This window comes from Sphingomonas cynarae, from assembly GCF_039537815.1.
GTDB lineage: Bacteria > Pseudomonadota > Alphaproteobacteria > Sphingomonadales > Sphingomonadaceae > Sphingomonas > Sphingomonas cynarae.
In genome coordinates, this window is sequence record NZ_BAABBF010000001.1 from 569,960 (window position 1) to 624,664 (window position 54,705).

General features: G+C 69.3%; 57 protein-coding genes and 1 tRNA gene (2 of these 58 only partly in view). 27 read left to right on the plus strand and 31 right to left on the minus strand.

From position 1 onward, the window contains the following. Positions 1-681, plus strand: the 3' portion of a protein-coding gene (locus ABD719_RS02625) for a UbiH/UbiF/VisC/COQ6 family ubiquinone biosynthesis hydroxylase (RefSeq protein WP_344691803.1). 534 nt of this gene lie to the left of the window's left edge; the window shows 681 of its 1,215 coding nt (coding positions 535-1,215); its start codon lies off the left edge, out of view; the stop codon is at positions 679-681. A 46-nt stretch (positions 682-727) separates the two neighbouring features. Continuing rightward, positions 728-1,090, plus strand: a complete 363-nt coding sequence (locus ABD719_RS02630; protein ID WP_344691804.1) for a PilZ domain-containing protein — start codon at positions 728-730, stop codon at positions 1,088-1,090. Here the strand turns inward: ABD719_RS02630 and ABD719_RS02635 are convergent. From ABD719_RS02635 to ABD719_RS02650, 4 genes are read right to left on the minus strand one after another with little or no spacing between them, the layout of a single operon-like run. Next, positions 1,087-1,788, minus strand: a complete 702-nt coding sequence (locus tag ABD719_RS02635) for a lysophospholipid acyltransferase family protein (protein WP_425567091.1) — start codon at positions 1,786-1,788, stop codon at positions 1,087-1,089. The two genes, ABD719_RS02630 and ABD719_RS02635, sit on opposite strands and share 4 nt — an antisense overlap. Then, a complete protein-coding gene (locus ABD719_RS02640; RefSeq protein ID WP_344691805.1) occupies positions 1,785-2,321 on the minus strand; it encodes a YdcF family protein in 537 nt (178 codons plus the stop codon). The genes ABD719_RS02635 and ABD719_RS02640 overlap by 4 nt, the downstream gene beginning before the upstream one ends. Further along, entirely contained in the window at positions 2,318-3,172 is an 855-nt protein-coding gene (locus ABD719_RS02645; RefSeq protein ID WP_344691807.1) for a cell division protein FtsX, read from the minus strand. The genes ABD719_RS02640 and ABD719_RS02645 overlap by 4 nt, the downstream gene beginning before the upstream one ends. Then, positions 3,169-3,966, minus strand: coding sequence for a cell division ATP-binding protein FtsE (locus ABD719_RS02650; protein WP_344691808.1), 798 nt, complete (start codon positions 3,964-3,966; stop codon positions 3,169-3,171). Before ABD719_RS02650 ends, ABD719_RS02645 begins: the two co-directional genes overlap by 4 nt. A 109-nt stretch (positions 3,967-4,075) precedes the next feature. Here ABD719_RS02650 and ABD719_RS02655 point away from each other — a divergent pair, with 109 nt between their 5' ends. The 3 genes from ABD719_RS02655 to ABD719_RS02665 all read left to right on the plus strand — a co-directional run bounded on the left by ABD719_RS02655 (position 4,076) and on the right by ABD719_RS02665 (position 6,688). After that, positions 4,076-4,882, plus strand: a complete 807-nt coding sequence (locus ABD719_RS02655; protein WP_344691809.1) for an MJ0042-type zinc finger domain-containing protein — start codon at positions 4,076-4,078, stop codon at positions 4,880-4,882. Positions 4,883-4,992: 110 nt separating this feature from the next. Then, positions 4,993-5,079 (plus strand) — tRNA-Leu (locus ABD719_RS02660). A 199-nt stretch (positions 5,080-5,278) separates the two neighbouring features. Further along, a complete protein-coding gene (locus tag ABD719_RS02665; protein ID WP_344691810.1) occupies positions 5,279-6,688 on the plus strand; it encodes a methyl-accepting chemotaxis protein in 1,410 nt (469 codons plus the stop codon). 21 nt (positions 6,689-6,709) lie between these two features. Here ABD719_RS02665 and nhaA read toward each other — a convergent pair whose 3' ends face one another. Next, the gene (nhaA, locus tag ABD719_RS02670) at positions 6,710-7,921 is read right to left on the minus strand and encodes a Na+/H+ antiporter NhaA (RefSeq protein ID WP_344691811.1); all 1,212 of its coding nucleotides are present in this window, start codon (positions 7,919-7,921) and stop codon (positions 6,710-6,712) included. Continuing rightward, positions 7,918-9,528, minus strand: coding sequence for a lysine--tRNA ligase (locus ABD719_RS02675; protein WP_344691812.1), 1,611 nt, complete (start codon positions 9,526-9,528; stop codon positions 7,918-7,920). Before ABD719_RS02675 ends, nhaA begins: the two co-directional genes overlap by 4 nt. Before the next feature lie 136 nt (positions 9,529-9,664). On the opposite strand from ABD719_RS02675, the gene ABD719_RS02680 reads away from it, so the two are divergent. From ABD719_RS02680 to ABD719_RS02690, 3 genes are all read left to right on the plus strand, one after another. After that, positions 9,665-9,934: a hypothetical protein gene (locus ABD719_RS02680; protein ID WP_344691813.1), complete on the plus strand. Its 270-nt coding sequence runs from the start codon at positions 9,665-9,667 to the stop codon at positions 9,932-9,934. A gap of 172 nt (positions 9,935-10,106) precedes the next feature. Beyond that, positions 10,107-12,821, plus strand: a complete 2,715-nt coding sequence (locus ABD719_RS02685; protein ID WP_344691958.1) for an ATP-dependent DNA helicase — start codon at positions 10,107-10,109, stop codon at positions 12,819-12,821. A gap of 10 nt (positions 12,822-12,831) precedes the next feature. Next, positions 12,832-13,368 (plus strand): SixA phosphatase family protein, encoded by a 537-nt coding sequence (locus ABD719_RS02690; RefSeq protein WP_344691814.1) that lies wholly within the window; start codon positions 12,832-12,834, stop codon positions 13,366-13,368. A 4-nt stretch (positions 13,369-13,372) separates the two neighbouring features. Here ABD719_RS02690 and ABD719_RS02695 read toward each other — a convergent pair whose 3' ends face one another. From ABD719_RS02695 to ABD719_RS02720, 6 genes are all read right to left on the minus strand, one after another. Then, positions 13,373-14,923, minus strand: coding sequence for a DHA2 family efflux MFS transporter permease subunit (locus ABD719_RS02695; RefSeq protein WP_344691815.1), 1,551 nt, complete (start codon positions 14,921-14,923; stop codon positions 13,373-13,375). Then, a complete protein-coding gene (locus tag ABD719_RS02700; protein ID WP_344691816.1) occupies positions 14,923-16,116 on the minus strand; it encodes an efflux RND transporter periplasmic adaptor subunit in 1,194 nt (397 codons plus the stop codon). Before ABD719_RS02700 ends, ABD719_RS02695 begins: the two co-directional genes overlap by 1 nt. Beyond that, positions 16,113-17,525 carry an efflux transporter outer membrane subunit gene (locus ABD719_RS02705; RefSeq protein ID WP_344691817.1) on the minus strand — a complete coding sequence of 471 codons (1,413 nt, stop codon included), beginning with the start codon at positions 17,523-17,525 and terminating at the stop codon, positions 16,113-16,115. Before ABD719_RS02705 ends, ABD719_RS02700 begins: the two co-directional genes overlap by 4 nt. Then, complete coding sequence (locus ABD719_RS02710; RefSeq protein ID WP_344691818.1) at positions 17,522-17,989, minus strand: MarR family winged helix-turn-helix transcriptional regulator; 468 nt, start codon at positions 17,987-17,989, stop codon at positions 17,522-17,524. The genes ABD719_RS02705 and ABD719_RS02710 overlap by 4 nt, the downstream gene beginning before the upstream one ends. A 58-nt stretch (positions 17,990-18,047) precedes the next feature. Beyond that, a complete protein-coding gene (locus tag ABD719_RS02715; RefSeq protein WP_344691819.1) occupies positions 18,048-18,614 on the minus strand; it encodes a GDSL-type esterase/lipase family protein in 567 nt (188 codons plus the stop codon). Positions 18,615-18,686: 72 nt separating this feature from the next. Next, positions 18,687-20,141 (minus strand): PAS domain S-box protein, encoded by a 1,455-nt coding sequence (locus tag ABD719_RS02720; protein ID WP_344691820.1) that lies wholly within the window; start codon positions 20,139-20,141, stop codon positions 18,687-18,689. A gap of 163 nt (positions 20,142-20,304) precedes the next feature. Between ABD719_RS02720 and ABD719_RS02725 the strand changes: the two genes are divergently transcribed. Beyond that, positions 20,305-20,574 carry a GlsB/YeaQ/YmgE family stress response membrane protein gene (locus ABD719_RS02725; protein ID WP_344691822.1) on the plus strand — a complete coding sequence of 90 codons (270 nt, stop codon included), beginning with the start codon at positions 20,305-20,307 and terminating at the stop codon, positions 20,572-20,574. A gap of 198 nt (positions 20,575-20,772) precedes the next feature. Here the strand turns inward: ABD719_RS02725 and ABD719_RS02730 are convergent, their stop codons facing one another. Further along, positions 20,773-21,093, minus strand: a complete 321-nt coding sequence (locus tag ABD719_RS02730) for a hypothetical protein (RefSeq protein WP_344691823.1) — start codon at positions 21,091-21,093, stop codon at positions 20,773-20,775. A 178-nt stretch (positions 21,094-21,271) separates the two neighbouring features. On the opposite strand from ABD719_RS02730, the gene ABD719_RS02735 reads away from it, so the two are divergent. Genes ABD719_RS02735 through ABD719_RS02745 form a run of 3 tightly spaced genes read left to right on the plus strand, consistent with a single transcriptional unit; the run spans position 21,272 to position 22,640 of the window. Next, positions 21,272-21,793 (plus strand): TspO/MBR family protein, encoded by a 522-nt coding sequence (locus tag ABD719_RS02735; RefSeq protein ID WP_344691824.1) that lies wholly within the window; start codon positions 21,272-21,274, stop codon positions 21,791-21,793. Then, positions 21,790-22,149, plus strand: coding sequence for a thiol-disulfide oxidoreductase DCC family protein (locus ABD719_RS02740; protein WP_344691825.1), 360 nt, complete (start codon positions 21,790-21,792; stop codon positions 22,147-22,149). The genes ABD719_RS02735 and ABD719_RS02740 overlap by 4 nt, the downstream gene beginning before the upstream one ends. Continuing rightward, a complete protein-coding gene (locus ABD719_RS02745; protein WP_344691826.1) occupies positions 22,146-22,640 on the plus strand; it encodes a DUF427 domain-containing protein in 495 nt (164 codons plus the stop codon). Before ABD719_RS02740 ends, ABD719_RS02745 begins: the two co-directional genes overlap by 4 nt. 4 nt (positions 22,641-22,644) lie before the next feature. Here the strand turns inward: ABD719_RS02745 and ABD719_RS02750 are convergent, their stop codons facing one another. The 3 genes from ABD719_RS02750 to ABD719_RS02760 all read right to left on the minus strand — a co-directional run bounded on the left by ABD719_RS02750 (position 22,645) and on the right by ABD719_RS02760 (position 24,428). Beyond that, complete coding sequence (locus ABD719_RS02750) at positions 22,645-23,136, minus strand: nucleoside deaminase (RefSeq protein ID WP_344691827.1); 492 nt, start codon at positions 23,134-23,136, stop codon at positions 22,645-22,647. Positions 23,137-23,227: 91 nt separating this feature from the next. Next, on the minus strand, positions 23,228-24,217 hold the full coding sequence (locus tag ABD719_RS02755) for an MBL fold metallo-hydrolase (RefSeq protein WP_344691828.1): 990 nt from the start codon (positions 24,215-24,217) through the stop codon (positions 23,228-23,230). 28 nt (positions 24,218-24,245) lie between these two features. Next, positions 24,246-24,428 carry a PaaI family thioesterase gene (locus tag ABD719_RS02760; protein WP_344691829.1) on the minus strand — a complete coding sequence of 61 codons (183 nt, stop codon included), beginning with the start codon at positions 24,426-24,428 and terminating at the stop codon, positions 24,246-24,248. Between the two features lie 140 nt (positions 24,429-24,568). On the opposite strand from ABD719_RS02760, the gene ABD719_RS02765 reads away from it, so the two are divergent. Continuing rightward, complete coding sequence (locus ABD719_RS02765; protein WP_344691830.1) at positions 24,569-24,898, plus strand: hypothetical protein; 330 nt, start codon at positions 24,569-24,571, stop codon at positions 24,896-24,898. 25 nt (positions 24,899-24,923) lie between these two features. Here ABD719_RS02765 and ABD719_RS02770 read toward each other — a convergent pair whose 3' ends face one another. Next, positions 24,924-26,906 carry a PAS domain-containing hybrid sensor histidine kinase/response regulator gene (locus ABD719_RS02770; protein ID WP_344691831.1) on the minus strand — a complete coding sequence of 661 codons (1,983 nt, stop codon included), beginning with the start codon at positions 26,904-26,906 and terminating at the stop codon, positions 24,924-24,926. Continuing rightward, positions 26,907-28,433 carry an ATPase domain-containing protein gene (locus ABD719_RS02775; RefSeq protein ID WP_344691832.1) on the minus strand — a complete coding sequence of 509 codons (1,527 nt, stop codon included), beginning with the start codon at positions 28,431-28,433 and terminating at the stop codon, positions 26,907-26,909. It abuts the gene before it with no gap. A gap of 165 nt (positions 28,434-28,598) precedes the next feature. Between ABD719_RS02775 and ABD719_RS02780 the strand changes: the two genes are divergently transcribed. From ABD719_RS02780 to ABD719_RS02790, 3 genes are all read left to right on the plus strand, one after another. Next, a complete protein-coding gene (locus ABD719_RS02780; protein ID WP_344691833.1) occupies positions 28,599-29,612 on the plus strand; it encodes a ligase-associated DNA damage response exonuclease in 1,014 nt (337 codons plus the stop codon). Positions 29,613-29,698: 86 nt separating this feature from the next. Continuing rightward, the gene (locus ABD719_RS02785) at positions 29,699-29,968 is read left to right on the plus strand and encodes a hypothetical protein (protein ID WP_344691834.1); all 270 of its coding nucleotides are present in this window, start codon (positions 29,699-29,701) and stop codon (positions 29,966-29,968) included. Beyond that, positions 29,965-30,234 carry a hypothetical protein gene (locus ABD719_RS02790; RefSeq protein ID WP_344691835.1) on the plus strand — a complete coding sequence of 90 codons (270 nt, stop codon included), beginning with the start codon at positions 29,965-29,967 and terminating at the stop codon, positions 30,232-30,234. Before ABD719_RS02785 ends, ABD719_RS02790 begins: the two co-directional genes overlap by 4 nt. On the opposite strand, the gene ABD719_RS02795 is transcribed toward ABD719_RS02790, so the two are convergent. Beyond that, complete coding sequence (locus ABD719_RS02795) at positions 30,231-31,115, minus strand: SPOR domain-containing protein (RefSeq protein ID WP_344691836.1); 885 nt, start codon at positions 31,113-31,115, stop codon at positions 30,231-30,233. The two genes, ABD719_RS02790 and ABD719_RS02795, sit on opposite strands and share 4 nt — an antisense overlap. A gap of 261 nt (positions 31,116-31,376) precedes the next feature. On the opposite strand from ABD719_RS02795, the gene ABD719_RS02800 reads away from it, so the two are divergent. Together ABD719_RS02800 and ABD719_RS02805 are read left to right on the plus strand one after the other, a co-directional pair. Next, positions 31,377-32,057 (plus strand): PEPxxWA-CTERM sorting domain-containing protein, encoded by a 681-nt coding sequence (locus ABD719_RS02800; RefSeq protein ID WP_344691837.1) that lies wholly within the window; start codon positions 31,377-31,379, stop codon positions 32,055-32,057. A gap of 154 nt (positions 32,058-32,211) precedes the next feature. Further along, the gene (locus tag ABD719_RS02805) at positions 32,212-33,852 is read left to right on the plus strand and encodes a S10 family peptidase (protein ID WP_344691838.1); all 1,641 of its coding nucleotides are present in this window, start codon (positions 32,212-32,214) and stop codon (positions 33,850-33,852) included. Positions 33,853-33,975: 123 nt separating this feature from the next. Here the strand turns inward: ABD719_RS02805 and rpoN are convergent, their stop codons facing one another. From rpoN to ABD719_RS02830, 5 genes are read right to left on the minus strand one after another with little or no spacing between them, the layout of a single operon-like run. Next, positions 33,976-35,442: an RNA polymerase factor sigma-54 gene (gene rpoN / locus ABD719_RS02810; protein ID WP_344691840.1), complete on the minus strand. Its 1,467-nt coding sequence runs from the start codon at positions 35,440-35,442 to the stop codon at positions 33,976-33,978. 42 nt (positions 35,443-35,484) lie between these two features. Further along, a complete protein-coding gene (gene lptB, locus ABD719_RS02815; RefSeq protein ID WP_344691841.1) occupies positions 35,485-36,285 on the minus strand; it encodes an LPS export ABC transporter ATP-binding protein in 801 nt (266 codons plus the stop codon). A gap of 11 nt (positions 36,286-36,296) precedes the next feature. After that, positions 36,297-36,842, minus strand: a complete 546-nt coding sequence (locus ABD719_RS02820; RefSeq protein WP_344691842.1) for an LptA/OstA family protein — start codon at positions 36,840-36,842, stop codon at positions 36,297-36,299. Positions 36,843-36,848: 6 nt separating this feature from the next. After that, positions 36,849-37,484 (minus strand): LPS export ABC transporter periplasmic protein LptC, encoded by a 636-nt coding sequence (gene lptC, locus ABD719_RS02825; protein WP_344691843.1) that lies wholly within the window; start codon positions 37,482-37,484, stop codon positions 36,849-36,851. Further along, positions 37,477-38,097: a ribonuclease D gene (locus ABD719_RS02830; RefSeq protein ID WP_344691844.1), complete on the minus strand. Its 621-nt coding sequence runs from the start codon at positions 38,095-38,097 to the stop codon at positions 37,477-37,479. Before ABD719_RS02830 ends, lptC begins: the two co-directional genes overlap by 8 nt. 322 nt (positions 38,098-38,419) lie before the next feature. Here ABD719_RS02830 and ABD719_RS02835 point away from each other — a divergent pair, with 322 nt between their 5' ends. Both ABD719_RS02835 and ABD719_RS02840 read left to right on the plus strand, forming a co-directional pair. Continuing rightward, a complete protein-coding gene (locus tag ABD719_RS02835) occupies positions 38,420-39,322 on the plus strand; it encodes a cold-shock protein (protein ID WP_344691845.1) in 903 nt (300 codons plus the stop codon). A gap of 664 nt (positions 39,323-39,986) precedes the next feature. After that, positions 39,987-41,027, plus strand: a complete 1,041-nt coding sequence (locus ABD719_RS02840; RefSeq protein ID WP_344691846.1) for a patatin-like phospholipase family protein — start codon at positions 39,987-39,989, stop codon at positions 41,025-41,027. Between the two features lie 4 nt (positions 41,028-41,031). Here the strand turns inward: ABD719_RS02840 and ABD719_RS02845 are convergent, their stop codons facing one another. The 3 genes from ABD719_RS02845 to ABD719_RS02855 form a co-directional block, all read right to left on the minus strand. Further along, on the minus strand, positions 41,032-41,994 hold the full coding sequence (locus tag ABD719_RS02845) for a 2-hydroxyacid dehydrogenase (protein ID WP_344691847.1): 963 nt from the start codon (positions 41,992-41,994) through the stop codon (positions 41,032-41,034). 70 nt (positions 41,995-42,064) lie between these two features. After that, positions 42,065-42,730 (minus strand): dTMP kinase, encoded by a 666-nt coding sequence (tmk, locus tag ABD719_RS02850; RefSeq protein ID WP_344691848.1) that lies wholly within the window; start codon positions 42,728-42,730, stop codon positions 42,065-42,067. After that, positions 42,727-43,041 (minus strand): chorismate mutase, encoded by a 315-nt coding sequence (locus tag ABD719_RS02855; RefSeq protein WP_344691849.1) that lies wholly within the window; start codon positions 43,039-43,041, stop codon positions 42,727-42,729. The genes tmk and ABD719_RS02855 overlap by 4 nt, the downstream gene beginning before the upstream one ends. A gap of 99 nt (positions 43,042-43,140) precedes the next feature. Here ABD719_RS02855 and ABD719_RS02860 point away from each other — a divergent pair, with 99 nt between their 5' ends. Further along, positions 43,141-44,151 (plus strand): polyprenyl synthetase family protein, encoded by a 1,011-nt coding sequence (locus ABD719_RS02860; RefSeq protein ID WP_344691850.1) that lies wholly within the window; start codon positions 43,141-43,143, stop codon positions 44,149-44,151. A gap of 35 nt (positions 44,152-44,186) precedes the next feature. Here ABD719_RS02860 and ABD719_RS02865 read toward each other — a convergent pair whose 3' ends face one another. Further along, entirely contained in the window at positions 44,187-44,684 is a 498-nt protein-coding gene (locus tag ABD719_RS02865; RefSeq protein WP_344691851.1) for a hypothetical protein, read from the minus strand. 59 nt (positions 44,685-44,743) lie between these two features. Between ABD719_RS02865 and ABD719_RS02870 the strand changes: the two genes are divergently transcribed. Next, positions 44,744-46,081, plus strand: a complete 1,338-nt coding sequence (locus ABD719_RS02870) for a hypothetical protein (RefSeq protein ID WP_344691852.1) — start codon at positions 44,744-44,746, stop codon at positions 46,079-46,081. 1 nt (position 46,082) lies between these two features. On the opposite strand, the gene ABD719_RS02875 is transcribed toward ABD719_RS02870, so the two are convergent. Beyond that, positions 46,083-47,039 (minus strand): cation diffusion facilitator family transporter, encoded by a 957-nt coding sequence (locus tag ABD719_RS02875; RefSeq protein ID WP_344691853.1) that lies wholly within the window; start codon positions 47,037-47,039, stop codon positions 46,083-46,085. Positions 47,040-47,290: 251 nt separating this feature from the next. Between ABD719_RS02875 and hrpB the strand changes: the two genes are divergently transcribed. Together hrpB and ABD719_RS02885 are read left to right on the plus strand one after the other, a co-directional pair. Next, positions 47,291-49,735, plus strand: a complete 2,445-nt coding sequence (gene hrpB / locus ABD719_RS02880; RefSeq protein ID WP_344691854.1) for an ATP-dependent helicase HrpB — start codon at positions 47,291-47,293, stop codon at positions 49,733-49,735. Positions 49,736-49,744: 9 nt separating this feature from the next. Next, complete coding sequence (locus ABD719_RS02885) at positions 49,745-50,026, plus strand: ETC complex I subunit (protein ID WP_344691959.1); 282 nt, start codon at positions 49,745-49,747, stop codon at positions 50,024-50,026. 112 nt (positions 50,027-50,138) lie between these two features. On the opposite strand, the gene msrA is transcribed toward ABD719_RS02885, so the two are convergent. Beyond that, positions 50,139-50,687 (minus strand): peptide-methionine (S)-S-oxide reductase MsrA, encoded by a 549-nt coding sequence (gene msrA, locus ABD719_RS02890; RefSeq protein ID WP_344691855.1) that lies wholly within the window; start codon positions 50,685-50,687, stop codon positions 50,139-50,141. A 61-nt stretch (positions 50,688-50,748) separates the two neighbouring features. On the opposite strand from msrA, the gene galE reads away from it, so the two are divergent. Then, positions 50,749-51,738, plus strand: coding sequence for a UDP-glucose 4-epimerase GalE (gene galE / locus ABD719_RS02895; RefSeq protein ID WP_344691856.1), 990 nt, complete (start codon positions 50,749-50,751; stop codon positions 51,736-51,738). A gap of 123 nt (positions 51,739-51,861) precedes the next feature. On the opposite strand, the gene ABD719_RS02900 is transcribed toward galE, so the two are convergent. Beyond that, positions 51,862-52,587 (minus strand): phosphatase PAP2 family protein, encoded by a 726-nt coding sequence (locus tag ABD719_RS02900; protein WP_344691857.1) that lies wholly within the window; start codon positions 52,585-52,587, stop codon positions 51,862-51,864. 80 nt (positions 52,588-52,667) lie between these two features. Here ABD719_RS02900 and ABD719_RS02905 point away from each other — a divergent pair, with 80 nt between their 5' ends. Both ABD719_RS02905 and ABD719_RS02910 read left to right on the plus strand, forming a co-directional pair. Next, on the plus strand, positions 52,668-54,200 hold the full coding sequence (locus ABD719_RS02905; RefSeq protein ID WP_344691858.1) for a CoA-acylating methylmalonate-semialdehyde dehydrogenase: 1,533 nt from the start codon (positions 52,668-52,670) through the stop codon (positions 54,198-54,200). Between the two features lie 7 nt (positions 54,201-54,207). Next, positions 54,208-54,705 carry the start of an acyl-CoA dehydrogenase family protein gene (locus ABD719_RS02910; protein ID WP_344691859.1) on the plus strand. The gene runs 645 nt beyond the window's last position, so the window shows 498 of its 1,143 coding nt (coding positions 1-498); it begins with the start codon at positions 54,208-54,210; the stop codon falls past the right edge of the window.

Below are 54,705 nucleotides of genomic sequence, written 5' to 3' on the forward strand. Positions count from 1 at the left end.
TACGATCATGCCGCGATCGTCGGCGCGTTCCACCACGAACGCCCGCACGAGGATATCGCCTTCGAGATATTCTATCCCGCCGGGCCGTTCGCGCTGCTGCCGCTGGTCGACGACGCGGTCGGCCACCGGTCGGCGATCGTGTGGTCGGTGAAGGCGGAACACGGGCCGGGGCTGGTCAAGCTGTCCGACCGGGGGTTCCTGGCGGAGGCATCGGCGCGGATGGGCGGGTTCCTGGGCGAACTGTCCGCGCCCAGCCCGCGCGCCAGCTATCCGCTGGGGTTCCACCATGCCGCGCGGATCACCGCGGACCGGCTGGTGCTGGTCGGCGATGCCGCGCACGGCATCCATCCGATCGCGGGACAGGGGCTGAACCTGGGGATGCGCGACGTGGCGGCATTGGCGGAGGTGCTGGTGGAGGGGCGGCGGCTCGGCCTCGACCTCGGCGATGCGCAGCTGCTGGCGCGGTATCAGCGGTGGCGCGGGCTGGATACGCTGGCGGTAGCGGCCGCGACCGATGGGCTGACCCGATTGTTCGGTGTGCCGGGGCGGACGGCCAGCGCGGTGCGGCGCTTCGGCATCTCCGCCGTCAACGCGATCCCGCCGCTCAAGAATCGCTTCATGGCGGAGGCACGCGGGGAAAGCGGCCAGTTGCCGCGATTGCTTCAGGGGTTGCCGGTCTGATCCCCGGTTAACGGGGCGGCAGGATTTTCGGGCTAGGGTAGTCGGCATGAACGACGACGACTCCCTGCACGGTCGCGACAAGCGCAGCAGCGTCATCATCCGCGCGAATATCGTCGTGGCGGGGATGCGCCTGGAGCGCCGCGTCCGCAATCTTTCGCTGCACGGTGCGTGCATCGACAACCAGAACGACCTGATCGTCGGCGCGACCGTCTATGTCTCGATGGGGACGCTGGACGATCTGGCCGCCGAGGTTATGTGGGCGAACCCGCGACTGGCGGGCCTGCGCTTCACGCTGCCGATCGACCTGGAGGCGGCACGGCGCCCGCGTGGAACGGGCACGGTGGCGAGCGCGGGCTGGATGCGCGACGTCGATAGCGCCTATCGCATCAGGGGCGGTCCCGCGCGCTAACGTCCGGCCGGCTCGCGTTCCAGCGCGTTCATCGCGGCATGGACGCGCGCCTCGGCTTCCTCGCGGGGCAGGCCGGGGGGGACGGGGGTGCCGAAACGCAACGTCGCCACCCCCGGCCGCTTCAGCCCGCGCCGTGGCCAGAGCACGCCGATATCGGTGGCGATCGGCACCGTCGGCAGCTTCAGCATCCGGTAGAGACCGGCGAAGCCGGGCTTGAGCGGCGGGCTTTCGCCGGGATCGACACGGGTGCCTTCGGGAAAGATCAGGATCGAGCGACCCTCGGCGCGGGCGGCGGTGGCGTCGCGCATCATCGATCGCATCGCCTGCGCCGATGCCTCGCGGTTCACCACGATCGCGCCGTAGCGCCGGGCCGACCATCCCCAGAAGGGCAGGCGGGCCAGTTCCTCCTTCAGCACGATCGCCGGGCCGTCCAGCCGGCTTTGCAGGTCCAGCGTCTCCCACATCGACTGGTGCTTGGCGGCATAGAAGACCGGGCCGGCGGGGCGTTCCCCCTCCACCCGGATGCGGATGCCCAGCAGCCACCGCACCGTCCAGCCGTGGAACCGGGTCCAGAAGCTGGCGTGGCGGATCATCGCGCGCCGCCCGAACGCCGCCGACAGCGGCGTGCTGAGCACGATCGGCACCGACAGGGTGTAGAAGACGACGGCGAACAGGATATTGCGGATGAGGACGATCATGATCCGATCCCCAGCCACAAGGCGACCCGGCGCAGCAAGAATTTATTATATTCGTTGACCAGCGTGCCGAGCCGCGGCGTGCCCGGCACCCCGTCGCCCAGCACGATGACATGGTTTCCCAGCACGGCGGCCAGCTCCATCCGCGCACGGGGCAGATGCCAGTCCGAGGTAACCAGCCGCACGACGCGGTAATCGTGCCTGCGGACCCAGGCGGCGGTCTCCTCCGCATTGGAACGGGTGTCGACCGCCTCCGCGCCCAGATCGATGCAGCAGGCGAACAGGGCGCGCGGCACATGATAGGTATGGGCGAGATCGCGAGGCCGCACCCCCGGCCCGACCCCGGTGACGAGCATCCGCCGCGCCTGATGCGCCTGCAACATCGCAAGGCCGCGATCGATGCGGCCCGGCCCGCCCGTGGGGACGACGATCGCGTCGCTGGTGTTGTTCTCCAGCGGGCCGGGCAGCGACACGGTGAAGGCGACGAACCCGAAGCACCAGCCGAGCACCAGCAGGGACAGCAAGCGCAGCATCACGCCAGCCGCCCCAGCATGGCGGCCACCGCACGCCAAGCCGCCGCGATCGCCAGCGCCGCCAGCGCGACCGGCAGCGCGGCCAGCACCGCCCAGTCGCGCGGGGCAAGCGCGGCACCGGCGATCAGGTCCGACCCCAGCGTGGCGACCGCGGCGTCGACCGGGACCAGCATCGCAAGCGCGCCGATGCCGCCGATCGCCGCTCCCGCCAGCACCGTGCCCGCGATCCGCCACCGGAAGGGGGCCGCCAGCTGGCGATCGGTGGCGCCGAGTGCGTGGATCACCGCGATCGTATCATGTCGGCGCATCAGGACGTGCCGCATGGCCCGGCCGGCGATCACGGGGATCGCCACCACCGGTAGCAGCACGAGGGCGGCGGCGACCCACTGCAACCGGCGCAGCAATCCGGCGACGGGGGCCAGCCAGCGATCGGCCCGGTCGATCCGGATCACCGCGACCGCGCCGCGCAGCCGGCGCTCGATCGCGGGCAGGGCGGCGGCATCGTCCAGATCGACGTCGATCATGGCGGGGATCAGAGCGGCGATCGGCAGCCCGGCGGCGTCTTCCCCCAGCCAGGGCCGCAACAGGCGCCGCAGCGTGGCGGGATCGACCGGGGTGGCGCGCACGACACCCGGCATGGCGCGCAGGAGGCCGAGCGCGCGATCAGCGGCGGCGGCGGGTACCTGCACCGTCAGCCGGCCGGCCTGCTGCCGGTCGAACATGCGGGCGCTGCCGGCGATGCCCAGCCCGAACCCGGTGGCGACGATCGCCACGAAGACGAGCATCGCCAGCAGCGCCGCGAGGGCCCGATCGCCGCGCGCCTCGGTGGGAAACCACGCGGGCCCCGGCGTCATGCCGGCACCGGTGGGGCGGGATCGGGGATGGCGGCGGGCGGCCGGGCGGCGGGATCGTGCAGCCGCCCCCGGTCCAGTCGCAGCATCCGTGCGCGGGGCAGGCGGGTGAACAACCGGCTGTCATGCGTCGCCATCACGACCGTGGTGGCATCATCGCCCAGTGTGCCGAGCAGGACCAGCAACCGGTCCGCGGCGGCGGGATCGACCATGCCGGCCGGTTCGTCCGCGACGACCAGCGCGGGGCGGGCGACGAAGGCGCGCGCGATCGCCACCTGCTGCCGCGCGCCTGCCGACAGGGCGGCGGGCGAGGCATGGGCATGGTCGGCCATGTCGATGCGGGCGAGCATCCCCGCCACCGCGCGGTCGATCCCGTCCGGGTGCAGGCCGGCGACCCGCAGCGGCAGCGCGACGTTCTCCGCCACCGACAGATGGGGCAGCAGCCGGCCGTCGCGATGGACCATGCCGATGCGACGGCGCAGGGCCGGCAACCGGTCGCGCGGCAGGGCCGTCACCTCCTCGCCGAACAGGTGCAGCGTGCCGCGGGTTGGCCGGCGGACCAGGCCGAGCAGATCGAGAAACGAGGTCTTGCCCGCGCCGCCGGGGCCGGTGAGCAGATAGAAGACGCCGGCGTGGAGCGAGACGGTGATGTCGGCCAGCACCTCGGGCGCGGTGTCAGCGGCTGACCCAGGATCGTCCGGGGCGACCATGGCCGGCACCGGGCGTGCGCCGGGCGCCGGTTCCGTACCCGTCGCATGGCGCAGGCCGACATTCTCGAACTGCACGATCGTCGTCATGGATGGCGCCAGCCTTCGCACGGGCGGGGCTGCGCTTCAAGCATGGCGGCGCGCTTGATGCTTGCCACGCGCCGAGGCCGCGTGGCACATCATGGCGCGAACGGCCATCATGGCCCTTTCCGTGAGCCATGCACCCCGCCCGATGATCCTCGAATGTCCCGAATGCAGCACCCGTTATCTGGTGCCGGATGCCGCGATCGGCCTGGAAGGGCGGACCGTGCGTTGCGCCAGTTGCCGGCACAGCTGGTTCCAGGCGCTGCCCGACACCGAACTGGAACTGGGCGCGGACCATGCGTTGCCGCCGGCCGACGCCCCCCCGGCCGAGCCTGAGCCCGCCCCGGCCGCTCCCGCCGCCATGGTGCCGGAGATGGGGCCGGCAACCGGGAACGAGGGCTGGGACGATGCCGAGGAGTCGTCGCGCGGCGGGCGGGTCGCCGCGATCGGCGCGTCGGGTTCCTACCCGCTGCCGGTGGCGGTGCCGCCACGGCGGCGGCGACGCCCGGCGCGACGCTGGGCGATCCTGGCGGTGCTGGCCGGGCTGGCGATGGTGGCGGCGGTGGCGGCGATCCTGTGGACGGGGGCGCCGGGCCTCGCGTCGCAGTTCGGCCTGTCGTTCGGACCGGGCGAATCGCCGCTGCGGCTGCGCGACAATCCGATCGAGCGGCGCGAGCTGGAGAATGGATCGGAACTGTTCGCGGTGAGCGGGCAGGTGCTCAACCCCTCCGCGACGCTGCAACGCATCCCCGATATCCGCGCGCAACTGCGCGATGCGGAGGGCAAGCTGGTCTATAGCTGGACGATCACGCCGGAACGGCGGACGCTGGCGCCGGGCGGGGCGATCGATTTCAATTCCGCCAAGCTGGACGTGCCGACCACGTCGCGGCGGCTGGAACTAAGCTTCGCAGGCGAGAACTGAAAACGAGAATGTGGCACGGTTTCGCCGATCGGGCATTGCCGGGCCGGATACCCTCTGCTAGGGGCGCTCGCCTACCAGCCGCCGGGTCTGATCCGGCGTGCATGACATGGGCGGCCATGGCGGAATTGGTAGACGCGCAACGTTGAGGTCGTTGTGGGCGAAAGCCCGTGGAAGTTCGAGTCTTCTTGGCCGCACCATATCTCCCTACCGGTGCAGACCGGTCCCCGCACAGGCTGCGACGGGCTTAAATCACTGATTTTACCGCGATGTGACCATAGCGGTTCTTTCCAGCCTACAATTGCTCTCATTGATGGCTGGCGAATGGGATGTTCGACGCGACCGGCAGGAGCCGGCACGTGCATGACCCATCCGTGTCGTGATGGTGAGGATCATGTGATGGACTGGTTTACCCGTGTTGCACCTATCAGGCAGAAGATGGCGGTCGTCGTGATGACGATGGCGGCATCGGTGGCGGCGGCGGCGCTGATCGGACTGGGATCGGCACTGGCGGGATATCCCTGGGTCGGATTCGGCGTCACGCTGGCGTTGATGGCGATCGTCGTGGTCGCCGGCCTGGCGATGCGGCGGGGCGTGTGCGATTCCTATGTCGGCACCGTCGTCCGCATGGAGGGGCTGGCCGCGGGCGATCTGGCATCGCCGATCGCGTTCACCGAATATCAGGACTGCGTCGGCCGGATGACCAAGGCGATGTTCACGTTCCGCGACACCGCGGTCGCCAATCAGGCCCATGCGGCGGCGCAGGCGGCGGTCGTGACGCTGCTGGGCAACCATCTCGCCAAGCTGCGCAGCGGCGACCTGACGACGCGGATCGAGGCCGATCTGCCGTCCGACTATGCGGTGCTGAAGGACAACTTCAACGATGCGGTCGACGCGATCCGCGACCTGACCGGCGCAGTGGCGGAAAGCGCGGCCGCGATCCGTACCGGCTCGGGCGAGATCGCGCAGGCATCGGAAAGCCTGGCGCGCCGTACCGAGAGCAACGCCGCGTCGCTGGAGGAAACCGCTGCGTCGGTGACGCAGATGGATGGCCGCCTGCGTGCGTCCGCCATGGCGGCGGTGCGGACGGTGGAGCGCGCCGATCAGGCGATCGCGACGGTCGGTGGTGGCCGCGCGGTGGCGGACGAGGCGGTGCAGGCGATGGGTCGCGTCAGCGACAGCGCCAAGGGCATCGATTCGGTGATCGAGGGGCTCGATAAGATCGCGTTCCAGACCCGGGTGCTGGCGATGAACGCCGCGGTCGAGGCCGGTCGGGCGGGTGATGCCGGCCGTGGCTTTGCGGTGGTGGCCGATCTCGTTTCCGCCCTCGCGATGCGCGCCGAGGAAGAAGCCAAGCGGGCACGTGACCAGCTAACGGTGACGCAGACCGACATCGTCACCGCGGTCGAGGCGGTCACCAAGGTCGACGCGGCGCTGGCCAACATCTCGGGCGACGTGGCGCAGGTCCACGAACTGCTGGCGACGATGGCGTCGGACAATCAGGCGCAGTCGGCGGCGATCACGGAGATATCCTCGGCGATCGGGACGATGGACCAGTCGACCCAGCAGAACGCCGCGATGGTGGAGGAAACCTCCGCTGCTGCGCGCAATCTGGCGGGTGAGGTCAGCCATCTCTCGGAACAGGCCAATCGCTTCAAGATCGGCGAGTCCGCTGCCTCGCATCGCCCGGCCACCCCGGCACGGCCTTCGATGGCGCAGAAGATCGCCTATGCCTCGCCCGTCCGGCCGCTGCCCGCCGCCGCCATCCCGGCAATGGTCCGTTCCGAGGATGACTGGAACGAGTTCTGACGAAGCGGTAGCACCCGTGGATCAAATCTGCGGGTGCTCCGCGTCGCCGGCCTCGTCACCGATCCAGTCACTGGCCCCGTTACTGGCGGCACGGCGCAGAAGGAGATAGCCGCACCCGGCTGCCAGCAGCGATCCCGCCAGCACGCCCAGCTTCACCCGGTCGCCGAGCAGCGGATCGCCGGGAAAGGCGAGCTGGCCGATGAACAGGCTCATCGTGAAGCCGATGCCGCCGAGCAGCGCGATGCCGTGGACCTGCCGCCACGACGCGCCGTCCGGTCGGGGGGCGAGGCCGAACCGGTCGGCCAGCCAGACGCTGCCCATGATCCCCGCCTGTTTGCCGACGAACAGTCCGGCGGCGATGCCCAGCACCAGTGGTTCGGCAAAGGTCGCCAGCCCGATCCCGCCCAGCGTGACGCCGGCATTGGCGAAGGCGAACAGCGGCACCACCACGAACGCGATCCACGGCGCCAGCGCATGTTCCAGCCTGACGAGCGGCGACCGGCCGCCGTCCCGCGCGGAAAGCGGGATCGCGAACGCCGCCAGCACGCCGGCGACGGTGGCATGGATGCCCGATCGCAGCACGCATACCCACAGCAGGGCGGCGAGCAGCAGATAGGGCGTCAGCGCGGTGACGCCGCGCCGGTTGAGCGCCGCCATCAGCGCCAGTAACCCCGCCGCCGCCGCGAGGGCGAACGCATCGAGCCCGTGGCTATAGGCCAGTGCGATGATCGCGACCGCGCCCATATCGTCGACCACCGCGACCGCCGTCAGGAACACCTTGAGCGACGCCGGCACACGCGGGCCGAGCAGCGCCATCACCCCGACCGCGAAGGCGATGTCGGTCGCCGCCGGAATCGCCCAGCCGCGCGCCAGCCCCGGGGTGCCCCCCGCGACCGCCAGATAGACCAAAGCGGGTACCGCCATCCCCGCCGCCGCCGCGATGAACGGCAGCGTCCGGGCCGCCGGGGTGGCGAGGCGCCCAACCAGCAGCTCGCGCTTGATCTCCAGTCCGACCAGCAGGAAGAACAGCGCCATCGCCCCGTCGTCGATCCACTGGTGGATCGTCAGCGGCCCGGCCGGGGCGTGGAGCAGCGCGGCATAGCCCGCCATCGTCGCAGGCAGGTTGGCGGCAAGCATCGCCAGCGCCGCCGCCACGATCAGCACGATCCCGCCCGCCGCCTCACCTTTGAGGATTTTGGACAGGGACAGGGTGGGGCGCGGCAGGGGGATCAATCCGCCTTCGCCAGCGCTTCGGCGATCAGCCGACGTGAATTGTCGATGCCGTAGAGCGCGAAGAAGCTGCCCATGCGCGGCCCCTGTTCCGATCCCAGCAGCGTTTCGTACAGCACCTTGAACCAGTCGCGCAGCGCCTCCTTGCCGTAATGCGCTTTGCCGATTTCGTAGACGTGGTTCTGCAGCGTGACGGCGGGGTCCTCACCCTCGCGCGCGACGCCGTCCTCGCCGGCCAGCGCCGCGTCCAGTTCGCGCAGCGCCTGTGCTTCCGATGCGGTCGGCGCGCGGCGGTTCAGCGTCGGCGCGACGAAATCGCGGCCATAGGCGACCGCATAGCCGATCAGCTTGTCGAGCGCGGGGTGGGTTTCCGCCGACAGGGCGGGATCGTAACGATGGAGGAACGCCCACATCGTCTTGGCGTCGCCGACGCCGGGCAGGCTGGCGAGATTGAGCAGCAGGCCGAACGTGACCGGCAACGTCTCGTCCGGCACCTTGCCGTCATGGATGTGGTGGACGGGATTGCCCAGCCGCTGCTTGAGGTCCTGGCCCGCGTAATTGCCGCGGAACTGCCAGTATTCATCCACCGCGCGCGGGATCACGCCCATGTGGAGCTGCTTGGCCTTCTTGGGTTCGCGATAGGCGTAGAAGGCGAGGCTTTCGTCGGGGCCGTAGGTGAGCCACTGGTCGATCGACAGGCCGTTGCCCTTCGACTTCGAGATCTTCTGGCCGTGTTCGTCGAGGAACATCTCGTAATTGAACCCCTCGGGCGGGCGGCCGCCCAGCACGCGGGCGATCTTCGACGACTGCGTCACCGAATCGATCAGGTCCTTGCCCGCCATCTCGTAATCGACGCCGAGCGCGACCCAGCGCATCGCCCAGTCGACCTTCCATTGCAGCTTGGACAGGCCGCCCAGCGCCGACTGGACGATGCGTTCGCCATCGTCGTCGGTGAAGGCGATCATGCCGGCGTCCGCATCCAGCACCTCGACGGGCACCTGCAGCACGATGCCGGTCTTCGGGCTGATCGGCAGGACGGGCGAATAGGTCTCGCGCCGTTCCGCACGCAGCGTCGGCAGCATCACGTCCATGATGCCCTGATAATGGCGCAGCACCAGCCGCAGCGCATCGTCGAACCGGCCGCCGGTATAATATTCGGTCGACGAGGCGAAGTCGTAGTCGAAGCCGAACTGGTCGAGGAAGCTGCGCAGCCGGGCGTTGTTGTGCGCGGCGAAGCTGTCGTGCGTGCCGAACGGATCGGGGATCTGCGTCAGCGGTTTGCCGAGATGTGTCCGGAGCATGTCGCCGTTGGGCACATTGTCGGGCACCTTGCGCAGGCCGTCCATGTCGTCGCTGAACGCGATCAGCCGGGTCGGCTGGTCGCTGAGCGCGTGGAAGGCGTTGCGGACCATCGTGGTGCGCAGCACTTCGTTGAAGGTGCCGATATGCGGCAGGCCTGAGGGGCCGTAGCCCGTCTCGAACAGGATCGGGGCGGGCTTGCCGTCGCTGGCGGGCTTGCCGTTCGGATAGCGCTTGAGAAGCTTGCGTGCCTCCTCGTAAGGCCAGGCCTTGGAATCGTGGGCGGCGGTGCGCAGGTCTGTATCGGTCATGATGCCCCTGCCTCTGCCGCCTTGGGGACCGAAGCGCAAATCCGCCAAAAATTATTTCGGCGGGCGGGAACCAATCCGGCCGCCGGGATTTGGTACCTCTTGGTTTTCCGGCCATTCGGAACAGGGATACATTATGATGAAGAAGACGTTCGCTCTCGGTATCGCAGCCGGCCTGATCTCGCTGTCCGCCTGCAACACGAGCCCCACCGAACAGGCGGCGGACAATATCGAGTCGAACACCGAGGCGGTCGCCGACAACCTCGAAGAGGCCGCCGATAACGCCACCACCGAAGCAGGTGAGGACGCGCTCGAGAACCAGGCGGATGCCGTGCGCGCGACCGGCCAGAATCAGGCAGAGGACATGCGCACCAACGATCCGGACACCAACCTGTCGAACGGTCTCTGATCCACGACGGTTGCCGGTAAGATTCCGGCCGCTCCCAAGCGCGGCCCGGATCGGAAAGGCGCCCGGGGAAACCCGGGCGCCTTTTTCGTTTGAGCCGATTTCGTGATCGCCGGACGGCGACCGGTGTCGTAATTCAGTGGCGTATCGCTTTCGTTCCGCTCTAAATGGCGTGATGCTGCCCTATCCTGCCCTCCACGCCAGCCATGGCGGCATCTGGATCGCGACGGCGGACGGATCGCGCGGCGTCGGCCGGGGGGAGGCGATCCGGATCGCGGCGGATACGCCCGTCATCCTGCTGAACGCACCGCTGATCGGGCAGCGGCTGGGCTATGCCGAACTGTCGGGGCTGGACCTGCTCGAACTGTTCGCGTTCCTGCATCCGGCGCGCTTCGCGGTGCCGACCCCCGCCGGCCTCGCCCGCGCCGTCGACCTGTCACCCCCCGAACGGGACGAGGATGTCGCCGCGTTTCTGCTGGAAGCCACCGCCGCGCTGCTCGCCGTGCCGGCGGGGCACTGGCCGGAGCGGGAGGGGGCATGGGCGGTGGCGCAGTCGCTGACCCGGCTGCGCTGGCCATGGGGGCCGGTGATCGGCCCGCGCGTGGCGAAGCCGACGGTCGACGAACGCTGGCTGTTTTCGAAGCTGCCCGAATGGGAGGAGGCGCCGCCGCGCCCTGCGCCGCGCACGGTGGAGATCGCGCCCGGTGCCGCCGAGGCGCGGCTGGCCGAACTGACCGGCGGGACGGCGGAGGAGCGACCGGGGCAGCGCGCCTATGCCGCCGCCGTCACCGCCGCCTTCGCCCCGCGCGCGATGCGCGATGCGCCCAATCTGGTGCTGGCGGAGGCAGGAACTGGGATCGGCAAGACGCTGGGCTATCTGGCGCCGGCCAGTCTGTGGTCGCAGGCAGCGGGCGGGGCGGTGTGGATATCCACCTATACCAAGGCGCTGCAACGCCAGCTGTCGGCGGAGACGGCGCGCGTCTATCCCGATCCGGTGCTGCGCGCCGAACGGGTAGTGACGCGCAAGGGCCGCGAGAATTACCTGTGCCTGCTCAATCTGGAAGATGCGTTGCAGGGCGGCTTCGCCGGCCGGGCGGCGGTGCTGGCGCAACTGGTCGCGCGATGGGCGGCATACAGCAAGGACGGCGACATGGTGGGCGGCGACCTGCCCGGCTGGCTGCCGACGCTGTTCCGGCGCAACGGCCCCGCCGCGCTGACCGACCGGCGCGGCGAGTGCGTCTATGCCGGCTGCCCGCATTACCGCAAATGCTTCATCGAACATGCCGCGCGCGCCAGTGCGGATGCCGATATCGTCATCGCCAACCATGCGCTGGTGATGGTGAACGCCGCGCGGGGGCGCGAACTGGCGACGCGGCCGACGCGTTATGTCTTCGACGAGGGGCATCACCTGTTCGACGCCGCCGATTCGATGTTCGCCACCGCCCTGACCGGTAGCGAGACGATCGAGCTGCGCCGCTGGATATTGGGGCCGGAGGCGGGCGGGCGCGGGCGGCGGCGGGGGTTGCAGGCGCGCCTGTCCGACGTCGCCAGTTACGACGAGGGCGGGGCGCGCGCGATCGCGGATGCGGTGCAGGCGGCGCAGGCGCTGGCGTCCGACGGCTGGATCGGGCGACTGGCGGAGGGGCAGCCGTTCGGACCGATCGAAACGCTGCTCGCGGCGGTGCGCGGCCTAACCTATGCCCGCGCCGAACAGCCGGGAGACGCGGGCTACGGTCTGGAAACCGAACTCGCCGAGCCGACCCCCGAACTGATCGAGGCGGCCGCCCCCGCCGCGCACGCGCTCGATGCGCTGCTGCGTCCGCTGGTGGCGCTGGGGCGGCGGCTGGAAGCGGTGTTGGCGGAAGCGCCCGACTGGCTGGACGCGGCGGCGCGGGCGCGGGTGGAGGGGGCGATCGCCTCCACCGGCTGGCGCGCGGAGACGGTGGCGGCATGGCTGGCGCTGCTGGCACGGGTCGGCGGGCCGATCGATCCCGACTTCGTCGACTGGCTGGCGGTCGACCGGGTGGAGGGGCGCGATTACGATATCGGGCTGCATCGCCACTGGCTCGATCCCACCCGGCCGTTCGCGGCGATCGTGCTGAAACCGGCGCACGGCGCGCTCGTCACCTCCGCGACGCTGACCGGTGGCGGCACCGATGCCGAGGAGCGCTGGACGGTGGCGGAGGCGCGCAGCGGTGCGCCGCATCTGGCCCGCGCGGCGATGCGGTTCGAGGCGGCCAGTCCGTTCGACTATCCCCGACAGTCCGAGGTGCTGATCGTCACCGACGTGAAGCGCGGCGATATCGGCAGCCTCGCCAATGCCTATACCCGGCTGATCGTGGCGAGCGGGGGCGGCACGCTGGGCCTGTTCACTGCGATCCGGCGGTTGCGCGGCGTGCATGGCCGCATCGCCGACCGGCTGGCGCGCGAGGGATTGCCGCTCCACGCGCAGCATGTCGATCCGATCGACACCGGCACGCTGGTCGATATCTTCCGCGACGATCCCGCCGCCAGCCTGCTCGGCACCGATGCGCTACGCGACGGGGTGGACGTGCCGGGCCGCTCGCTGCGGCTGGTGGTGATGGAGGGGGTGCCATGGCCCAAGCCGACCGTGCTGCACGCCGCGCGCAAGCTGGCCGGGGGCGGCTCCGCCTATGACGACCGGATCGTGCGGGCGCGGCTGGCCCAGGCGTTCGGGCGGCTGATCCGGCGTGCCGACGATCGCGGCGCATTCGTGCTGCTGTCGGCGGCGATGCCGTCGCGCCTGCTGACCGCGTTCCCGCCGGGCGTGCCGATTACGCGCGTGACGCTGGACGAGGCGGTCGAACGGGTGGCGGCACGGCTTTCCATGGCCCCGCGCATCGGGCATGAGGAAAACCTGCCCGGCTGACGGAGAGCCCATGAAGACGCTGACCCTGCTCCGCCATGCCAAGTCGGGTTGGGATGACCCCGTCGCCCGCGATTTCGATCGTCCGCTGAACCCCAAGGGGCACAAGGCGGCGCGGACGATGGGGCGGCACCTGCGCCAGGCCGACTATGCGTTCGACCATGTCGTCGCTTCGCCCGCGGTGCGCGTGGTCGAGACGCTGGCCCAGATCGAGGACGGCTATGGCGGGTCGCTGGCGGCCGAATGGGACCGGCGCATCTATCTCGCCTCGGCGGCGACCTTGCTCGATATCGTCCACGAACTGCCGGAGATGGCGGGGCATGTGCTGCTGGTCGGGCATAACCCCGGTCTGGAGGATCTGGCGCTGCTGCTGACCCCGGACGACGGCAATCCCTTCCGCGATGCGATCGAGGCGAAATATCCGACCGGCAGCGTGACGCAGATGACGTTGCCGGGCCGGTGGAACGAGGCGGACCGGGGCATGGCGACGCTGACCCGCTTCACCCGCCCGCGCGATCTCGACCCGTCGCTCGGGCCGGACGCGGACTAGGCGTCTAATCCGCCGCGACGGGGCCGCTCGGCGCACTGGGGCGACGGGTGAACCAGACGATGACGACCAGCGCGAGGCACAGCCATGCCGACAGGCGGAACAGGTCGGTCGAGGCGAGCAGATAGGCCTGCCCGACCATCTGCCGCGTCATCGCCCCCGCGGCCTGCGTGTCGGTCAACCCCATCCGCACCAGTGCGTCGCGCGCCATGGTAAGGGGCATGCCGGTGCCGACCGCCTCCGACAGGTGGCTCTGGTGCAGGGCCTCGCGCCGGTCCCACGCGGTGGTGATGAGCGAGGCGGCGAAGCTGCCCGCGGTGATCCGCGCGAAGTTGGAGATGCCGCTGGCGGAAGGCAGCCGTTCGGGCGGAATGCGATCGAGCGAGATCGTCAGCATCGCGAGGAAGAAGGTGCTCATCGCGATGCCCTGCACCAGCAGCGGCAGCATCAGGTCCTGGAAACTGGCATAGGTGGTGTAGCCCGACCGCAGGTAATAGGAGAGGCCGAACGACGCGAACGCCACCGTCGCCAGGATGCGCGCGTCGATCTTGCCGCTCATCTTCGCGACGAACGGCGTCAGCAGCACGGCCACCACGCCCGATGGCGCCGCCACCAGCCCCGCCCAGGTCGCGGTATAGCCCATCTGCGCCTGCAGCCAGAGCGGCAGCAGCAGCGTGTTGGCGAAGAACACCGCATAGCCGAGACAGAAGGCGAGCGTGCCGATCGCGAAGTTACGGCTCTTGAACAGCGACAGGTTCACCGCCGGGTTGGCGTCGGTCAGTTCCCAGATCAGCCACGCGACGAAGCCGATCGCGGCGATCACCGCGCAGACGACGATGCGTTCGGACGCGAACCAGTCGTCGTTCTTGCCGAGATCGAGCACGATCTGGAGCGCGCCGACCCAGACCACCAGCAGGATCAGCCCGACCTGATCGATCGGCAGCTTGCGGGTCGGCGTTTCACGCGTCTTCAGCCCGCGCCAGCTGACGAAGCCGCAGAACAGGCCGAACGGCACGTTGATGAGGAAGATCCAGCTCCAGTGGTAATTGTCGGAGATGTAGCCACCCAGGATTGGCCCCATGATCGGCGCGACCAGCGTCGTCATCGACCAGATGCCGAGCGCGGTCGATCGCTTGTCAGAGGGAAAGATCGCGATCAGCAGCGCCTGGCTGCCGGGAATCATCGGGCCGGATACCGCGCCCTGCAACACGCGAAACGCGATCAGCGACGGCAGATCCCACGCGATCCCGCACAGGAACGAGGCGATGGTGAACAGGATCACCGAGGTGCAGAAGGTCCTGACCACGCCGAACCGGCCCATCAGCCATCCGGTCAGCGGCACCGCGACCCCGTTGGCGACCGCGAAGGCGGTGACGACCCAGGTCGAATTGTCGCTGGATACGCCCAGATTGCCCGCGATCGTCGGCAGCGACACGTTGGCGATCGTGCCGTCCAGCACCTGCATGAAGGTGCCGAGCGCCAGCGCGAAGGCGGTCAGCGCCAGCGCGCCGCCGGCCAGCGGGGCGGGCGACGCACCCGTGGCGGCGGGAGCGGCCATCAGCGGTTGGCCGCGATGATCTGCCGGATGCGCGCCTCGACCTGCGGGTCGCCGGCGGCGGTCTTCAGCCCGGCATAGGCCTGTCGCCCCGGCTGCCCGATCCGGGTGCCCGACGTGTCGGCGGTATCCACCGTCGCCGCGACCGACAGGCCGACGCGCAAGGGATTGGCGCGCAGTTCGGCGGGATCGAGCATGATCCGCACCGGCACCCGCTGCGTGATCTTGATCCAGTTGCCGCTGGCGTTCTGCGGTGGCAGCAGCGCGAAGGCATTGCCCGATCCCGCGCCCAGCCCGACGATGCGGCCGTGATAGACGATGTCATCGCCGTACATGTCCGCCGTCACCGTCGCGGGCTGGCCGATGCGCAGGTCGCGCAATTGCGTCTCGCGGAAATTGGCGTCGACCCACAGCCGGTCGAGCGGCACCACCGCCATCAGCGGCGTACCCGCCGCCACCTGCTGCCCGATCTGCACCGTGCGCTGTGCGACGATGCCGGCGATCGGCGCGGCGACGTGCATGTGGCCCAGCGTGATCGCGGCACGGCGATAGGCGGCGATCGCAGCCAGTACCTGCGGATTGGTGTCGACCGTGGTGCCCTGCACGGTGTTGCGCGACTGCGCCTGCCGGCTGCGGGTGAGCGCGAGGGTGGCGGCGGCGACACGGACCTGATCCTGCGCATGGGCCAGTTCCTCGCCCGACACCGCGCCCTGCGCCGCCGCGCCCTGCCGGCGTACCAGATCGCCGCGCGCCTCGGCCAGTTGCGCCTCGGCCTGCGCTACCGCCGCACCGGTTTCGTTCACGGCGGCGAAGCTGGTCCGCGTCGATCGCACCGCGCGCGCCAGATCGGCTTCGGCGGACGCGAGGCCGACATCGGCGGTCGCGGCGTCGAGGTCGATCAGCGGCTGGCCGGCGCGCACCATCTGCGTGTTGTCGGCATGGATCGCCAGCACCGTGCCGGGATCGCGTGCGGTGATCGACACCACATCGCCCGCGACATAGGCGTCGTCGGTTTCCTGTTCGGGTTTCGCCAGCAGGAAGTGGAACACCGCCCACACGATCGCGGCGATCAGCACGACGAGGCCGAGCAGCATCAGCCCCCGCTTGCGCGCGCGCGGATTGCCGGCGGGCGGTGCCGGTGGAGCAGGGGGCGATGGCGGCGTGTCGGGTGCCGCAGGGGCGCGGGTATCGGTCATCGGTTCATGTCCCGGGAAGCATCGAAGCCGCCGCCCAACGCCAGCACCAGCCGGACCCGTGCCTGTGCGGCATCGGCGGCAAGATCGGCGTCGGCCTGTTCGGCGGCGAGGATGCGGATGTCGTTGTCGATCAGGTCGAGCCGGCTGTCGAGCCCGCTGGCCACGCGGATGGCGTTCAGGCGATTGGTTTCGGCATAGCCGCGCACCACCGCGCGCTGCTGCACCCGATCCGCCTCGGCCGCGCCGATCTGCGCGATCGCGTCCGCCGCCTCGCGCACCGCACCGACGACGCGGTCGTTGTAATCGGCGGTGGCGAGATCGAGCGCGGCGCTGGCGCCCGCCAGATCGGCGCGGCGGCGACCGGCGTCGAACAGCGGCAGGCTGATCGCCGGACCCACCCCCAGGCTGCCGGCGTCGAGCGACAGCAGGTTGCCGATCCCGACCGCCTGGAGGCCGGCCAGCCCGGCGAGGTTGATGTTGGGGTAATAGGCACGCTGCGCGACCTGCTTGCCGGCGGCCGCCGCCGCGATCCGGGCCTGCGCGGCGGCGATATCGGCGCGCCGCGCCAGCAGGTCGGCGGGCACCGTGGCGGGCAGCGGCAGCGCGGCGTCGAGCCGCAGCATGGTCGGCCGGATCGTGGCGGGATAATCGACCCCGCGCCCCGCCAGCGCGGCCAGCGCGTTCTTGGCCAGCACCGCCGCCGCGCGGGCGCGGACCAGCGCCTGCTGCGCCTGCGCGAGCAGCGTCACCGACGATTGCCGGTCGAGTTCGCTGGCCAGCCGGTTGCGGATACGCACATCGATCAGCCGCAGCGAGCTGGCCCGCGTGGCGATGGTGCGTTCGGCGATGCGGCCCTGTGCCTCGGCCCGGACGAGATCGAGATAGGTCGATACCACCGAGGCGGACAGCGCCAGTCGTGCGGCGGTTAGGTCCAGCACGGCCGCCGCCCCTTGCGCCTCTGCCGCGCGGATCGCCGCCCGCTGGCGCCCGAACAGGTCGAGATTCCAGTTGAGGTTGCCCAGCGCGGTGCCGATGAAGCGGGTCGATCCCGCAAAGGGCGGCGGGATGGTGTAGCGACCGCTGAGCCGGGCGATCTGGCCCTGCGCATCGAGCGTGACCTGCGGCCCGGTATCGGCCCGGCGCGTCGACAACACCGCCTGCGCCTGCGCGACGCGGGCGATCGCACTGTCGAGCGAGGGGTTCCCCGCGACCGCGTCCGCCACCAGCGTGTCGAGCTGCGGATCGCCGAAGCCACGCCACCAGTCGGCGGCCAGCTGCGGTCCCTGCCCGGTAAGGCCCTGCCCGGTGAGACCCAGCGCGGCCGGGGCGACCGGTGCCACCGCCTGCCGGGTCGCGGGGGCGGCGCAACCGGCGACCATCAGTGCCGCGGCCAACACTGCGCGGGTCATGCGCAGGGTGCCCCGGCCGCGACGGCGAGGGTGCCGCGCAGCTTCTGGAGCAACGAGATCATCATCTGCACCTCCGCCTCCGACCAGTCGGCAAGCCATGTATTCCAGCAGGCCACGACGTGCCGTTTGCACCGCAGCGCCACCGCCTCGCCCTCCCCGGTCAGCGCCAGCTTCACGCAGCGACGATCCTCGGGCGTGCGTTGCCGGGTGATCCAGCCGCGCTCCTCCAGCGTATCGACCAGCCGGGTCATCGCGCCCTTGTCATGGCCCAGATCGCGGGCAAGGTCGGCGGCGGTGACCCCGCGCCCGAAGAAGATCGAGACGAGCGCGGACCATTGGATGCCCGTCAGCCCCTCTGCCGCGAACACCGGTTCCATCGCCACGCCGCCAAGCTGGTGCGCGCGCCGGATCAGATAGCCGATCGAAATATCGGGTGCGAACTCGGAGTCGGCATAGAAAGGCATGTCGATGCCTTGGCAATGGTTGCCAAGGCAGTCAATTAACAAAGACGTTAATCGTCGATCAGCCCTCGCCCAGCATCCGCAGCACGGTCGGCAGCATCGCATCGACGACCAGATGGATGGCGGCGGCGTTGGGATGGATGCGATCGGCCAGCACCATATCCGTACGGCCCAGAATGCCGGCGGGGAAGAAGTCGCGACACGTTGCCCCGTGGCGCGTGGCCAGTTCCTCGTGGATGCCCAGGTGATGGCGGGCGCGGTCGTGCAGGATCGGCGGCGGCGCGACCCTCGTCAGCAACACGGGTATGCCGCAACGACCAAGCTCGACGAGGATCGCGTCCAGCCCGGCACGGGTGGTGGCGGGCGGTACCTGTCGCAGCACGTCATTCGGCCCGACCTGCACGATCGCCAGATCAGGAGGCGATGTCAGGCGCGACATCACCGACGGCAGGCGATGGAGGACGTCGGCGGTCGTGTCGCCCGACCGGCCGGCATTGATGATCGTGGCGGCGGGATGGACGGTGCGCAGCCGCCGTTCCAGCTGCATGGCGAAGCCATCGGTGGTCGCAAGGCCATAACCGGCGACCAGACTGTCACCGATCGCGAGGATCAGGGGATAAGGGGGCATCGTTCCATCCGGGATAGGGAGGGCGAGATAGGAAGGATCGGGCGCGGGGAAAGGGGGGGCGTCACGCCCCCGTCAGGCGCGGCGCGATCCCATGCCGCGTTCGCGCCCCCACACCACCGCGCCGCTGCGCCGGTTGACGCCGGTCTTGGCATAGATGCTGGCGACGTGGTTGCGCACCGTGTTGCGCGACAGGCTGAGCCGGGCGGCGATCGCGGCATCGTCCAGATCGTCGCAGATCAGGTCGAGGATTTCCCGTTCACGCGGGGTGAGGTCGGACGGTGGTGCCTGGGTCTGTGGACGTCGCAGCGTCGCCAGCTTGTCGAGGATCGAGCGGCTGAGCCAACTGGCGTCCTTCATCACCTCGTCGATCGCGCCGGCCAGTTCGGTTTCGGTGCGGCGGCGCTCGGTGACGTCCTCGAACGCCCAGAGGATGCAGGCCGCGCCGTCGACGTCGATCGTCTCTGCCGCGACGAGGCAGTCGATCGCACCGCCGTCGCGCTGCCGCAACCGTGCCTCGCCAGCGCGCAGCCGGCCCCGGTCGACGATCGCGGCATCCAGCGCCGCGCGCGGCGTGTCGTCATCCCACAGACCGAGATCCTCGAACGTATGCGTCGCCGCCGCCGCGTCATGCCCGGTCAATTCGCGGAACGCGGCGTTGACCCGGGAAATCCGCCGGTCCGCGTCGCGGGTGATCGCCATCGCGACCGGCGCCATCTCGAACACCGCGACCAGATGCCGTTCGCTTGCCGCCAATGCCGCTTCCGCCCGGTGGCGCGGTTCCAGGTCGGCGAAGGTCAGTAGCAGCGCATCCTCGCCGGTCACGTCGATCGGCTGGCCGGCGAACAGCACCAGCCGTCGCGATCCGTCGGCGACGAGAAGGTCGGCTTCCGCCTGCGGCACGATCTCGCCAGCCGCGATGCGGCGGCGCACGTCGGCCGGATCGGCGAGACCGCCGAGCAGATCGAGGGCGAACAGCGATCTGCCGTGCAATTGCTCGCCGGCGAAGCCGGTCAGGGCAAGGAAGCCGGGATTGGCCCGCGCGATCCGCAGATCGGCCAGTCCGAGCACCAGCGCCGGCGCGGGATTGGCCTGGAACATCGCGTTGAACCGGGTTTCGGCGTCGAAGCGGGCGGATACGTCGCTGATGACCAGCGCGAGATAGTCGGCCTCGCCCCCGTCCTCGTCCATGATGACGTCGCGTACCTGATGGACCCAGCGCGCCTCGTCTTCCCCGGCGGGGGCGACCTGCACGATCTCGTCCGGAAACGGTTCGCCGGCGAGCAGGCGGAACAGCGGATAGTCGCGATGCCGCAGGGGCCGGCCATCCGCCGCGCGCAGCGAGAAGCGGCCGGCATAATCCTCCGCGGTCGATCCCAGTCCGGCCGCATCGTCCAGCCCGTGCATCCGCAACGCGGCGGGGTTGGCGCCGAGGATGGTGCCGGTCGGATCGAGCAGGATCACACCGTCCATCAATTGCGCCATCAGCTGTTCGAGATGGCGGAGACCGGGTGCGGGATGTGATGGCATGGCGCATCAAGCGTGCGATGCCCGCACCCGGTTCCATGGTTCGCTACCAGCCCGAGTGGTGCAGGCATACTATCCACCGGCATCGCCCGGATTTCGCGATCTGAACATCATGGGACCGACGACGGTTTAACCCTCACTTGGTAAACAGCGTGAAGGAACGAACATGGGTCTCATCATACTTCTCGTCGTCGGCGGCGTGATCGGCTGGGTCGCCAGCATGGTGATGCGCACCGACGGCCAGCAGGGCATCCTGCTCAACATCGTGGTCGGGATCGTCGGGGCGGTACTGGCCGGGTTCATCGTGACGCCGCTGATCGGCGGGGCACCGATCACCAGTGGCGTCATCAGCATCCAGTCGGTCGTCGTCTCGCTGATCGGCGCGATCGTACTGCTCGCGCTCATCAACCTCTTTCGTCGCGGCGCGGTGCGGTGAGCCGGATCGTCCCGCTGCCGGCCGGTCATCCGGCCGGCAGCGGGACAAACGGTATCACTCCATCCTGATCCCCCGTCCGCGGCCCCGGTCGCGGCAACGGGGGCTGCGTCCGTGGCGGCGGCGATCCGGCGGCGGGTGACATCGCGTACATGATGTCGCCGCCGGAACACCGGCTTGTCGGGCCGGTATCTGGTCCGGTCAGCCGGCGTCCTCGGTTTCCACCACGCCCGCCGAATCGAACTCGCCGAACGCATCGCGGACTTCCTCGGCGGTCTGTTCGTCCCCGACTTCCACGGTCACCACGATCGCGCCGTTCAGCGGGGCATCGTCGCGATTTTCCGCGCTGGGCGCGCCGGCTTCGGTGTCCGAGCCCGCCTGTTCCTCGCCGACGCTGTTGCGATCACCCTCGGTGGTGATGAACACGGCGGCACGATCGAGATCGAACTGCTGAACCAGTCGCTCCACCGTCATTTCGGCATTGCGGCGGGTATCGAACGTGGCGCTGAGCATAACCGACATGAGCATGTCCTTGGCGAAAGTGACGACGGGATGCCGACGCGGGGGTCAACTATCGGTGAGCCTCCATGATCCATGGCCACGGTCGATGATCGTCACGGCGGTCGGGGCGAGGGAACGTCGGCGCGCCCGCTGCGCTTGGGTGATGGGCATCGCGCCCGCCACGCAAGGATAGTTTGCCATGCCCGACGCCGATATCGACCCCGCCCGTGCCGGCCTGTCGCGTCCGCTGGCGTTCGCCGCCGTGGCGGCGGTGTTGGGCGCCAGCGCCTGGCTCGGCCGGCGCAACGCCCCCGATCCGTCGCATCCCGGCATCCGTCGCTGGTACAAACGGCTCGACAAGCCCGCCTATACGCCGCCCGATGCCGCCTTCGGCGCGGTGTGGCCGGTGCTGGAGACGGGGCTGGGCATCGGCGGCTATCGCCTGTTGCGGCAACCGGCGAGCGATGGCCGCAACATCGCCGTCGGCCTCTGGCTGCTCAACACGGCGATGATCGGCGGCTGGACCGAGTTGTTCTTCCGGCGAAAGGCGCTGGGGGCCAGCGCGGCGGCGTCGGCGGCGATGATCGCGACCGGTGCCGGTTATGTCGCGGCGGCCGGCCGCGTCGACCGGCCGGCGGCGGCGCTGGCGGTGCCGTTCGTCGCGTGGCTGGGGTTCGCCACCCTGCTAGCCGAACGTATCCGGGAACGGAACGCGGCATGACCCGCGTCACCGTCTGGCATGATGGTGCCTGCCCCCTGTGCCAGCGGGAGATCGCGCTGATGCGGCGGCTGGACCGGCGCGGGGCGATCGATTTCATCGATGCCAGCGATCCCGCCGGTTCGTGCCCGATCGATCGCCGCACGATGCTCGCCCGCTTCCACGCCCGCGAGGATGGACAATTATTGTCCGGCGCGGCGGCGTTCGCGGCGATGTGGCGGGCCATCCCGTTGTTGCGGCCGCTGGGGATCGCGGCGCGCAGTCCGCTGGTGCTTGCCGGGCTGGAACGGGCCTATCTGCTGTTCCTGCGCATCCGGCCCCGGCTCCAGTCGATCATGCGCGACCGGGTGTCGGCATGAGGCCGGTGCCCGACCGGCCCGCGCCGGGGCAGGAGAGCGTCTGGTCTTATCCGCGACCGGCGATCGCGGAGCGGTGCGCCCGCCACATCCGCATCGAGCATCGCGGCCTTGTCATCGCCGACACCAGGGCCAGCGTCCGCACGCTGGAAACCAGTCATCCACCCGGCTATTATCTGCCGCCCTCGGATATCCTGATGACGGCGCTCCGCCCTTCCGCGCGCGGATCGTTCTGCGAGTGGAAGGGGCAGGCGGTCTATTATGATCTGGTGGTCGACGGCACCGTGATCGAGGACGTGGCGTGGAGCTATCCCGCGCCCACCCCCGCTTTCGAACCCCTGCGCGATCATATCGCCTTCTATCCCGCGCCGCTCGACGTCTGCACCGTCGACGGGGTGCAGGTCGTGCCGCAGGATGGCGGCTTCTACGGAGGCTGGATAACACCCGACCTCGCCGGTCCGTTCAAGGGCGGGCCGGGAAGCCGCTTCTGGTAGGTGCCTACAGATTGGCCTGTTCGTCGGCAGGCAGATCGTCGTCGGGGTGGTAATAGAGCGTCGCGCACTCATCGCGCAGGCATCCGCCCTCGATGACGAGGTCGTCGCGATAGGCCTTGCGCACGAAATCGAGCGTGTCGACATGCCGCGTCTCGAAATACATCGGATGCACGTCGGCCGCCCCGGCGCCGTAGACGACGCGCCCGACCTTGGACCAGATCGACGCCATCGTGCACATCCCGCAGGGTTGCAGCGTCGAATACAGGGTCGCGCCGCGCAGCTCCATTTCGCCCGTTCCCTCGCAGGCGCGGCGGATCGCCATCATCTCCGCATGGGCGGTGGCATCGGGCAGGTCCTGGGTCTGGTTGCGCTCGGCGGCGAGCACCTTGCCGTCCAGCACGATCACCGCGCCGAGCGGGGACGATGCCGGGTCCGATCCCTTCGAGCGGGCGACCTCGATCGCCATGCGCATCCATTTCTCGTCGTCTTCGGTCATCGCTACCTCCGGCACGGGGAACGCAGCGGGCGCCGACATGGTCCGCCCCGTCCTATCTCCATGAAAAGATATCGATTTCACCTGCCGGTCGCTAAGTGTCTGTCCAGTCGTACACGCCCCCCGGATGCGCGGCGACGAAGCGGCGGGGCGGAATGCCGGCGGCGGACAGGGCGGTGGCCAGCGCCAGCCGCGGTGCCTCGCGCGCCTCGTCAGTCAGCTGGAAGGTACCCCAATGGATACCCAGCGCCTGCTTCGCCGCCACGTCGCGGAAGATGCGAACCGCCTCGGCCGGATCGACATGCTGTTCGGCCATGAACCATCGCGGTTCATAGGCGCCGATCGGGATCAACGCCATGTCGGGCGCCGCCAGCCGCGCCTTGATATCCGCAAATAGCCGGCCGTCGCCATAGCCGGTGTCGCCCGCGAACCAGATCGTGCCGACAGGCGCCGTCAGATGGTGCCCCGCCCACAACGCCATGCGCACGTCGGAGGGCCAGCGGTTCGCCCAGTGATGGGCCGGTGTCAGCGTGGTCGATATCCCGCCGCCCAGGTCCAGCCGTTCCCACCAGTCGCCGACGATGCATCGTGCATCGGGAATCGCGGCGCGCACGATCGCATCGTTGCCCAGCGGCATCGCCATCAGCGGCGCATGGACGGCCTGCAACCGGCGCAGCGTCGCGATGTCCATATGATCGTAATGGCAATGACTGAGCAGCACGACGTCGATCGGGGGCAGATCCGCAAAGGCGATGCCGGGCGCGGTCACCCGCGTCGGTCCGGCGAAGCGGAACGGGCTGGCCCGCTGCGACCATACCGGATCGGTCAGGATGTTGACCCCCGCCACCTGGATCAGCAGCGACGCATGGCCGACCATGGTGACGCGGATGCCCGGCACCCGCGCCGCCGGTACCGCCGGCGTCACCGGCACCATCGTCGGCCAGCGTTGCGCCGCCCCTGCCAGCTTCCAGCGCAGCATGTCGCGCAGCCCCCGCCCGGTCGCCGGCTGATCGGGGTTGAAGAAGCGGACGCCATCGAAATGGTCGCTCGGCGGGCCGGCGTAATAGCGGTTCCTCGTCACCATATCAGGGGTAGCGGGTCGGGTGCGGCGGTCAATCCGGCAGCGCGAAAACGAGCAATGTCGATGTCGCCGAGGCACATAGCCGGCCCTTGCCATCGCGCAGCGTCGCCTCGGCAAAGGCGACGCGGCGGCCGATCGACACCACCCGGCCCGCCGCCCGCATCGCCTGCAATTGCGCCGGCCTGTCGATCGCGGGATGTTGGTGGGTGGGCATCGGTCATTCTCCCAGGTGCGGCCGGTTGGGCGGGGGACGGATGATGCGCTTGATGATCTGGTACGGGATCAATGGCTTGCGATGGGCCGTCCGCTATGGATAAATCGCCGATCCGTATCAATCAGCCCGGAAACGCAAGGATGACGAACAACACGTCGCACGCCGATTCCTCCTTCAGGCAGGATACCCATCCGCAACCCGATGCACAGGGGCAGGCGGCCCTGCTGCTGATCGAAAGCCTGATCCACAGCCTGCTCGACAATGGTGCCCTGACCAAACCCCAGGCGCTGGAGGCCATCGACAGCGCGATGCAGGTCAAGCAGGAGAGCGCCGTCGAGGAAAAGGAGCCGACGCATACCCTCCGTCGGTCGCTGGCCCTGCTGGGTAACATGCAGCAGAGCATCGAGGCCCATTCCGGGCGCTACGATCCGTCGACCCAGGCGGGACCGCAGGTGGCGCAGCCGGGGTAGAGGACCCGATACCGGCTGCCGCCAATCAGTTGATCGCCCGCAGCGTGGTGGCGGCAGCGGGCGGGGCGGGGCGCAACAGGTCGTCGACCCTGCTGGCGAGATCGACCTGCCGGAACGGTTTTGCCAGCCGTGCGACATCGGCGGGCACATCCTCCCCCGCGGCGGCATAACCGGTGACGAGCAGCGCGGGCATGGCATGGCCGCCGCCGCGCAGTTCCTGGATCAATTGGCCGCCGGTCATGCCGGGCATCAGGTAATCGCTGACCAGCACGTCCGCTTCCGCGCCCGCGCGCACCGCCGCCAGCGCCTGCGACCCCGATCCCATCTCGATCACCGTATAGCCGATGTCGCGCAGCATGTCGGCGGTGGCGGCGCGGACCAGATCCTCGTCATCGACCAGCAATACCGTCGCCGCGCGTCGCGCCGCGACCGGCTCGGCGGGGCGTTCGCCCGGATCGGCGGCGGGCTCGTCGGTCGCGGGCAGCCACAATTCGACGGCGGTGCCGGCGCCCGGTTCGCTCGACAGCGCCAGCGTGCCGCCGGACTGGGCGGCAAGACCGTGGATCATCGACAGGCCAAGGCCGGTGCCCTTGCCCACGCCCTTGGTCGAGAAGAACGGCTCGGTCGCCCGCGCCAGTGTCGCCTTGTCCATGCCGACACCCGTGTCGGCGGCGACGAGACGTACATAGGTGCCCGGCTTCAGCCCCGGCGGGCCGCCGCGATCGACGATGCTGTCGGTGACGGACAGCGTCAACGTGCCGCCGCCCGGCATCGCGTCACGCGCATTGATCGCCAGATTCAGCAGCGCGAGTTCGAGCTGGTTGGGGTCGACCCGTGCCCGCGCCAAATGCCGGGGCACATCCAGCACGACCCGGATCGAGGGGCCGAGCGAGCGACGGATCAGGTCGACGATCCCGTCGATCAGCGCGCCGATATCGACCGCGCGGGGTTGCAGCGCCTGTCGCCGCGCGAACGCCAGCAACCGCTGCGTCAGCGTCGCCGCGCGTTCCGCCGCCTGTAGCGCACCGCCGACCATCCGCTGCGTCCGCTCATCGTCGCGGTGGCGACGGCGGACAAGGTCGAGACTGCCGACGATCGGCGTCAACAGGTTGTTGAAATCATGTGCGACACCGCCGGTCAGCTGGCCGATCGCATCCATCTTCTGCGCCTGCAACAGCTGCGCGTCGGCATCCTTGCGGTCGGTGATGTCGGAGACGACGCCGGTCATCCGCACCGCGACGCCGCCCGCGTCGTACCGGACACGGCCCCTGGCGACGATCCAGCGATGCTGGCCCGTGGCGGAAATGATGGCGCATTCGATATCCAGTGAGCCGGTTTCCCTCGCGCGGTCAAACGCGGCGGATACCGTGTCGCGCTGCGCCGGATCGACATGACCCAGAAATGTGTCGACGTTCCAGTCCGGCAATGCCCTGGTATAGCCGAAGATCTCATCATGGCGCAGCGTCCGTCGTGCGGCACCGGTCGTCAGGTCGATATCCCAGCTGCCCATGCCGGCGGCCTCCAGCGCGATTTCCAAACTGTCGCGCGCCGCCGCCAGTTCCTGTGTCCGCTCGACCACCGCGCGTTCCAGCGTGTCGGCCGCGTCGCGCACCTCATATTGCCGCGCCCGTGCCTTCAGCGCGGATTGCACGGCGCCCAGCATCGCCTCCGCGTGCAGTGGCCGTTCCAGCAGCACCACGTTGCCCAGCGCATCGAGCCGCCTTGTGGCGACCGCCGGTCGCGGCCCCCGGGCGCCATTCGCCAGCACCACGAACGGCACATCCGCCCAGGCCGGTTGCGCCGCCACCCAGGCGGACAGTTCGGTCATGTCGCCGATCGTCAGCGCTTCCTCGGTCACCAGCACGACGCCCGCGCCGTCGCGCAGCTGGTCGACCAGCACCGTCTGATCGGGGCAGATGTCCGCCGGGATGCCATGACGGCCCAGCAGATCCGCCGCGATCGCCGCATCCCGGCCGCGCGGCGCCAGGATCAGGACGCGTTCGGGCATCTAGCGCTGCGCATCCAGTGTGCCGATCTGGCTGGCCATCAGCGTCTTCCCCTCGCCGGAGAAAGTGGGCACCCCGGTCAGCACGCCCTGGAACTGGCGCAGCGGTTCGCCGAGCTGCAGACCATGACTGCCGATCTGGAATTCCCGGATGGTGCGTTCGTGCCTGGCGGTGCGCGTCTTGATGACCGAGATCGCCTGCCGCACCTCGCCATGCGCCTCGAAATAGCGGAGCTGGACGACGGTATCCGACAGATAGCTGAGATCGACGTCGGACCGGATATCGCCCATCACCCCGTGCAGCCCCAGGATCAGCAGGCTGACGACGCCCTTCTGCCCCAGATAGGTCAGCATCTCGTGCATCTGGAGCACCAGGAACTGTTCGTTGGGCATCGATTGCAGATACGCGTTCAGGCTGTCGATGACGACGACGCTGGCGCCCTGTTCCTCCACCACGGCGCGAACCGCGCCGGCGAATTCCCCCGGCGACATTTCGGCGGGATCGACCGCGCGCAGGTCGAGCTGGCCACTCTCGATATAGGCGTCCAGATCCATGCCCAGTGTCCGGCTGCGCGCCAGCAGCGTCGGCAGCCGTTCGTCGAACAGGAAATAGGCGGCCTTCTCGCCCCGCTTCAGCGCGGCCAGCATGCATTGCACGGTCGAGGTCGTCTTGCCGACGCCCGCCGGCCCGGTCAGCAGCGTCGAGGTGCCGGGCACCAGCCCGCCGCCCAGCAGCGCGTCGAGCGCCGTCGACCCGGTCGATACCGCCGGCCCCGCCTCCTGCGTCGCATGGTCGGACGCGACGAGGCGCGGATAGATGCACAGGCCGCCGCGCTCGATCTCGAAATCGTGATAGCCGCCGCGATAGCGCACGCCGCGCATCTTCACGACATGCATCCGGCGCCGCTGCGCGCCGAACCCGGACAGCGTCTGTTCGAGCGAGATGACGCCGTGCGCGATACTGTGCAGCTGGAGGTCGCTGCCGCTACCGCTCTTGTCGTCGAGGAACAGGACCGTGCATTGCCGGGTCGAAAAGAAGTGCTTGAGGGCGAGGATCTGGCGGCGGTAGCGGATCGGGCTCTGCGCCAGCAGCCGCAGTTCGGACAGGCTGTCGAGCACGACCCGGTTGGGGCGCAGTTCATCGACCTTCGCCATCACGTCGCGGATCGTCTCGCCCAGTTCCACCTCGCTGGGGTGGAACAGCGTCTGTTCCTGATCCTCGCCCAGCCCGTCGGCGGGCACCATCTCGAACAGGTTCAGGGCGTCGAGCGTCCAGCCGTGCGTCGCGGCGACCGCGCGCAGTTCGACCTCGGTTTCGGCCAGCGTGACGTACAGCCCCGTTTCCCCGATCGCCGCACCCGCCAGCAAGAACCCGAGGCCCAGCGTGGTCTTGCCGGTGCCCGGCGTCCCTTCGACCAGATACATGCGGTGGGGGGTCAGTCCGCCGTTCAGGATATCGTCCAGCCCGGCGATCCCGGTGAGCGCCGGGCCGACGGGTGCGGCTGACAGCGAGGCGTCCGATGCCGACAATGCGTCTTTCCTCTCCTGGCCACGGCTGGGCGCCGGGCAGATATACGGGGTCTTATGACGCGCCCGGTTCGGCTTGTCGCGATATAAGAGTCTGTTCGTAAACGGTCCGTCGGCAAATCATCGGCCTGGATTGATCTTCCTGGCCCCGTGCCGCGTTGACCGGGCATGGCGAAACTGGGCGACTGGATCGAACCGCATCCGCACGGCATCTATGTCCGCCCCGCCGATGCGTGGGTCGATCCGTCCGAACCCGTGCCCCGCGCGCTGGTGACCCATGGCCATGCCGATCACGCGCGCGGCGGGCACGACCGGGTCTGGGCGACACCGGAAACGCTGGCGATCATGGATGCGCGCTATGGCCCGCAGACCGGGGTGCCGGTCGCCTATGGCGAGACGATCCGGCTGTCCGATGGCAAGGGGGGCGAGGTCGATGTCGGTTTCGTGCCTGCGGGCCATGTGCTGGGATCGGCGCAGATCGTGCTCGACCACCGTGGCGAACGGGTGGTGGTGTCCGGCGACTACAAGCGCCGCCCTGACCCGACCTGCGCCGCCTTCCAGCCGGTTAAATGCGACGTGTTCGTCACCGAGGCGACGTTCGCGCTGCCGGTGTTCCGCCATCCCGACACCGGCGACGAGATCGACAAGCTGATCACGCGGCTCCACGCCAATCCCGATCGCTGCATCCTGGTCGGCGCCTATGCGCTGGGCAAGGCGCAGCGGGTGATCGCCGAGCTTCGCGACCGCGGCCACGATGCGCCGATCTATACCCATGGCGCGCTCGCCCGGTTGTGCGCGCTCTATGCCGATCACGGCGTCCGGCTGGGCGAACTGATCCCGGTGGCGGACGTGCCGAAGGCGGCGATGGCGGGGCATGTCGTGATGTGCCCGCCCGGCGCGCTCAACGACCGCTGGTCGCGGCGGCTGCCCGATCCGATCACCGCGATGGCATCGGGCTGGATGCGGGTACGCCAGCGCGCCGTACAGAAGAATATCGAGCTGCCGCTGATCCTGTCCGACCATGCCGACTGGGACGAGCTGACCGAAACGTTGGCCGAAATCGCGCCGAAGGAGGTGTGGGTGACGCACGGGCGCGAGGAGGCGCTGGTCCACTGGTGCATGACCCGCCAGATCAAGGCGCGCGCGCTGGCGCTGGTGGGGTTCGAGGACGAGGACGATTGACGACGGTGACCGGAAGGGCAGGGCCCTTGCCGAGGGAACATCGTCCGCACTCCTGCGCTTCATCGCTCCTGCCGAAGGAGTATGTCATGGCCGATGCCCTGCTGATCGATCCCGCCACCGTGTTCGACAATGTCGACGAACGTCGCGTCGAATTTTCCGCCAGCGCCGATACGGACGAGTACGCCTTCGCCGCGCAATACGACCTGATCGAGGCGCTCGCCGCCGAGGTGCCGGACGACCGCGCGGTGGCGCTGTTCCACCGTCACGAGGGGCAGATCATGGATCTGGCGGCGGTGGCGCTGGCGCGCGATCCCGATCAGGCGATCATCGTCGTCAGCGAGAACGATCTGGCATGATCGATCCGGCGACGATCGACTGGCGGATGAGCGCCGCGCTGGAGAATGTGCCGCGCGGCGACAGCGAAGTCGCCGCGGTCACCAGTCTGGACCATGCGGTGCGCGAATGGCTGCGCCTCGATGGTGAATTGCAGGCGGAGGCGCTGCTGACCCCCGAACGTCCGGTGACGATCGACGGCGAGGATATCGTGGCCTTTGCCGGCATGGCGATCCGGGCGCTGGTGGCACGTCTGCCGGATCATAATGACGAGGGTACTGCGGCCTAGCGCCGGGCGGTGACCGGCATGCAGTCGAACCCGCCGGCCGCCGCCGCGGCGCATAGCCGGATCGCTCCCGCCCGGTCGTCCGCCGCCCCGACCTGCACCCGCACCAGCGGCTTGCCTGGCACCGGCTGGTAGATCGGGCTGTATCCGCCCAGCGAGGGTACCCGTGTCGTCGCGCGTGCCCAGGCCGCTTCTGCCGCCGCCTGCCCGGTGAACGCACCGATCTGGATACGCCATGCCGACGCGGTGGGCGTGGCGGCCGCCATCACTGCGGGTGCGGGTGCCGTGGCTGGCGCCGATGCCGGCTCGGGCGCCGATGCCGCTGTCCTCGACGTGGATGCAATGGCCATTCGCGGCGCGACGACCGGTCGTTCCAGTTGTTCGAGGGCCGTCACCGCGAAACCCGGCAGGGCGGCGGCGGGGGTGGCGGCGACCCGTTCCACCACCTCCGCCGCGGCCGCGCAAAAGCCCCGCTGCGCGGCGGGATCGGCGAAGAAATTGTACAATTGCGTCATATGCCGGTCCAGCGCACCGCGTTCCGCACCGTACCGGGTCTTTTCGGCAGCGTAGGCGGTGGCCAGCACCGCCTTCCGCTCGATCAGCAGCGCATTGTAGCGGGTGACGATGCCGGCCCCTGCCGGTCCCTGGCCACAGCCGAGCGCAGCGACATTGAGCGCGGCGCGCAGATGCCACAGCGCCTCCTCGTCCCCCAGTCCGCTGTTGATCGTGGGTGGCGGTGGTGGTGGCGGTGTTGCGGGGGTCGGTGAGGGTTCCGGCGCCGGCGCCGGTGGCGTCGGCCGTTCCCGGTGCCCGCAACCGACCAGCATCGTGGCAACCGCCGCAGCAGCCATCCATTCACCGATCCGTCGTGTCATCCTCGTCATCGCGCCTCCGTAAAGGAGCGGCGGCGTTCGGCAAAGGTCGCCTGTATCATCGGATCGTAAGCGCGCTGCGAGAGTAATCAGCAAATAGTAAACGATCATGGTTAATGATAATTTAGCTATAGATCGTCCCGACATGATCCATCCCAAATGGGGACAGCAGTTGTTCTGGCTTGTCTTGGGGAAAGAGGCGAAAAGCAGGGCACGGCATTGGACCCCGAAACTTCGGGAGATGCAGGCAACATTGCTACGGGAACCGCCATCATGAAAAACATCGCTATCATCGCCGCTGCCATCACCGGTTTTGCTGCCATGCCCGCCCACGCCGTCACGCTGGTCGGCACCAACGGATCGACCGCCGTGTTTGCGCAGTCGGCCAACGGCGCGCAATATAACTTCGAAAGCGCGACGACGGGCAATATCGGCGATCCCGCCGGTTTCCTGCGTACCGGCGGGCAGATGATGATCGACAGCGCCCAGAACGTCGCCGCCAACCCGTTCGGTGCCCCTGCCGGCAACAGCTACCTCTATATCTCCACGGGTGGCACGTCGGTGATCCGCTCGGTGGCGGCCGGCATCACCGGCTATCAGGCGGTATCGTTCTACATCGGGTCGATCGACTGGGGGAACACGGTGGACGTGCTCGACCTGGGCGGCAACCTGCTCCGCTCGTTCAACGGCGCCCAGATGACCGCGCCCGCCTCACCCAGCGGCAACCAGGCTTTCCCGCTCACCAACCGTCTGCTCACCTTCACCGCGGATGCGGGCGAACTGATCGGCGGCGTGCGCTTCACCTCCAGCGTCGACTCGCTGGAAGCGGACAACATCAAGTTCACCGCCGCGGTGCCGGAACCAGCCACCTGGGCGATGATGCTGGTCGGTTTCGGCATGGTCGGTGCCACCGCGCGCTATCGCCGCCGCAAGAGCAACGTCGCCTTCGCCTGATCGCTTCGACTTCCCGAAGCGTTCGTCGGGAAAGGGTCGTCGGCATCGCGCCGGCGGCCCTTTTTCCGATTCGGGTCAGCGGTGATGACGCGCTTGCCAAACGCCGCTGATCGCGGGAACAAGGCAGTATCCACCATCCGGGGAATTGCCGATCGTGCGCCTGTCCTTTCTCGCCCTTGCCCTGCTGTCCACCGCCACACCTGCCCTGGCGCAGGACGCCAAACCCGCTGCGCCCGCGAAATCCCATGCCGAGATGGTGAAGCAGGAGGCGGAAGCCGGCTGGGCCACCGCGCCCGTCGCGGAACAGGAAGTGACGCACCGCGATACCGTCACGGTCGGCAGCCGGCGGCTGCCCTATACCGAGTCCGCCGGGACGCTCACGATCCGCGATATCGAGGGCAAGCCGACCGCCAGCATGTTCTACACCGCCTATACGCTCGACGGGACGAAGCCCGGCACCAGGCGGCCGGTGACGTTCTTCTACAATGGCGGGCCGGGCAGTCCCAGTTTCTGGCTGCGCATGGGATCGTTCGCGCCGATCCGCATCCGCACCACCAACCCGGAATTCATCCGCCCCGCCCCCTATGACGTCGGCCCCAATCCCGACACGCTGCTCGACAAGACCGACATGGTCTTTCTCGACGCGATCGGCACCGGTTATTCGCGGCCGCTGGGCGATATGAAGCCGTCCGATTTCTACGGCACCGACGAGGATGCCGACGCCTTCGCCAAGGCGATCCTGCGCTACGCCACCAAGTTCGGGCGCTGGAGCAGCCCCAAATTCCTGTTCGGCGAAAGCTATGGCACGCTGCGCTCCGGGGCGCTCGCCTATCAGTTGCAGGAACGGGGCATGGCGCTGAACGGTGTCGTGCTGTTGTCGTCGATCATGAACTATGGCTATCGCCAGCCGGGGCTGGATCAGGTCTATCTGAACTATCTGCCCAGCTATGCCGCGACCGCCTGGTATCACAATCGCCTGCCCGATCGCCCCGCCGATGTCGCCACCGCCGTCGCGCAGGCACGCGCCTTCGCGAACGGGCCGTATATGGTCGCGCTCGCCAAGGGGCAGTCGATCTCCGACGCGGAACGCGACTCGATCGCGTATCAGATGAGTCGGCTGATCGGCCTCAGCCCCGATTACATCAAGCGCGCCAACCTGCGCATCGACCTGCCGCGTTTCCAGAAGGAATTGCTGCGCGGGCAGGCGCGCACGATCGGCCGGTTCGATTCGCGCTATACCGGGATCGACACCGACGCGGCGGGGGAGCGGCCGGAGACGGACGCATCGTCCGATGCGATCTCGGGTGCGTACATCGCCTCGTTCACCGATTATCTGACCGGCACGCTGAAGTACAAGACCGAGCTGCCCTATCGCCTGTCGGCGCGCGACGCGGCGGGCTGGACATGGAACTGGAAGCACGATGCGCCGGGCCGTGGCGGCGGCGGTGGCCAGAACAACCCGAACACCGCGATCGACCTGGCCGCCGCGATGCGCGCCAATCCGTATCTCAAGGTCCTGTCGATGAACGGCTATTACGACATGGCGACACCGTTCTTCGGCACCGAAAACGATCTCGGCCATATGATGCTGGAACGCCCGCAACAGGCGAACCTCGCCTTCACCTATTACCCCGCCGGGCACATGACCTATCTCAACCCCGACGCACTTCGCCAAATGAAGGTCGACCTGTCACGTTGGTACGACGACGCGATCAGCGACGCCCGCTCCTCCACCCCGCCGGTGCCGCCGACCAGCGCGGCGGCGGCAGGACCGGCGGCGGCGGGACCGAACTGAGAGGGCGTAACCCCGATTTTCATCTGATCCATCGTTGCGAGCGTAGCGAAGCAATCCAGGGTTTTGCCCGGTGCGCTGGATTGCGTCGCTACGCTCGCAATGACGATGTGTTTTGGCCTGCGCTCACCCGCCCCCCAGCGTCCGCGCCCGGCGGCGCTGGACCGAGCTGCCGATCCCCAGCGCCTCGCGATACTTCGCGACGGTGCGGCGGGCGATGTCGAAGCCCCTGGCCTGCAACTGTTCGACCAGCGTATCGTCGGACAGGATCGCGGCGCCTTCGCCCGCGATCAGGGCGCGGATCGCGCTCTTCACCGCCTGTGCCGACACCGCATCGCCGCCGTCGGTCGCCTGAATCGCGCTGGTGAAGAAGTATTTCAGTTCGAACATTCCGCGCGCGCAGGACAGATATTTGTTGCTGGTGACGCGGCTGACAGTCGATTCGTGCATCTCGATCGCGTCCGCGATCTGGCGCAACGTCATCGGTTTCAGGTGCGTCACGCCGTGGCGGAAGAAGCCTTCCTGCTGCTTCACGATCTCGGTCGCGACGCGGACGATGGTGCGCTGCCGCTGGTCGAGCGCCTTGACCAGCCAGGTCGCGCTGGCGAGGCAGTCGGACAGCCACGCCTTCGACGCCTTGTCCTGCGGGCCGTGCGCCAGTTGCGCATGATAGCGGCGGTTGACGAGCACGCGGGGCAGGGTGGCGCCGTTCACCTCGATCGCCCAGCCATGGCCTGCCGCGCGCACGAACACGTCGGGCACCACCGCGCGCGACGCCTCGCCCCCGTACCGGCAACCGGGCTTGGGATCATAGCCGCGCAGTTCGCGGATCATGTCGGCCATGTCCTCGTCGTCGACATTGCACAGTCGCCGCAGCCGCGCGACGTCGCCGCGTGCCAGCAGGTCGAGATTGGCGATCAGCTTCGCCATGCAGGGATCGTATCGATCCGCCTCCTTCGCCTGCAACGTCAGGCATTCGGCCAGATCGCGCGCGCCGACGCCGGTGGGGTCGAAGGTCTGGATCGTCGCCAGCACCGCCTCCACCCGCATCTGCGCCACGCTCAGCCGGCTCGCGATGTCGAGCGTCGATCCGGTCAGATAGCCGGCGTCGTCGATCTGGTCGATCAGGTGCTGCGCGATGAACAGGTCGGCCGCCGCCACCGCCGGCCCCGCCTGCGCCAGCAGATGATCGGCGAGGCTCAGGCTGGTGTCGGCGAAACTGTCGAGGTCGGGGCCATCCTCGGGTGCCGCGCCGCCGCTCCCCGCGATCGCGCCATCGAACCCGCCGCCGCCATCGGCTACCGAATCCTGTTGATGGCTCTCGGTCGCGTAATCGATGTCGAGCGGATCGGCGGCGGCGGTGCCCGTGACGAGTTCATCGGCCGCCGCCGGCTCCTCGCGTTCGGGCCGTTCGGGTTTCACCACCTCGTCGGTCTGCGTCGCCTCCAGCAGGGGGTTGCGCTCCACCTCCTCGGCGATGAACCCCTCGATCTCCAGATTGGACAGCGTCAGCAGCTTGATCGCCTGCTGCAACTGCGGCGTCATCACCAGCGACTGCGACTGGCGCAGGTCGAGACGCGGCGCGAGGCTCATGACGGCGGGCGGGGGAAAGGACTGCGCCGCATCGCCATCACCCTAGAGGGAGAAGGTTTCGCCGAGATAAAGCCGCCGCACATTCGCATCGGCGACCAGTTCGGCCGGGCTGCCGGAGAACAGCACCCGCCCGTCATAGATGATGTACGCGCGGTCGACGATATCCAGCGTCTCGCGGACATTGTGGTCGGTGATCAGCACGCCGATGTCGCGTCGCTTCAGGTCACGCACCAGATCGCGGATGTCGGCGATCGAGATCGGGTCGATGCCCGCGAACGGCTCGTCCAGCAGCATGATCGACGGATCGGCCGCCAGCGCGCGCGCGATCTCCGCCCGGCGCCGCTCGCCACCCGACAGCGCCATCGCCGGTGCCGCGCGCAGCCGGGTCAGGCCGAACTCGTCGAGCAGCCGGTCGAGCTTGGCGGTGCGCGCCGCCGGGTCCGGCTCCGACAGTTCAAGCACGGTCAGGATGTTCTTCTCGATCGACAGGCCACGGAAGATCGAGGTTTCCTGCGGCAGATAGCCCAGCCCCAGGATCGCGCGCCGGTACATCGGCAGGCCGGTGATATCCTCGCCGTCCAGCATGATCCGGCCCGAATCGGGCTTCACCAGCCCCATCACCGAATAGAAGCAGGTCGTCTTGCCCGCGCCGTTGGGGCCGAGCAGCCCGATCACCTCGCCCCGCCCGACCGAGACTGACACGTCGGTCAGCACGGTGCGCTTGTCGTAGGATTTGGCGATCGACACCACCTGCAGGCCATGCGCCACCGGCGGTTCGGCCAGCGGCGGGACGCTTGCGGGGGTGCTGTCGGGGAGGGGGGCAGGGGCGTCAGGAGCGTTCATCGACCTGTCCCTCAGTTGCGCTGGGGGACGGAGAAGGTGCCCGTCACCCGGCCGCCGCGCGACGGGGTGACGCCGCCGGTTCCGGTCGCGCCGCCGCTGCCGCCCGCCACCGACGATCCGTCGATCACCGCGCGGCCGGTGTCGAGGTTGATCGTCAGCCGCCCGCCATTCACGGTGTTGCCACCACCCTGTGTCAGGCTGACCCCGCCCAGCATCGTGATGACGCGGCGGTTGAGGTCGTAGATCGCATATTGGCTTTTCGCGGTCTGGTCCGGCCGGCGTACCGTGACCCCGCCCGAGGCGTCCAGCCGCGATACCTGTGGGCTGCCGCCGACGACCTGGCCGGTATAGGCCACCGTCATCCGCGTCGCGTTCAGCGTCATCTCCGCCTGTTTGACCGACACGTTGCCGGATAGAACCGCGCGATTCGCCTTGTCCTGCAATTCGATATGGTCCGCGCCGAAATCGATCGGTGCGTTGGTGTCATGCCGCTGCTGCGCACCCGCAAGGGCCGAAACGGCGATCAGGCCGGGGACGAGAAGGGCAGGGATGCGCATGGCGGGCTATTTCGCCCCTCCCGGCACGAACCGCAAGCGGGCATTGCCGTCGAGCGTGACGGTGCGCGCCTCCAGGTCGGCGCGCATCCGGTTGCCGCTGAAATTCCCCTGCGGCACCGTGCCGGTCACCGCGCCCGCGCTCTGCATCCGCCGTGATTCGAGATCGACGGTGGCGTTGCTGGTGTCGAGGCGATAGCCGCCCGCCGCGCGCACCGCGATCGGCCCCTCCAGCGTCACCCGCTGCGTGTCCATGTCGTAATGGCCCTGCCCCGCCACGACGCGGGCGGGACCGTCGGTCAGCTGGATGCCGGCGGACAGGTCGCGCAACTGCACCACCGGTTCGGCCGAGCTGCGCTGGATCGCGGAGCCGGCGTCCAGTTCGAACGGCTGGCCCTTCGTATCCTGACCCCGGTATCGCGCCGACTGGATCTTCATCCGTTCATGCGCCACCTCGACCTTGTTCTTGTCGAGGACGAACGATACGTCGCCCACCGCGGTCAGCGGCGCCATGACGAGGAAGGCGGACAGGATGCCGATCCCGGTCGGCAACGCCACGCGCATCACCGCGACGAGGCGGTCGTGCCGGCTGCCCGGCGCCGCCCATTCCTCGCGGGCCGTGCGCGGACGCGCGGGATCAGGCATGGGCGAAGATGTCCTGCTCCGGCCAGCCGGCCAGATCGAGCGCGGCGCGGACCGGCAGGAAATCGAAGCATGCCTGCGCGATCGCCAGCCGTCCCTCGCGCGCCAGCCGGCGCTCCAGTTCTTCTTTCAATCGGTGGAGATGACGCACGTCGGAGGCGGCATATTCCTTCTGCGCGTCGGACAGCACCGGCCCGCCCCAGTCGGACGATTGCTGCGCCTTGGACAGTTCCTGCCCCAGCAGTTCGCGCACCAGTTCCTTCAGGCCGTGGCGATCGGTATAGGTACGGATCAGCCGCGACGCGATCTTGGTGTCCCAGGCGGGGCCGGCGACGACCCCCAGATAATGCTGGATCGCCGCGATATCGAACCGGCCGAAATGATATAGCTTCAGCCGCGCCGGATCGGCCAGCACCGCCCGCAGTTCGGGTGCGGCATAATCGCTGCCGGGGCCGAATCGCACCAGATGCTCGTCCGGCCCGCCGTCCGACAGCTGCACCACGCACAACCGGTCGCGCGGGGTGATGAGGCCCATCGTCTCGGTATCGACGGCGATGCTGGCACCGGGCGCGAACAGGCCGGCGGGGATGTCTTCCTCGTGGAAATATACGGTCATAGTACGGCCGTAGCCGCTGGCGCCGCTCCGCTCAATGGCGACGCTCGAAGGCGGGGCACCTTGACCGGCGCCCTATGACGGGCGTCGTGGCGGGCGGCCATGATCCATGCTGTGCCGTTACGGCCACGCCCCGCCGCTTTTTTCGCGCGGGGCGGCGTGATCCTGCCACAATGATGACGAATTCGTTCGCAGGGGTTCGGCAAATCGGTTATGCGTTCGAGTAAGCGCAAAAGGTTTTCGCGCTAAAGACCGTGAGCACTTCGTCCGGCTCGTGTTCTTGATAAAGTATCATACGGGCGAACCGGGAAGACGAACAGGGCTTATGGGTTTCGATAAAGGCGGCCGCGGCAACCGTGGCGGACGTGGTCGCGACAAGCGTGACAGCTTCGGTGGCGACGAATTCGGCGGCGGCAGCAGCTTCGGCGGCGGTGATCGCGGCGGCTTCGGCGGCGGCGGCAGCAGCTTCGGCGGCGGCGATCGTGGCGGCTTCGGCGGCGGCGGCAGCAGCTTCGGCGGTGGTGACCGCGGCGGCTTCGGCGGCGGTGGCGGCGGCGGTGGTTACCGCGGCGGCGGCGGCGGTGGCGGCGGCTTTGGTGGCGGCGGCGGTGGTTTCGGCGGCGGCGGTGGCGGCGGTGGCCGCGGCATGCCCCCCCAGGTCGTCGGCGAGGGCACCGGTGTCGTCAAGTTCTTCAACGCGCAGAAGGGCTTCGGCTTCGTCGTTCGCGATGACGGCGGCGAGGACGTGTTCGTGCACATCTCCGCCGTCGAGCAGGCGGGTCTGGCCGGTCTGGCCGAGGGTCAGCCGCTCGGCTTCACCCTGGTCGATCGCGGTGGCCGCATCTCGGCGACCGAGCTCAAGATCGATGGCGAGCCGATGGCCGTCACCGATCGTGCGCCCCCGCGCGAGCCGCGTGAAGGTGGCTTCGGCGACCGTGGCCCCCGTCAGGGTGGTGGCGATCGCGGCGGCTTCGGCGGCGCGCCGGGTGGCGCACCGCAGCGTCAGCTGACCGGTGAGAAGGCGACGGGCACCGTCAAGTTCTTCAACGCGATGAAGGGCTTCGGCTTCATTCAGCGCGACGATGGCCAGCCCGATGCGTTCGTGCACATCTCGGCCGTCGAGCGCGCCGGTATGGCAAGCCTGAACGAGGGCGATCGCCTTCAGTTCGAAATCGAGGTCGATCGTCGCGGCAAGTACGCCGCCGTCAACCTGGCGCAGGGCAGCTGATCCTAGCGATCCTGTTCTAGCCACGCGGCCCGCCCGGCATCCAGCCGGGCGGGCCGTTTGCGTTTTCGGGGATGGCGGCGCGACCATCGACCGGTCGCAGCGGATGGTCATGAGTGGCTTCGCTGCAATGGGGATGGCCGCAAATGGCTGGCGGCAGATGGCCTTCATAAAGCGAAGGCGCTGACCGGCAGCCGCCATGCGTCATCCGACCGGACGGCGCCCCTTGCCAACATCATCCATATGCTCCGGAGCAGGCCTGCGCCGTGCCGGATATCGAAAGCTGCCGTAGGTCATTGCAGATATTTGCCGATCGTCTGCCGGAGCGAGGCATGATGGCATGAAACCCACTCAGTCGTTGCGAGCGTGGCGAAGCAATCGCGTCACGCGCAGGACCTTAGATTGCGTCGTTGCGCCAGCAACGACGAGAAGGGCAGCCCACGCCATCGCGCCCTCACATATCAACAATCTTGGCCGCGTGATGTGACGTACCCGGCGATCGTCACCCCGATCCGTATCGCCGCGTGATTTCCGGCTCCGGCCTCCGACGATAACGTTCCATGTTGCACTGCATCCAAAACAGGGGCCGCTCGTTAGGGCCGCAACGGATATGAACCCGCGCGCGCTGCCGCCCCATCGGTGTCGCGACGGACAAAGGAACGCCGCCATGACTGATATCGTCACCCCCATCGCCCGCCCGCGACTTGCCCTGGCGCTTCAGGGCGGCGGCGCTCACGGCGCCTATGGATGGGGTGTGCTGGATCGTCTGCTCGACGAGGATGTCGAGATCGTTGCGGTCAGCGGTGCGAGTGCGGGGGCGCTGAACGGCTGCGCGCTCGTCGCCGGGCTGGCGGACAGTGGCCGGGACGGGGCACGCGCCGGCCTCGAACGGCTGTGGCGCGCGGTATCGCGAAGCTCGCCGTTGCAGGCGTTCGATCTGGAATGGGGTGGGCCACTGTTCGAGCCATGGTTCCGCCGCTCGCTGGAGGTGAGCAAGCTGTTCGGCCGCTACATCGCGCCCTTCGCCCCGCACATCCGCGACATGCGTGCGCTGCGCCAGGTGGTGTCGTCGAGCATCGACCTGTCGGCACTGACTCGCCCGGCGGCGTTGCCGCTCTATATCGCGGCCACCAGGGTATCGAATGGCGCGGCCCGCCTGTTCGACAATGACGCCATCGATCTCGACGCGATCATGGCCTCCGCCTGCCTGCCCGAACTGTTCGCGGCGGTGGAGATCGATGGCGAGGACTATTGGGACGGCGGCTTTTCCGCCAACCCCGCGCTCGAACCACTGATCTTCGAAGGGCATGGCGCCACCGATCTGCTGGTCGTGCAGATCACCCCGTTCGCGGTCGAGGACGTGTCCTCGACGCTCACCGGGATCATGGGGCGGATGAGCGATATCGGTTTCAACGCCTGTCTGCTCCGCGACCTGAAGGCGCTGACGCAGGTGCAGGCGATCGCCCGCGATGCCCATTCGCGCGATCCGGGAATGCAGGCGCTGGCGGCGACCAACCTGCACATGATGGCGGCGGCGCCGGAACTGGCGCAGCGCGGCGGTGCCAGCAAGATCGACACACGCTGGTCGCGGATCGAGGAATTGCGCGAACTGGGCCGGGCCACGGCGGAGGCATGGCTGGCCGATCATCGCGGCGAATTCCGCCGGTCCTCCACCCTCACCGATCTGCCCGAAGCGGCAGCGGCCTGACCGGTCAGCGCGGTCCCGCCGGAACGGATACCGGCGACACCGCGCCATGGCCGTCGAACCAGCTGGTCAGGTTGTCGACCACCAATTGCCCCATCGCCGCGCGGGTATCGCGCGATGCCGATCCGATATGCGGCAGCAGCACGACCTGCGACATCGCGCGCAACTCCTCGGGCACGTGCGGTTCGTCCTCGAACACGTCCAGCCCCGCACCGCCGATGGTGCCGTCGCGCAGCGCCGCGACCAAGGCCGCCTGATCGACCACGCTGCCCCGCGCGACGTTGATGAACACGCCCTCGGCACCCAGCGCGGCCAGCACCGCCGCGTCGACCAGATGCCGCGTCGCCGCCCCGCCGGGGACGATCGCGATCAGCACGTCGCACGCCGCCGCCAGCGCGACGGGGCTATCGTGATAGTCATAGGCCACGCCCGCCTGCCGCGTCCGTCCGTGATAGGCGATCGCGACGCCGAATCCCTCCAGCCGCCGCGCCACCGCCTTGCCGATCGCGCCCAGCCCCAACAGGCCGATCCGCCGCCCGCGCAGGGTGGGCGACAGCGGAAACGACCCGTCCGGCCAGTGCCCGTCGCGCACGTACCGGTCCGCCTGCGGTATCCGGCGCAGCGTCGCCAGCAACAGGCCGATCGTTAGGTCCGCCACTTCCTCGTCCAGCACGCCCGGCGTGTTGGTCACCACGATCCCGCGCGCCGCGGCGGCGGCGGCATCGATATTGTCGTAACCGACCCCGAAATTGGCAACGATCTCCAGCGCGGGCAGCGCATCGAACGACGCGGCATCGACCCGGCCCGCCAGCGTACTGACCGCCATGCCCCGAATGCGCGGACCCACGGACGCCAGACAGGCGGCGGGATCGGCCTGCTCCCATAGCCGGTGCAGCACGAAGCGCGCGTCGAGCGCGGCGATCACCGCGTCCGCCATCGGCGCCGGCATCAGGATGTCAGGATCGGTCATCCGCCCCAGATAGGGCGTCCGATGCCGTCAGCCTATATCAACGGGATTGGCAGCCGGGCGTCCTGACTGATCAGGCGATCGCGGCGCGTCCCCGGTGCCATTCGTCCAGCGCCGCGACGGTGCGGGCGCGTACCTCGTCCGGCGTCCCGGTGGCGTCCACCACCACGTGCCGGTCGGGATCGCGCCGCGCCTGATCGAGGAACGAGGCGCGGATGCGGCGATGGAAGTCGAGGTCCAGCGTCTCGAACCGGCCCTCGTCCACCGCGGTGTCGGTCAGCCGCTTGCGGCTGCGTCCCAGCGCGATCGCCGGATCGAGGTCGAGGACGATGGTCAGGTCCGGCCAGACCGCGCCGACCGCAGTGGCATGCAGGTCGCGGATGAAGCGTTCCGCCATCCCCCGCCCGGCGCCCTGATAGGCGATCGTCGATCCGACATAGCGGTCCGAGATCACGAATCGGCCCAGCGCCCGCGTCGGCAGGATCACGCGCCGGACATGCTCCACCCGCGCCGCCGTCATCAGCAGCAGTTCGGCATAGGGGTCCCACGCATCGTCGGTGCCGGACAGGATCAGCGCGCGGATGCGTTCCCCCTGCGGCGTGCCGCCCGGCTCGCGCGTCGCGATCCCCTCGCACCCCAGCGCGTGCAGGTGATCGGTCAGGTAACGGACCATCCCGCTCTTGCCGCAGCCGTCCACCCCCTCCACCGCATAGAAGGCCGCAGGCAAGGCGATGGTCACGCCTGCATCCGGGCGTGGTGGCGGATCACCTCGTCGATGATGAAGCGCAGGAACTTCTCGGAGAATTCGGGATCGAGCTGCGCGTCCGTCGCCAGCCGGCGCAGGCGGGTGATCTGGCGGTCCTCGCGGCCGGGATCGGCAGGGGGCAGGCCGTGTTCCGCCTTGTGCCGCCCCACCGCCTGCGTCACCTTGAACCGTTCCGCCAGCATATGGACCAGCGCGGCGTCGATATTGTCGATCGACTGGCGATACCCGTCGAGCACCGCGTCGGGGGCCAGAGCCATATCGGGGGAAGGCGTGTCGGTCATCATCGGGGCGACTCCTTTTTCACCGCCCCTTTGCGCGACGGAGGGCACGGGGGGCAAGTGGCGGGGTTGCGTTGCGGCGGGGTTGCCGCCACTTGGGGGCCGATGACCGCGACCATCCACCGCCTCGGCGCCAAGCCGCCCTCGCTCGACCCGATGATGGCCCTCGTCACCGGTGACATGAATGCCGTGAACGCGGTGATCCTGGACCGGATGCAGTCGGAAATTCCGCTGATCCCCGAACTCGCCGGTCATCTGATCGCGGGCGGGGGCAAACGGATGCGGCCGATGCTGACGCTCGCGAGCGCACGGCTGATCGGTTATACCGGCAATCGTCACCACCGGCTCGCCGCATCGGTGGAGTTCATCCACACCGCCACGCTGCTGCACGACGACGTGGTCGACGGGTCGGACCTGCGTCGCGGCCGTCGCACCGCCAACATCATCTGGGGCAACCCCGCCAGCGTCCTGGTCGGCGATTTCCTGTTCAGCCGCAGTTTCGAGCTGATGGTGGAGGACGGCAGCCTCAAGGTGCTGAAGATCCTGTCCAACGCCAGCGCCGTGATCGCGGAGGGCGAGGTGAACCAGCTGACCGCCGCGCGCCGCGTCGACCTGGCCGAGGACCGCTATCTCGACATCATCGGCGCCAAGACGGCGGCGTTGTTCGCCGCCGCCTGCCGGATCGCGGCGGTGGTCGCGGAACGGCCCGAGGGCGAGGAGATGGCGCTGGACGCCTATGGCCGCAACCTCGGCATCGCATTCCAGCTGGTCGACGACGCGATCGATTACGTGTCCGACGCGGGTACGATGGGCAAGGATGCGGGCGACGATTTCCGCGAGGGCAAGATGACGCTGCCGGTCATCCTCGCCTATGCGCGCGGCGACGCCGTCGACCGCAAGTTCTGGAAGGACGCGGTCGAGGGCCGGCGCGACAGCGACGAGGATTTCGCCCACGCCATCACCCTCGTCCGCCAGAGCCGCGCGGTCGACGACACGCTGGCCCGCGCCCGCCATTACGGCCAGCGCGCGATCGATGCGATCGCCGGTTTCCCCGCCAGCAAGGCGAAGGACGCGATGGTCGAGGCGGTCGAATTCGCGGTGGCGCGGGCCTATTGAGGTATTGACGGGAGCGGGCCGGACCACGCGATCGATCAGCGCGTCCTGACCGATCGCACCGCCAGTGCCGCGATCGCCACCGCCGCCGCCCCGCAGGCCAGCCACAGCCACCCGATCAGCATGATCGGTCCGATGGGTCGATAGAGCAGCGCGCCGACCGGCCCCACCGACAGTATCTCCGCCCCGAACGATGCCGCCATCGCCAGCGCCGCCATCCCGGCCGGCGCGAACCATGGCGACCGGCGCCCGATCCGAACGATGGCGATCGCCGCGCCGCCCGCCGCCACCAGCATCAGCAAGGCCAGCCCGATCTGCACCATATGCCGGCCGACCCCCGGCAACGCAGCATCGATTCCCGCCACCGCGCCGAACCGCGTATCGCCGATCAGCTCGGCCAGCAGCACCAGATAGACCAAAGTCAGCGTTCGCCATGCCCCGCGCCGCTGCCGCGCCGCCGTGCCCGCATCCCAGTTTGCCGCCGCGGCGAGCGACAGGGCGGCAAGGCCCGCCACCAGCGTCCAATTGATCTGCACCCCGTCCCCGCCTAGCCTGCGCGCCGTGGCCATCGATGCCCACCCGCCTGGAAAATCACGTGCTGCTATACACGATCTATGCGCTCTACACGGCGCTGGCCCTGCTGTCGTTCCGATGGTGCCCGCCACGGACCGCGATCCCGGTGATATTCATGGCCGGCTGGCTGCTGCTGCCGGTCGGGCATTTTCCGCCCGCCGAAATAGTCGGCAGCCTGCCATGGTGGATCGTCGGCCTCGCATTGCCCTCGTCGATGCTCGCGACCAAGGCATGGGTGGCGGCGGGGGCGGCGCTGCTGGCGGGGCTGGTGTTCGACGGCGCGCGGGTGCGGGCATGGCGGCCGCGCTGGATCGACCTGCCGATGGCGCTCTGGTGCCTGTGGCCACTGATCGACGGGCTGGTGGCGGCGAACCCCGCGCCCGCACCATGGCTCGCCTGCCTCTACGTCACCGGCAGTTGGGGGTTGCCATGGCTGATCGGGCGCATCTGGATCGTCGATGCCGCCGATCGCGCCGCCCTGCTGACGGTGATCGTCGGCGCGGGCGCGGTGCTGCTGCCGGTCGCGCTGGTCGAGGGGGTGGCGGGGCCGTTCCTCTACGACGCGCTTTACGGCGCGCATCCGTTCCGCACCGACGGCATGGTCCGGTATGTCGGCTATCGCCCGCTCGCATGGTTCGAGAACGGCAACCAGTACGGCATCTGGATCGCGATCAGCGCGGTGGCGGCGACATGGCTGGCGTTTCTGCGTCGCGGTGGCGTCCGGTCGCGCTGGGCATGGCCGCTGTGGCTGGTGGTGACGGCGATGGCGGTCGCGGCGCAATCGGTCGGGGCGTTGCTACTGGCGGCGGCGGGGATCGCGTTCCTCGCCCTGCGCGGGCGCGCGATCGTGCGGCCGGTGATGATCGCGGGCGTCGCATCGGTCGGGCTGCTGGGGGCGGTCCACCTCAGCGGCATCGTGCCGCTCGAACATATCGCGCGCAATACCACGGTCGGCCAGCAGGTGCTGGGGGCGGTACGCGGCGTCGGCCGGGGGTCGTTCACCTGGCGGCTGTCGCAGGATGCGAAGGTGCTGCCCGCGATCCACGCCGCGCCGCTGACGGGGACGGCGCGGTGGGACTGGTTCCGGCCGTTCGACACGCGGCCCTGGGGGCTGGCGATGCTGATCCTCGGCCAGTTCGGGCTGATCGGGTTGTTGCTGGCATTCGGCGGCGTGATCGTGCCGGCGGTGGCGGTGCTGTTCCGGCGGATCGGCTACGGTGCATGGGCGCGGGACGACGACGCGCTGCCGCTGGCGGTGATCGTGCTGGTGGCGATGGCGGACGCGACGCTCAATTCGTTCGTGTACCTGCCCGCGATCCTGATCGCCGGCGGCATCGCGGTGCGGCCCCGGCAACGCTGATTCAGCAGTCGACCACGCAATCCTCGCCGGTTTCGACCTGCAACGTCGCATGGCCGATCGCGAAGTCCCGGCGCAGCATGTCACGCGCGTCCGCCAGGAACGCGTCGCCCGGCGGCCCGCCGGGCATCAGCAGATGCGCGGTCAGCACCGGTTCGGTGGTCGACATCGCCCAGATGTGCAGGTCGTGCAACCGCGTCACCCCCGGCAGCGCGAGCAGCGCGGCGGCCACCCGGTCGTAATCGATCCCGCGCGGCACGCCGGCCAGCGACAGTTCCACCGTCTCGCGCAGCAGCCCCCAGGTCTGCCAGAAGATCAGCGCTGCGATCACCAGGCTGACGACCGGGTCGATCCATCCGATCCCCGTCGCCCAGATCACGATGCCGGCGATCACCACCCCGGCGGATACCAGCGCATCGGACAGCATGTGCAGGAACGCGCCCCGGATGTTGACGTCGCCGTGCCGCCCGCGCGCGAACAGCCATGCGGTCAGGGCATTGACGAGGATGCCGACCCCCGCGACCGCCGACACCGTCAGCCCGGCCAGCACCGGCGGATCGCCGATCCGCTGCGCCGCCTCCAGCACGATCGCGCCCAGCGCGACCAGCAGGAACAGCGCGTTGAGCAGCGCGGCGAGGATCGTCGACCCCTTCAGGCCATAGGTGAAGCGCTTGGTCGCAGGCTTGCGCGCCAGCGACGCGCCGCCCCACGCCACCGCCAGCCCCAGCACGTCGGACAGATTGTGCCCCGCATCCGCCAGCAGCGCGACCGATCCGGTCCACCACCCTGCACCGCCCTCCGCCAGCACATAGGCGATGTTGAGCGCGATCCCGATCGCGAAGGCGCGGTCGAACGAGGCGGGGGCGTGGTGATGGCCATGCTCATGCCCATGCCCATGCCCGGCATGGCCGTGCCCCTGATGATGCGCATGGCCGTGATCGTGATCGTGCAGGTCGGCCATGTGCTCTCTTTCGCGAACGTCGATCCTGCCAGTAGCTATGACGAGCGCGTTTCCCAAACCCGTTCGCCTTGAGCGTAGTCGAAGGGCGCCTCGCCGAGCGAAGCCGAGGCGCCACGGACGGAACGTCCTCGACGTTGCCAGGACCGGTGCTTCGATTGCGCTCAGCACGAACGGGGTTGGAATTAGATCGTATCATCGCTGGCAGAACGTCCCGCTTTCCGCACCCGCCCGGCTTGTGGCAGGGCACCCCCATGTCCGCCCCCGCCGCCCTGCCGATCACCGCCGTCCTGCCCGACCTGCTTGCCGCGTTGCGTGGCGGATCGTCGGCGGTGCTGGTCGCGCCGCCGGGTGCGGGCAAGACGACGGCGGTCGCGCCCGCCCTGCTCGCCGAGCCGTGGTGTACGGGCGAGGTGCTGCTGCTGTCGCCGCGCCGGCTGGCGGCGCGCGCGGCGGCGGAGCGGATGGCGCAACTGGCGGGCGAGGCGGTCGGCGCCACGTTCGGCTATGCGACCCGGCTCGACAGCCGGCGATCGGCGGCGACGCGGGTGACGGTGATGACGCAGGGCATCTTCACCGCGCGCATCCAGGCCGATCCCGAACTGGCCGGCGTGTCGGCGGTGCTGTTCGACGAGGTGCATGAGCGCAGTCTGGAAGGGGATGTCGGCCTCGCCTTCGCGCTCGACGTGCAGGGGGCGCTGCGCCCCGACCTGCGACTGGTGGCGATGTCGGCGACGCTCGACGGCACCCGCTTCGCCGCGCTGATGGGAGACGCGCCGGTGATCGAGAGCGAGGGGCGCAGTCACCCCCTCACGCTGCGCTATCTGGGCCGCGCCGCCGAACGCCGACTGGAGGACGAGGTGGCCAGCGCGATCCGCCGCGCGCTGGCGGAGGAGGAGGGCGGCGTGCTCGCCTTCCTGCCCGGCGTCGCGGAAATCGAGCGGGTGGCCGAACGGCTCGATCGCCTGCCCGAGGGGGTCGAGCTGTTCCGCCTCCACGGCAATCTCGATCCCGCCGAACAGCGCGCGGCGATCCGCCCGGCCGCGTCGCGCAAGGTGGTGCTGGCGACCTCCATCGCGGAAACCAGCCTGACGCTCGACGGTATCCGCGTGGTAGTCGATCCCGGCCTTGCCCGCCGGCCGCGCTACGATCGCGCGGCGGGGATGACCCGGCTCGTCACCGAACGCGCCAGCCAGGCGGCGGCGACGCAGCGCGCCGGCCGCGCCGCGCGGCAGGGGTCGGGCGTGGCGTATCGCCTGTGGGAGGAGGCGGCGACCGCCGGCCTGCCGCGCTTCGATCCGCCCGAGATCGTCGAGGCCGACCTGTCGTCGTTGTTGCTCGCCAGCGCGATCTGGGGCGTCGCCGATCCGCGGTCGCTCGCGTGGCTCGATCCGCCCCCGCTCGCGGCGGTGACGGAGGCGCGCGAGCGGCTGGCGACGCTGGGCGCGATCGACGCGGACAACCGGCCGACCCCGCACGGCCACGCCATCGCCGCGCTGCCGATGCCGCCCCGCCTCGCGCATATGCTGATCGTCGCGGGTGGGCGTGGCCTTGGCCGGATCGCGGCGGAGGTGGCGGTGCTGCTCGGCGAGCGCGGACTGGGCGGCAACGACCCCGATCTGGAGGTGCGCCGCCGGCGCTGGCGCAGCGAACGCGGCACCAAGGCGGAGGGCGCGCGCAAGCTGGCCGGACGCTGGGCGCGGCTGGTCGCGTCCGGCGATGAGGCGGGGGAGGGCGCGGAGGGATTGTGTATCGCGCTCGCCTTTCCCGATCGCGTGGCGCGGCGGCGCGATGCATCGGGCGAACAATGGGCCAGCGTCGGCGGGCGCGGGTTCCGGCTCGATCCCACCGCCTCGCTGGCGCGGGCCGAATGGCTGGCGGTGGCGGAGACGCAAGGGTCGGCGGCGGGCGCGCGCATCCTGTCCGCCGCCCCGATCGACCTTGCCGGCATCGAATCGCTGTTCGCCGACGCGATCCGGCTGGTCCGGAGCGTCACCTTCGATCCCGCGACCGGCGGCGTGCAGGCGCTGCGCGAACGGCGGCTGGGTGCGCTACGGCTGCAATCGGGGCCGGACAGCGCCGCCGATCCGCGCGACGTGGCGACGGCGCTGCTCGACGGGGTGCGTCAGCACGGGGTGGCGCGCCTGCCCTGGGACGACCGCGCGGTGCAGTTGCGCGACCGCGCGGGCTATGCCGGGATCGACAGCGACGCGCTGCTGCTCGACCGGCTGGACGAGTGGCTGCCGCCGCTCTTGGCCGGCAAGCGCCGGCTCGATCAGGTCGCGCCCGGCGAGTTGATCGAGGCGATGCGGACCGTGATCGGCTGGGACGCGATGCGCCGGATCGACCGGGTGGCACCCGCCGCCTTTACCTCGCCCGCCGGCAGCGGCCACGCGATCGACTATGCCGCCGAAGGTGGTCCCCGCGTCGAGCTGCGCGTGCAGGCGCTGTTCGGGCTGGCAGTGCATCCGGTGGTGGGGGAGGGGCAGGTACCGCTGGTCCTGTCGCTGACCAGTCCGGCCGGGCGGCCGATCCAGACGACGCGCGACCTGCCCGGCTTCTGGGCGGGCAGCTGGGCGGCGGTGGCGAAGGAGATGCGCGGCCGTTATCCCCGCCATCCCTGGCCCGACGACCCCGCTGGCGCGGCGGCGACGCTGCGCACGAAAAATGCGGATGCAAGGCGCGGCGGATCGCGGTAGATGACGGTCATGGCAACCGCTCGCATTTTCCAGCGCCCGAAGAACTCGATGCAGTCCGGTCGCGCCCGGACCGACCAATGGCAGCTCGAATTCGAGCCGGCCGAGGCCAAGCATCCCGATCCGCTCACCGGCTGGGCCGGCAGCGGCGACACCCGCGACCAGATCCGCCTGCTGTTCCCGACTGTTGAAGCGGCGATCGCGCATTGCGAGCGCGAGGGGCACGACTACACCGTGGTCCCCGCGCCCGCGAAGACGCTGAAGCTGCAGGCCTACGCGGATAACTTCCGCTAACCGACGCAGGGCTGCGTCACCCGGCCCTGCCTATTGCCGCCTCCCCGGCGAAGGCCGGGGAATCGATATCAGGATGGCCCGTGATCTTCCGATGGGAGCCACGGGCCCGGCATCACGCCGCGACCGCCTTCGATCGCGCCGCGAAGCTCTTGCGCAGCTTCTGCAGCTTGGGCGGGATCACCGCCATGCAATACGGGTTCGATCGGCCCGACGTTTCCCAGTAATCCTGATGATAGCCCTCGGCCGGGTACCAGGTATCCATCGGTTCGATCGTGGTGACGATCCGGCCGCCGGTTTCGCCCGCCCGCTCGATCGCCGCCTTCATCGCCTCTTCCTGTTCGGGCGAGGCCGGGAACATCGCCGACCGGTACTGGGTGCCGACATCGTTGCCCTGCCGGTTCAGTTGCGTCGGGTCGTGCGTCGCGAAGAAGATGTCGAGCAGGTCGCCCAGATCGAGCTGTTCGGGATCATAGCCCACCCGGATCGCCTCGGCATGGCCGGTGTCGCCGCCGCACACCTGCTTGTAGGTCGGGTTCGGGACCGTGCCGCCGATATAGCCGCTTTCGACCGAGGTCACCCCGATCACGTCCTTGAACACCGCTTCGGTACACCAGAAGCATCCGCCCGCGAGCGTCACATATTCAGTCCCACGTTCCGTCATCGCCAACTCCTTTGATCCCAAGATAGGAAGCCGCTAGGGCGCCCGCAAAGGGAGACGATCGATGGCGGTTATGGTGACGGGCGGCGCAGGGTATATCGGCAGCCATGCAGTGCTGGCGCTGCTCGATGCGGGGCAGGAGGTCGTGGTGGTCGACAACCTCGTCACCGGGTTCGACTGGGCGGTGGACGACCGCGCGACGCTGGTCGAATGCGACATCGCCGACGAGGGGCGGGTACGCGCGGCGATCCGCGGCTACGATGTCGATGCGATCATGCACTTCGCCGGATCGGTGGTGGTGCCCGAATCGGTCACCGACCCGCTCAAATACTATCGCAACAACACCGCCGCCTCGCGCTCGCTGATCGAAAGCGCGGTGACGGAGGGGGTGAGGCATTTCATCTTCTCGTCCACCGCCGCGACCTATGGCACGCCGGAAAAGGTGCCCGTCGCCGAGAACGACCCGACCGTGCCGATCAATCCCTATGGCATGTCGAAGCTGATGACCGAGGCGATGCTGCGCGACGTGGCGGCGGCGCATCCGATCAACTATTGCGCGCTGCGCTACTTCAACGTCGCCGGCGCCGATCCCGAGGGCCGCTCGGGCCAGTCGACGGCGGGCGCCACCCACCTCATCAAGGTGGCGGTCGAGGCGGCGACGGGGCGGCGCAGCCACGTCTCGATCTTCGGCACCGATTTCGACACGCGCGACGGCACCGGCGTGCGCGACTATATCCACGTCTCCGATCTGGCCGCCGCGCATGTCGCGGCCCTCGATCTGCTGCGCGCCGATCCGGGCAGCAGCCACACGCTCAACTGCGGCTATGGTCGTGGTTTCTCGGTCGCCGAGGTGCTCGACGCGGTCGACCGCGTCACCAACATGACGATCGAGCGCAAGCTGGAGGGCCGCCGCGCGGGCGACCCCGCCGAACTGGTCGCCGACAACAGCGCGATCCTCGCCGCCCTGCCGTGGCGCCCCGAACGCGACGATCTGGAAGGCATCGTCCGCGACGCGCTGGCCTGGGAGCGCAAGCTGGCCGAGCGGGACCGGTAAGAGAGCAACGCCCTTCCTGGAAAGCCCCTCCCCTTCAGGGGAGGGGTTGGGGTGGGGCCTCTCCCCGAACGTCGCGCTTGTGGAAGCACCCCGTCCCCGAAAGGGAGGGGAGAATCGTTTCCCCTACCGCTCCCCGCCGATCGCGGCGCGGGTGCGGGCGGTCGCCCACCACCAGCCCAGTGCCCACAGCGTGCCGAAACTCCACCCGGCCAGCACGTCGGACGGCCAGTGGACGCCCAGATATACGCGGCTGGTGCCGATCGCCCCGGTCAGCAGCACGGCCGCCCCGAACAGATAGCGCCGCGCCGCCCGTTCCGGCACCACCTGCGAGGCGAGCGCCGCGAGCGTCAGGTACACCACCGCGCTGCCCGCGGCATGGCCGCTGGGAAAGCTGGCATTGTGGACCGGCACCAGATGCTCGACCAGATCGGGCCGCGCGCGCGCGACGATGCGCTTGATGATCTCCACCATCTGCCCGCCCGACCAACTCGCCGCCGCCAGCATCAGCGCGGTCAGCCACAGCCGCTGCGCCAGCAGGAACCCCGCCACCAGCACCACCACCAGCGTCAGCACGGTGCCGCCGCCCAGCGCGGTCAGGTCCACCGCCACGCGCGGCAGCCAGCGCGGCCCGCCCCAGGCGCGCAACCCCTCCACGATCGCGCGATCGGGCGCGAACGGCAGTCGCGCGACCAGCCAGCCGAGCAGCAGCACCGCCAGCGCGGCGATCGCCAGCAGGGCCAGCCCGGCCAGCGGGCGGGGCAGGGGGCGGACGGGGTCCGGGGCGGTATCGGCCATGGCAGGTACGGTCATCGCCGTGCCCTGCCAGAAACCATCGTCGCGATCCAACATCGTCCTGCCCCGCACACGGTAACTTACCCCTTGCCACCACGGGCGCGGCAGGCGAGATCACCGGCCATAGGAGAGAATAGATGCGCAACATCGATCACGTGATCGCTGGCGGCGGGGCGACGACACGCGCCCGCACCGGTGATGTCTACGACCCGAACACGGGCGAGGTGCAGGCATCCGTCGCGCTGGGTACCGTCGCCGATCTCGACCGCGCGGTCGCCGCCGCGCAGGGCGCGCAACCCGGCTGGGCCGCCACCAATCCGCAGCGCCGCGCGCGCGTGATGTTCCGGTTCAAGGAACTGGTCGAACGCGAGATGGACGCGCTCGCCCATCTGCTGTCGTCCGAACACGGCAAGGTGATCGCCGACAGCAAGGGCGATATCCAGCGCGGGCTGGAGGTGATCGAATTCTGCTGCGGCATCCCGCACGTGCTGAAAGGCGAATATACCCAAGGCGCCGGCCCCGGTATCGATGTCTATTCGATGCGCCAGCCGCTGGGCATCGGCGCGGGGATCACCCCGTTCAACTTCCCCGGCATGATCCCGATGTGGATGTTCGGCGTGGCGATCGCGACCGGCAATGCCTTCATCCTGAAGCCGTCGGAGCGCGATCCCTCCGTTCCCGTCCGCCTCGCCGAACTGATGCTGGAGGCGGGCGCGCCGGCAGGCATCCTGCAGGTGGTCCACGGCGACAAGGAGATGGTCGACGCGATCCTCGATCATCCCGCCATCGCCGCGGTCAGCTTCGTCGGCTCGTCCGACATCGCGCATTACGTCTATCGTCGCGGGGTGGAGGCGGGCAAGCGCGTGCAGGCGATGGGCGGCGCCAAGAACCACGGCATCGTCATGCCCGACGCCGATCTGGATCAGGTCGTCGCCGATCTGGCCGGGGCCGCGTTCGGCTCGGCCGGGGAACGGTGCATGGCGCTGCCGGTGGTGGTGCCGGTCGGCGAGAAGACCGCCGATGCCCTGCGCGAAAAACTGATCCCCGCGATCGACGCGCTGCGGGTCGGCGTCTCGACCGATGCGCAGGCGCATTACGGCCCGGTGGTCAACGCGGCGCACAAGGCGCGGGTCGAGCAATGGATCCAGACTGGCGTCGACGAAGGCGCGGAACTGGTCGTCGACGGGCGCGGCTTCGCGTTGCAGGGGCATGAGCGCGGCTTCTTCATCGGCCCCAGCCTGTTCGACCGGGTGACGCCCGATATGAGCGCGTACAAGGAGGAGATCTTCGGCCCCGTCCTCCAGATCGTCCGCGCCCCCGATTTCGAGACGGCGGTGCGCCTGCCCAGCGAGCACCAGTACGGCAACGGCGTCGCGATCTTCACCCGCAACGGCCATGCCGCGCGCGAATTCGCCGCGCGCGTCAATGTCGGCATGGTCGGGATCAACGTGCCGATCCCGGTGCCGGTCGCCTATCACAGCTTCGGCGGCTGGAAACGGTCCGCGTTCGGCGACACCAACCAGCACGGCATGGAAGGCGTGAAGTTCTGGACCAAGGTGAAAACGATCACGCAACGCTGGCCGGACGGCACAGCGGAACTGCCACGCGGTGCCGAAGACGGCGGACCTTCGCGCGTGCAGGACGCGTTCGTCATTCCGACGATGGGCTGAGGCGAGCATGACCGACCAATTTGATCTCACTGACGACCAGCGCGAGATCCAGGATCTCGCGAGCCGCTTCACCGCCGATCGCATCACCCCCCATGCGGCGGAATGGGACGAGAAGCACATCTTCCCGCGCGACACGATCAAGGCGGCGGCCGAACTCGGCTTCGCGGCGATCTACGTGTCCGAGGAATCGGGCGGCATCGCGCTCGGCCGGCTGGAGGCGGCGCTCATCATGGAGGCGATGGCCTATGGCTGTCCCTCCACATCCGCGTTCATCTCCATCCACAACATGGCATCGTGGATGATCGACCGGTTCGGGTCGCAGACGGTGAAGGACAAGTATCTGCCCGATCTGGTCACGATGGACCGGCTGGCCAGCTATTGCCTGACCGAACCCGGATCGGGTTCCGATGCCTCGGCGCTCAAGACGCGGGCGGTGAGGGACGGCGACGACTGGATCGTCACCGGTTCCAAGCAGTTCATCAGTGGCGCGGGCGAGAACGAGGTC

Coding starts and splice junctions, on each gene's coding strand:
- ABD719_RS02630 (WP_344691804.1), top strand. CDS start 728: ATGAACGACGACGACTCCCTGCACGGTCGCGACAAGCGCAGCAGCGTC.
- ABD719_RS02635 (WP_425567091.1), bottom strand. CDS start 1,788: ATGATCGTCCTCATCCGCAATATCCTGTTCGCCGTCGTCTTCTACACC.
- ABD719_RS02645 (WP_344691807.1), bottom strand. CDS start 3,172: ATGACGCCGGGGCCCGCGTGGTTTCCCACCGAGGCGCGCGGCGATCGG.
- ABD719_RS02650 (WP_344691808.1), bottom strand. CDS start 3,966: ATGACGACGATCGTGCAGTTCGAGAATGTCGGCCTGCGCCATGCGACG.
- ABD719_RS02655 (WP_344691809.1), top strand. CDS start 4,076: ATGGCCCTTTCCGTGAGCCATGCACCCCGCCCGATGATCCTCGAATGT.
- ABD719_RS02665 (WP_344691810.1), top strand. CDS start 5,279: ATGGACTGGTTTACCCGTGTTGCACCTATCAGGCAGAAGATGGCGGTC.
- ABD719_RS02675 (WP_344691812.1), bottom strand. CDS start 9,528: ATGACCGATACAGACCTGCGCACCGCCGCCCACGATTCCAAGGCCTGG.
- ABD719_RS02680 (WP_344691813.1), top strand. CDS start 9,665: ATGAAGAAGACGTTCGCTCTCGGTATCGCAGCCGGCCTGATCTCGCTG.
- ABD719_RS02685 (WP_344691958.1), top strand. CDS start 10,107: ATGCTGCCCTATCCTGCCCTCCACGCCAGCCATGGCGGCATCTGGATC.
- ABD719_RS02690 (WP_344691814.1), top strand. CDS start 12,832: ATGAAGACGCTGACCCTGCTCCGCCATGCCAAGTCGGGTTGGGATGAC.
- ABD719_RS02695 (WP_344691815.1), bottom strand. CDS start 14,923: ATGGCCGCTCCCGCCGCCACGGGTGCGTCGCCCGCCCCGCTGGCCGGC.
- ABD719_RS02700 (WP_344691816.1), bottom strand. CDS start 16,116: ATGACCGATACCCGCGCCCCTGCGGCACCCGACACGCCGCCATCGCCC.
- ABD719_RS02705 (WP_344691817.1), bottom strand. CDS start 17,525: ATGACCCGCGCAGTGTTGGCCGCGGCACTGATGGTCGCCGGTTGCGCC.
- ABD719_RS02710 (WP_344691818.1), bottom strand. CDS start 17,989: ATGCCTTTCTATGCCGACTCCGAGTTCGCACCCGATATTTCGATCGGC.
- ABD719_RS02715 (WP_344691819.1), bottom strand. CDS start 18,614: ATGCCCCCTTATCCCCTGATCCTCGCGATCGGTGACAGTCTGGTCGCC.
- ABD719_RS02720 (WP_344691820.1), bottom strand. CDS start 20,141: ATGCCATCACATCCCGCACCCGGTCTCCGCCATCTCGAACAGCTGATG.
- ABD719_RS02725 (WP_344691822.1), top strand. CDS start 20,305: ATGGGTCTCATCATACTTCTCGTCGTCGGCGGCGTGATCGGCTGGGTC.
- ABD719_RS02730 (WP_344691823.1), bottom strand. CDS start 21,093: ATGTCGGTTATGCTCAGCGCCACGTTCGATACCCGCCGCAATGCCGAA.
- ABD719_RS02735 (WP_344691824.1), top strand. CDS start 21,272: ATGCCCGACGCCGATATCGACCCCGCCCGTGCCGGCCTGTCGCGTCCG.
- ABD719_RS02740 (WP_344691825.1), top strand. CDS start 21,790: ATGACCCGCGTCACCGTCTGGCATGATGGTGCCTGCCCCCTGTGCCAG.
- ABD719_RS02745 (WP_344691826.1), top strand. CDS start 22,146: ATGAGGCCGGTGCCCGACCGGCCCGCGCCGGGGCAGGAGAGCGTCTGG.
- ABD719_RS02750 (WP_344691827.1), bottom strand. CDS start 23,136: ATGACCGAAGACGACGAGAAATGGATGCGCATGGCGATCGAGGTCGCC.
- ABD719_RS02755 (WP_344691828.1), bottom strand. CDS start 24,217: ATGGTGACGAGGAACCGCTATTACGCCGGCCCGCCGAGCGACCATTTC.
- ABD719_RS02760 (WP_344691829.1), bottom strand. CDS start 24,428: ATGCCCACCCACCAACATCCCGCGATCGACAGGCCGGCGCAATTGCAG.
- ABD719_RS02765 (WP_344691830.1), top strand. CDS start 24,569: ATGACGAACAACACGTCGCACGCCGATTCCTCCTTCAGGCAGGATACC.
- ABD719_RS02770 (WP_344691831.1), bottom strand. CDS start 26,906: ATGCCCGAACGCGTCCTGATCCTGGCGCCGCGCGGCCGGGATGCGGCG.
- ABD719_RS02780 (WP_344691833.1), top strand. CDS start 28,599: ATGGCGAAACTGGGCGACTGGATCGAACCGCATCCGCACGGCATCTAT.
- ABD719_RS02785 (WP_344691834.1), top strand. CDS start 29,699: ATGGCCGATGCCCTGCTGATCGATCCCGCCACCGTGTTCGACAATGTC.
- ABD719_RS02790 (WP_344691835.1), top strand. CDS start 29,965: ATGATCGATCCGGCGACGATCGACTGGCGGATGAGCGCCGCGCTGGAG.
- ABD719_RS02795 (WP_344691836.1), bottom strand. CDS start 31,115: ATGACGAGGATGACACGACGGATCGGTGAATGGATGGCTGCTGCGGCG.
- ABD719_RS02800 (WP_344691837.1), top strand. CDS start 31,377: ATGAAAAACATCGCTATCATCGCCGCTGCCATCACCGGTTTTGCTGCC.
- rpoN (WP_344691840.1), bottom strand. CDS start 35,442: ATGAGCCTCGCGCCGCGTCTCGACCTGCGCCAGTCGCAGTCGCTGGTG.
- lptB (WP_344691841.1), bottom strand. CDS start 36,285: ATGAACGCTCCTGACGCCCCTGCCCCCCTCCCCGACAGCACCCCCGCA.
- ABD719_RS02820 (WP_344691842.1), bottom strand. CDS start 36,842: ATGCGCATCCCTGCCCTTCTCGTCCCCGGCCTGATCGCCGTTTCGGCC.
- lptC (WP_344691843.1), bottom strand. CDS start 37,484: ATGCCTGATCCCGCGCGTCCGCGCACGGCCCGCGAGGAATGGGCGGCG.
- ABD719_RS02830 (WP_344691844.1), bottom strand. CDS start 38,097: ATGACCGTATATTTCCACGAGGAAGACATCCCCGCCGGCCTGTTCGCG.
- ABD719_RS02835 (WP_344691845.1), top strand. CDS start 38,420: ATGGGTTTCGATAAAGGCGGCCGCGGCAACCGTGGCGGACGTGGTCGC.
- ABD719_RS02840 (WP_344691846.1), top strand. CDS start 39,987: ATGACTGATATCGTCACCCCCATCGCCCGCCCGCGACTTGCCCTGGCG.
- ABD719_RS02845 (WP_344691847.1), bottom strand. CDS start 41,994: ATGACCGATCCTGACATCCTGATGCCGGCGCCGATGGCGGACGCGGTG.
- ABD719_RS02855 (WP_344691849.1), bottom strand. CDS start 43,041: ATGATGACCGACACGCCTTCCCCCGATATGGCTCTGGCCCCCGACGCG.
- ABD719_RS02860 (WP_344691850.1), top strand. CDS start 43,141: ATGACCGCGACCATCCACCGCCTCGGCGCCAAGCCGCCCTCGCTCGAC.
- ABD719_RS02875 (WP_344691853.1), bottom strand. CDS start 47,039: ATGGCCGACCTGCACGATCACGATCACGGCCATGCGCATCATCAGGGG.
- hrpB (WP_344691854.1), top strand. CDS start 47,291: ATGTCCGCCCCCGCCGCCCTGCCGATCACCGCCGTCCTGCCCGACCTG.
- ABD719_RS02885 (WP_344691959.1), top strand. CDS start 49,745: ATGGCAACCGCTCGCATTTTCCAGCGCCCGAAGAACTCGATGCAGTCC.
- msrA (WP_344691855.1), bottom strand. CDS start 50,687: ATGACGGAACGTGGGACTGAATATGTGACGCTCGCGGGCGGATGCTTC.
- galE (WP_344691856.1), top strand. CDS start 50,749: ATGGCGGTTATGGTGACGGGCGGCGCAGGGTATATCGGCAGCCATGCA.
- ABD719_RS02900 (WP_344691857.1), bottom strand. CDS start 52,587: ATGTTGGATCGCGACGATGGTTTCTGGCAGGGCACGGCGATGACCGTA.
- ABD719_RS02905 (WP_344691858.1), top strand. CDS start 52,668: ATGCGCAACATCGATCACGTGATCGCTGGCGGCGGGGCGACGACACGC.